Genomic DNA, 57,671 nt, shown 5'->3' with positions numbered 1-57,671 from the left:
TCTATAACCAGTACGCAGTCCGTTCCGAAACGCGCCTGTTCAACGGGGTCGCCCTCATGCGCCACGCCATCCACAACACCACGCCCAACATCACCAAGACCGTCACGGACAAGGACGGAAAGGACATCAAGGTGCGCGACCCCGAAGCCACGCAGCTTGCCAACAGCAAGATTGACGAGATACGGGGAGGCTTCTCCGACTGGCTCATGGAACAGTCGCCGGAGTTCAAGAAGAAACTGGAGGACATGTACAACCGCAAGTTCAACTGCTTCGTGCGCCCCAAGTTCGACGGCAGCCACCAGACCTTTCCTGACCTTGATTTGAAAGGACTGGGCATCAAGGATTTGTATCCCTCGCAGAAAGACTGTATCTGGATGCTGAAGATGAACGGCGGTGGCATCGCCGACCACGAGGTGGGTGGCGGCAAGACGCTGATAATGTGCGTCGCCGCCTACGAGATGAAGCGGCTCGGACTGGCGCACAAGCCGCTCATTACCGGCCTGAAGGCGAACATCCACGAGATTGCACAGACCTTCCGCACCGCCTATCCCCACGCCAAGATACTCTATCCGGGCAAGGAGGACTTCACGCCCGACCGCCGCGTGGAAATCTTCAACCAGATGAAGAACAACGACTGGGATGCCATCATCCTCTCGCACGAGCAGTTCGGCATGATACCGCAGTCGCCCGAAATCCAGCGCGACATCTTGCAGCAGGAGCTGGACAGCGTGGAGGAAAACTTGGAGGTGTTGCACCAGTTGGGCAGCGAGGTGACCAATGCCCAACTCAAGGGCGCAGAGAAACGCAAGATGAACCTCGAAGTCAAGCTCAAGGAGCTGACGCACGAGATAGAGAACCGCAAGGACGATGTGGCGGACTTCAAGCGCATGGGCATCGACCATATCTTTGTCGATGAATCGCACCGCTTCAAGAACCTCATGTTCACCACGCGCCACGACCGTGTGGCGGGGCTGGGCAACTCGGAGGGCAGCCAGCGCGCGCTCAACATGCTCTTCGCCATCCGTACCATCCAGCAGCGCACCGGCAAGGACTTGGGAGCCACCTTCCTTTCCGGTACGACCATCAGCAACTCGCTGACCGAGCTGTACCTCCTGTTCAAATACCTGCGCCCCAACGAACTGGAGCGGCAGGGCATCCGCTCCTTCGACGCATGGGCGGCGGTGTTCGCGCGCAAGTCCATCGACTATGAGTTTTCCGTGACCAACGAGATTGTGCAGAAGGAACGCTTCCGCTATTTCATCAAGGTGCCCGAACTCGCCTCGTTCTATTCCGAAATCACCGACTTCCGCACGGCGGAGGACATCGGCATCGACCGCCCGAAGAAGAACGAGATACTGCACAACATCGCGCCCACGCCCGACCAGCAGGAGTTTATCGCCAAGCTCATGGAGTTCGCCAAGACCGGCAACGCTACCGTATTGGGCCGTCTGCCGCTGACGGAAAAGGAGGAAAAGGCCAAGATGCTCATCGCCACCGACTATGCCCGCAAGATGTCGCTTGACATGCGGCTCATCGACCCGCTGAAATATGACGACGACCGCGACAACAAGGCAACCCATTGCGCCGACATGATTGCGCAGTATTATAACCGCTATGCCGAACACAAGGGGACACAGTTCGTGTTCAGCGACTTGGGCACTTACAAGCCCGACCAGTGGAACCCGTACAGTGAAATCAAGCGCAAGCTGGTCGAAGACCACGGCATCCCCGAAGACCAGATACGCTTCATTCAGGAAGCGAAGACCGAGAAGAAGCGCAAGGCGATGATTGAGGCGATGAACGAGGGGCGCATCCGCGTGCTGTTCGGCTCCACCGAGATGCTGGGCACGGGTGTCAATGCGCAGAAAAGGTGCGTGGCGATTCATCATCTGGACGCACCGTGGCGCCCCAGCGACCTCCAGCAGCGCGACGGGCGCGGCATCCGCAAGGGCAACGAAGTGGCGAAGCTCTATGCCGACAACAAGGTCGATGTCATCATCTATGCGGTGGAGAAGTCATTGGACAGTTACAAGTTCAACCTGCTCCACAACAAGCAGCTTTTCATCACCCAGCTCAAGCAGAACCGCATGGGCAGCCGCACCATCGACGAGGGCAGCATGGACGAGAAAGGGGGCATGAACTACTCCGAGTACGTGGCCATCCTCTCCGGCAATACCGACCTGTTGGACAAGGCGCGTCTGGAAAAGAAGATTGCCTCTTTGGAGGGCGAGCGCAAGGCGTTCCAGCGCAGCAAGGGCGATTCGCGCATCCGGTTGGAAACCTTACTGGCCAACCAAGCCTCCAACAGCGACATCATCGCGAGGGCACGGCAGGACATGGCGGACTTCGAGAGCCGCGTGCAGTACGACAAGGAGGGCAAGAAGCTCAACCCGTTGAAGATTGACGGGGTAACGAGTGGTGACCCCAAAGTCATTGCCGCCAAGCTGCACGAGATAGAGGACAAGGAACGCACGCACGGCCAGCCCAAGCCCATCGGCTCCCTTTACGGCTTCGACATTGTGGTCAAGACCAAAACCACCGTCAAGGAGGGGCTGGACTTCTGCGAGAACCACTTCTTCGTGAGCGGTGCGGGCAAGCTCCTGTACAATTACAACAACGGACGCTTGGCAGCCGACCCGCAGACCGCCTGCCGGAACTTCATCAACGCCTTCGACAGCATCCCCCGCCTGATAGAGAAATACACGAAGGACAATGCCGACATTGAAAAGGAAATCCCCGTATTGAAGCAGGTCGTGGATGAAACATGGAAGAAAGAGGATGAATTGAAGCTGCTCAAGGCCGAGCTTGCCACGCTTGACCGCAAGATATTGCTCTCCCTGAAGTCCGTCGATGCGCAGGAAGCCAATACCGAAGGGATAACGGAAATCAAGCCGGAGCAACAGGACGCACCGCTGGCACAATCCGCCCCCTCAATGCCCGACAGCCCTGCCGTCCCGGCAGCATCCGAGCCATACGTCCACCGTATGCCCGACTACATGGCACATGCGGCGGAGCGCAAACCGCCGGTGCTGCCAGCCATGCCCAAGACCATCAGCATCAAGGAACTCATGAGCGCGGGCAAGGAAAAGGTAGTAATCGGCGGCATCCCCCGACCGGAAGCCGACACGGAGAAACCGCAGGACAAACCGAAATGGAGGATGAAGCTCTGAGCGGGATTCAACAAAAAGGCTTGGCAACAACCGGTACATGCCGGATAGTTGCCAAGCCTTTTTATTTTGTACAGAAAATTCTATCTATTCTTCATTATCTAAGAAGCGTTTCAAGTCATAGTACATAGAACGTGTCTTGTCTTTCTCGTCTTTGGCGGACAAGAAATCAAAGCCGCATTGTTGATAAAAACCGACGGCATCCTGATAAGCATCCACTGTAATGAAACGGCAACCGGTTCTGTTACCATGAGTAAAAGTATATTTGATAAGACGGATAATATCTCTGCCAATGCCTTGTCCGGCATATTCTTCCGATACGGCCAGTCTGCCAATCTTTACGGCCGGATAATCTTTGCGCCGCTTAGGATTAGCCACACGACGGCTCAGCCGGTTCCAAATACTGCGTTGTTCCGGGTCAAAAGTAATTTTGTCATTTAGAAGGCTGAAATAGGCTACAGTTTTGGCATTGGACAAATCCTCCCATAGATAAGTGACAGCCATCAAGTCGGTCAGATATTTTCGGGCATCCTCAAATAAAAAGCCGTTTAAGTCATCATCCTTGCACTTAAACGGCTTTATCTCGTAGTCCGCTTTCAGCGGTATGAAATAATAATCTTCAAGAGCCATGTTCGTATCAGAATGTAAATGCGGCTATGGCCTTGAACTTCTCATAAACCTTCTTCGCAGCCTCTTTCTCTTCCTTGCTTTCCGGCTTCAGATGAGCCATTTTCTCTGCAAAGCGTTTAGCGTCCTTACCGGTAACTACCGGTGTTTCTTTAATAGGTCGAGCCATAATCTTTAGTTTTAATTCACCACAAAGGTACGGATAATATTGCTGAAAATCAAATTGTATGATATGTTTCTTTGATTATGAGGTTTTCATCCAACTATTTAGTTTCATAGAATAAATAAGAATTCCGGTTTTTACGGCACAAAACTGGAACTTTCGATAGAAAAAGGCTCCACCCTGTCCTCCCGACAGAATGAAGCCGGTTGTTTAACCCAAAGGGAACTTCCTGCTTCACAGCGGTAGGCAATATCCCTGAACGATGCAAATCCAAGATGCATTATCCACAATCATCTGAGAGTTCTTTATCTCCTGTTTCTTTCTCCCTGCCGTTTTCATCCGGTTCTTTGGGCATCGGATAGGTTTCCGACAATTTGTCCTTCCGTGCCTGACGCTTGATTTCGTTCTCATCGAAATTGTTGCGGATGAACTCGTGCAGGTCTGATTCCTTGTAATAGGTCTTGTGGTATATCGAATGGAACTTCAACGCCCCGTTGTTCCGGTAGCGTTGGAGCGTGCGCTTGCTGATGCGCAGCAGTTGGCACACCTCCTGATTGTCGTACAGCCGTTCCCCGTTCAGGTAGTTCAGGTGTTTCTGCCGGTTCTCCGCCTTGTCCAGCTTGCGTGATATGCGGTACAATTCGCCCATGATGCGCTCCATCCATGCCTCAAATTCTGTCTTGTCCACTAACATGGCCGTTCCTCCTATGATTTTACACCTCGCCCAGCATGTAGCTGTTCGGTGTGTCGGGTGATTTCACAATGATTTCCTTCTCCCGCATGAAGCGGATGTAGCTCTTGGCCGTGCGTTCCTTCACGTCGAACGCCGCCTGAAGTTCTTCCGACAGCTCCATGTAGCCGATGAAGCGTTTCCGACTGAACAGTTCGCGCGCCACCGCCACGAGTTCCTCCTCCTTGCGCCTGTCCTTTTCCTCTTTCGGCTTCTCGCCCAGATAGGCGTGCATCGCCTTGCCTTTGTCCCATGCGAACTGCATGAGCGGCACATCCAGCGGGCTGCCGTCACGCACTTTCAGGGCTTTCACCACCGACACGGCAGGATTGCTGTCCTTTTCGATGGAGAGGATGGCGGCAGCCTTGCGTTGCAGCTCGCTGCCCAGATGCCCCCGCAGCTTCAGCCCGTTGGGGATGAAGTGCAGCACCGTGACGATGCACGTGTTGTAGATGCCCGCCAGCCGGTAGAGTTCCTCCACGACGGCAATGCTCTCCGCCTCGTCATTGGCGCAGCGTATCAGGTCGGCGATGCCGTCAATCACCACCAGATGGATGCCCCCGTACTGGTAATGGAACCTGTCCATGCTGAGCACGATGGACTTCAGCCGCTCCTTGCGGCTCATCCCCGTCAGGCAATATGCCTTGAACCATTCCGGCATCGTATCGCGCCTGCAGCGGCGCAGCAGGGTACTTACGTTCTTGTATAGCTGCACCTCGCTCTGTTCGGTATCGTAAAACAGCACCGCTTTTCCTTTCGGGTTCCCTTCGATGGAAATGCCCAGCGTGTCGATGCCTTCCGCGTTTTCCGGTTTTACAGCCCCGGCAATCAGGGCTGCCACATAGTTGCTTTTCCCCGTACCTTCCCCGCCGGTGATGCAGAGCAGGTTCCCTTGTGTTCCGAGCGGCACGCCGTTCACCGATACTATCATCTGTGCCACAGGTGGCGGGTTGTTGAAATCCAACTCGCATGATTTTAATGCTGACATGGCTTCACTGTATAATGTTTCAAGATATTCCAAAAATAATTTGACCAAATCCTCGCGGCTGTTCCCCAGCGCGAAATAATCGCTGATGTCCTTTTCACCCTTTATGCCTGAAAGTGGCAACACCAGTCTTTTCACTCCTAATTGTTTCAGTTCTTCTTCGCGCTTGGCTGAGCTGTCCAACCCGGTAGCATCCGTATCGTACAAAAGAATAATGTGCTTGAACCGGAATGTGAGCCGTTGGATGACAGCCATCGGGATAGCCGCTGTTTCCGAATTGAAGCAGATGGCGTTCAATCCATGTGCCGCAAGGCTCATCACGTCTTTCTCTCCGCCGGTAATGAACAGCAGGTCGCCTTTAGCTGGAAGCTGTTCCAACCCGAAGCAATAGTTTTCTCCAATATCGCCGCCATAAAGGAAACGGATATTCGAGTATGGCCGATAGATTTTCATATGTTGCCTGCCTTGATAACCGAACATGGGTTCCTGTTCCGTTGATGTCAGGGTATAAGGTTTCCCTTCCGCATTTTCACTGTTGAATTTCTTCAAGGAAAACACCCGGTATTGTTTCAGCGTGGTTTCCCCGATGCCGGACTTTTTCCAGAAGGCAAGTTCCAAAGCGGAGAAAGGCTTCTGCACGGTGGTATAAGGCCGTTTGCAATGTTCTTTAGGCTGTTCCTTCGTGCCCATTGGTCGCAGGGTATGGCAAACTGTTTCGCTTCCGTCATTCCTTGACAGTCCCAAACACAAGTCCCGGTCGATAGTCCGCATAATTTCAATGAAATCTTTCGGATTGCGGCAGTCCAGCCCGTTCAGCCTTCCCACCAGTTCAAAACAGTCGCCCGAATATTCCTCATTGCCAAAGTCCTTCATCTTGAATACACCGGCTTTCCGGTCATAGTAAATGTTGCAGGAGGCTTTCGTGTCTTGGTAGAAAGGATTCAGGAAGTTCCTGCCTACTTTGAAATCCATGCCGAGATAGTGCCGGAATACATGTATGCCCTTGTCCGTTACCCTCAATATATCATCCTTTCTTATCATGGCCGGTCCTGTTTAGGTAATTCCTGCGAAATTCTTCCAGATTTTTCGGCTTGCAGCGTATCATGCGTTCTTCCAGACAACGCTCCACTTCCGAGAGCTTGTACATGCACCGTCCACGAAGCATCGAGTAGCTGATAAGGTTATCGTCCCTGAGCCGTTGCAGCGTCCGGGTGCTGATACCCAGCGCATCGGCAAGCTGGTTGCTGTCCAGCCACGCTTCTTTCTTTTCTTCGGAAGGCAGTTTTGCCTCCGCCACAAAATCGGCAATCTGCTCGATTTTGCTAACGAGCCTCTTATAGGCATCGCTTTCCATTGTGATTACTTCCATTGCGAACTCTTTTTGATTAGTTTGCTGCAAAAGAATGGGAATAAAAAGCGGGGCATGGTATACTATACGTGTACTACACCATAATTTTTTTGCTTTCCGCCAGCAAATGGAACTCTAATAACCATTTTGTATGCCATATAAGCTGTATTGGAATTTAAGTTTTTATGGTTATAACCTAAATTTGTAAACACTCAGAAGTCGAATTTTCGGGCATGACCATAAATTTGAAATAGTTGAAAAATCATATTTTTAATGCTTTCATAGTCTGTTGTTCAAATAGAATTGCTATTTTTGTAATCGCAGTAAAGTTTACCGCTGTAAATGTTACACCCGTAAACTTTACGGATGAACAATATAAAAGTAATAACAGATAGGAAAAATGAAGAAGATACACCAACCGTTTATCTGTTTGTCAGCCGGAGCAATGAAGCCGACCTTTGTATGCGCTTCACCGCTGAAGTGCGTCAGTCATTGGATGTTTATGTGCCGGACTTCACGAGTTTCAGCGAAATGTTCCGCTTCCTGATGGATTTGGGAAAGCGGATGCAATATAAGAAAAGCGGTCAGATGATTTTCTCCGACCGCTTAATATACAAGTATTGTTGAAAAGTCCTTGTTCCAACAACAAAATCAACGTCTCACGTATGATTTATCGTGTAAGATATGCCTTCGATGCGCTGCTATTTGCCTTTTGGCTGTTTTTAGCACTTTCACGAGCAGCTTGTTTCATAAAGAGGTTGAACGCTTTAACATCGGAAGAATCCATAGGCGTGACTTGCACATTCTTTTTTGCTGCCAGTTCATTGAAAGATACAAACTTTTTCATTGCTGAATTATTTTAGATTATCGTTAAATGCTTCAAAGTGAGATGGCAAAGATATAGGAATATTCTTAAACCACCTAATTTCTTTATCAAAAAATGTACCAATACCGTTAGTTTGGTAAAAAAGTAGGGATGAATACCCTTCATTGTCGATGTTACTGCCAGTTGCATCCAATAAAATCAAACTGTTAACTTTATTTGCCTCAAAAGAAACTTTGTTTGAGATTTCAGTCACCCATACGAATTTGGGCATATCTATTTGTAAATAGATAAGTTTTTCTTCTTCTGTCATATCTGCATTCTTCATAATATATTCTCTATAAGTACGGTTTGATGCCAAAAAGGTTCTGATGACAGACTTTTCTGGTACTTGTAGTTTATTAATGGCAAGGTAGTCGGAAGCTTTGATGGCCAGTTCTGCATCTACATAAACTTTGGGGTGCAGGGGAACTATGAAATGGGTGATTATTCCGTTGTTCCATTCCGGGCAATTGTAATAAGCGGTGGGTCTGCTGAATGTTGTAGGTTGGTAACAAGGATAGTTGTCATCATTGAAGATAAAATGCTCAACGCATTTATTCCAAACATAATAATTGTGTCCCTCAATGTCACAGGTGCCTGTCTGGTTTATAACATCACGGCTAATTTCGTTACGCCCCACACAGACTACAGCATGACCAAAATCTTGAGTTTCAATGCATACAGCCAAAGGTATACCGCTTTCTATATAGCAGGTGAAAAGTTCTTGGAACATAGGATTACTATGCTCATAAACCTTGCAGCCGAAACCTTGATTTTTCAAGGCGATTGAAATTTGTTCAAACGACAATCCTCCTGATGGTAGTTGCCGTTCATAGGCAAAAGGCTTCAAAGCAGTAAGAATATCCGAAGGCAAAACAGGACGATAGTCGGAATATTTGTTTCCAAAGTATTCCAATATAGCCCATACAGTTGTTTCTGCGCAACTCATCATTTCGCCATCTTGGGATGAATGGGGAAAGCCTGACGCTTGCATCTTTATACCCATACAAGTAGATGGAATACGAGCTTTGCAGATACGCATATTCGGGTGGATGGCTTTCTTAGCAGATGGAGATATTACATTGCGACCGATGCAACATTCAGCCAATGGACGTATGACAAGAAAGCCCAAATACGCTTCTTTTATCATATCAACATTCTCCGCGCTCATCTTCGTATCCTCATTAAAATTTGGTGTGAAGAACGAGACACGTACACAGTTACGATGATATTCTCTCAATTTTGTTGAGTAGAGAGTATAATAGCTATCTCGATATACCTTATCTACATATTCTGTCTCTACCAATATGGTTAAATCTTCATGTAATGTGCCAAGGAAATTAGCTATTCTGTTGAAAACGTATTCCCTGCTGTCGGAGTTGTCATGTATTAAATGCAGATTGTCAATAATGGTTTTGACAATTTCTCCTTTTTGCAGAAATTCTTTGATTGTAGATATATAAAGTTCCATTTTATCAATACTTGCTTCTATGTGCGCAAAGATAATACAAAAAAGTGAGATACTGAACAAATTACGGAAATATGATTGAAAGCTAATGGTTTATGAGGTTTTGGTGATTTGGGATGAAAGTCAATTGAAACCGCAAAAATGCCAACTTGAACCGGAATTGTTCGCGCAAAAGGTGGAAGCTCTCCGCAAGAAGGTTTTGTTCAACTATGAGATTGAGAGCAGATTGTTCACTATGGATGATATGTAAACCACAAGGTTTGGCAGGATGCAACCATTTTTCAAGTGCAAGGTGCAAGCCTATCCTATATATATAGGCTCGCACCTTGTACTGAATGAGGAAGTTCAATAATTTAATAATCAAATGTTTGGAAATTCAAAAGTGATTTCTTACCTTTGCGGTATCCAAAAACGGATGACAAACGGCTGCCGATGGCAGACAATAGGCGTTCTCCAAAATCGTTACTAATTCGTTACGGTACGATTTTTATAAGGATTAAAGAGCTTGAATATTAAAGAAATAGGTTGCTTTGGGACAAGCCCCAAGCGGATCACCAAAAAGTTTAATAGAAAACCGCTGATAAGATTCAATTATCGGCGGTTTTCTTTTTATCTTACCTCAAAATTGAGCCAAACCGGATCGGCTCAGCTCAATTCTACAAATAACAGATAAAAACGGTTATTCCATCTGGAATTCCATATAATATTTACTCAATCACTTCACGTACGAAGTAAACTCCATCATATTCTGCGGCAAAACCATCATTCCATTTTCCATTATACTCCAGTTTTAACGTCATCCGAAGCGACTTTCCGTTCTTTTGACCACCCGTTTTCCGGTCATAGACAGTTGTTAAAGTTCCTGTCTTATCAACCAGCCAGAACTCCCGACCGTCATTATCCGGACGGAAAGACCGGACCTCATGACCGATACGGACTTCACCCGACTGGACATACAACACCTGTGTTGAATCCGATTTTACATCAGCTCCTGTCAGACAGATGCTGTTTTCATCGAATAAGGGAGCATCCTGACCTATTTCCACAAATACAGCCCGGTCGGGACAGGAAAGCTGTACTTCGAAATATCGCATACCGCTATTGCCTACCCCCCATCCGCTACAAGTCGAAGGTACAGGCTCTTCTTTCATCTGCTTCTCCACCTCAGTTGCATAAGAGCCTGCTGGTACCAGCAAATACCGCTTGAAACCTTCACGTCCGGATTCCACCTCCTTAAACTGACAAGTCTGACTGTCGTTCCAACCATCCTGCATCCGCAGCAAAGGAATCACATCCTCTATGGAACGGTTCTTCAGCGGAAACACCTGCATCACTTTATGGGGAGCCGCATCTCCGTTACGGACCACAACAGCCCCTGGAAGAGAGGCATCCGCCATCACTCTGATTTCCGGATTACACTGCGCCCAGAAACTCAACCCGGCTCCTGTCACCCGTTCCCACTCAAATCCTTCGTACGCCTCACGGGAAGGGACATCAGTCACTGCCTTCTGAACAGTTTCCACTGTTGTTTCTGTCTTCCCGTTTCCTCCGCAGGCACAAAGGCCCGCCACTACAAATAAAGCCAGATACTTCATCATCCATTCATTTTAATGAAAATCCAACATAGTCTTTTCATGATTACAACATGTCTATTTTTCTTTCAGCGAAATATGACTTCCATCCGCCAACGTAGTCAGAACAGCCTCCTGTCCTTTCCCACGAAGATCGAACACCGGATTCTTATAACCATATCCGGAGGCTGTACGATACTGATACAACAGGCTATAGATTCCTTTCCGGCTCATCTGCGCCACACCGGCCTTTCCAAAGAAAGCCACCTCAATGTCCTCTCCGTCATCGGTCACAAAGACAGCCTTTACCAAGTCTTCTATCCCGCTGGTAGCATACAGTAACTGCCCCCGTCTGGAAACCAGCCATTCCGATTCGGATTTTTCCACCAGATAAGTATCATCATCTTCTACATTCCATACCGGCGTACCATCCGGACGCATTCTGCGGTCAAGTACGACATCCGTTTCCGGATCGAAAAACTCCAGTTGGGTAGAATCAGCATTAAACACCAGATAACCTGCAGAGGAAGACTGCGGGTTGACTACGGAATGCACACGACTACCTTCTTCAAATACACGGATTTTCTTCTGAAGCATTTCCGACCAAGTATACCCCATGGCAACATCGCTGCCTCCAATCAATCCTTTATCATCCTGTCGACGTACATACTGAATGCGATACATATCACCCTTTCCCAATGTCAGTGTATCTCCACTGAAGGAAACAATATCCAAAGTATCTGCAAATTCAATGGTCTGTCCGTTGCCGATACTTTTCCCTTCCAGCACTAGCCGTGAATCTCCTGTCAGCCCCCAGTGCTGATATTGCAGCGTAGCCATCCCGATAGAAGACGCCTCACCTTTTTCATACAGACTGACTCCCTGTACAATATGCTGATTGACAGGCATCACTTCTATCCAATTTCCGGTCAAATCCTTTTCTGTCACTTTTTCTGTTGTGCTGCATGACATCCATAAACCAGCAGATGCCAAGGCCATATATACAATAGATTTCTTCATAGTCTTTGGTTTCCAATTGTTATGTTACTTCCTATATAAAGATTCAAAAACAAGATTTATACCTGCAGAGTACGGACAGCTTCGGACAGCTGTTCCAAAGCCTGCCGGATAACCGAACGTGGCGAAGCGACATTCATCCGCATAAACCCTTCTCCACCTGGTCCAAACATTTCTCCATCGTTCAAAGCCAAGTGAGCCCGATCTACAAAAAGATTTACCAACTGTTCATGATTCAACCCTAATTTCCGACAGTCTAACCATACCAGGAAAGAAGCCTGCGGACACAAAGGTTTGATTTGTGGAACATGAACCATACAGAACTCCATCACCAACCGGATATTGCCCTCGATGTAATGCAACATTTCCTGTCGCCACGCTTCCCCCTGCGAAAAAGCAGCCAACGTAGCTATCGGCGCAAAAAGAGTCGGCTCATTCAGTTCGTTCGCTTCCAACCAACGATAGAAAGGACGACGGATTTCTTCATTCGGAACAATGGCATATGAACTTACAACACCGGCAATATTGAATGTTTTGGAAGGAGCTCCGAAAGTTATGCTACACGCAGCCGCCTCAGCAGATACCGAAGCAAACGGAATATGCTTATTTCCCCACAAGGCCATATCGCAATGGATTTCATCGGAAACCACCAATATATGATGTTTGTAGCAGAAATCTGCCAGACGTACCAAGGTTTCACGGTTCCACACAATGCCTCCGGGGTTATGCGGGTTAGACAGCAACAGCACACGGCATTTTTCATCGGTCACAGCTTCCAGGTTATCAAAATCCATCGAATAAGTTCCATCGGCTTCTTCGCGCAACGGATTATATACTACCTGCCGGCCGTTTCCTTGCGGAGTCAGCCGGAACGGATGATACACAGGAGGTTGGATAATCACTTTTTCATCTTCTTTTACGAAGAAATTGACCACCATACCAATACCTTTTACAATACCCGGAATGTAAGTCATCCACTCCTGCTCCACCTTCCAACCGTGATGTGAAGCTATCCAGTCCGTTACTACAGGCCAATATTCTTTGGGTTCCTCTGTATATCCAAACAGAGAATGTTCCAATCTTTTGCGCAAAGCCTCCGTTATAAAAGCAGGTGTTTCAAAATCCATATCGGCCACCCACAACGGCAGCAAGTCGGTCCGTCCGTATAACCGCTGTAGTGCTTCCAGCTTTACGGCATTTGTTCCGGTCCGGTCTATCACTTTATCAAAATCATAATTTTCCATATCGTTCTATTGTTGTGTTTAATGAACCGTTCAATCGTACAAAAGTAATGATTTAATCGGGAAACCGACTGAATTTTCCCGAATAGAAATTTCATCCGATACGCAACCGTAAATATGCCCGGTCGTCGTAGGAACAGTTACCTGGACGAACGCCCTTCGTCCCTACATTCCGATGCATGCACAAAGGGTCTCCGGCCAGCATCCGCCGAAGATAAGCCTCTGTTTCATCCAACGTAAAGAACAGTTTCGGATACCCGTCGGATGCCAAGACGATTTCTGTCTCATCTGCAACGGAAAAGCATTTTACCTGTTGCATGGGAACCTGAAAACCATCGAATACTGCATAGGCATAACGAGCATCCGTCCGGTTCTGCAACCAGGCCTGCTGTTTCAGAAAAGGAAGAATGAAAGCCCTGCCAGGATCGCAGGCAGCCAGTTCATCGATGGTCATACCGGATGCCAATGCCGCTTCGTTACAGGCAACCCGCGCTTCGGCCATGACACGGTCCACTTCCTTTTCATTCGCTGAATAAAATGAATGAGTCAGGCAACGGCAGTCCCCTACTTGCCAGACTTCTTTCCGACAAACACTGTAGATAACGGCACTGGCCGTACACCGGCATGCAGGAATTGAGATAACCTGTTCCAACAACTGGTTCGTCTCGTAAAAAGTATGGATACGTTCTGTCACTGCGGCAACGGCCTCCGCACACGTTGCGTCTGCCGGCAATACCTGCAGTGCTTCCATCACACACTGTACAGCCCATTGTCCGGTAGTCATTCCATCCTTCCGGAAATCGGATTTGGAAGTAGCCCCGTCAATGACAGTCGCAAAAGCCGGACCGACAAAAAGAGCGTCTTCATTATCCGCCTCCGAATGTTTCCCTTTCAGAAATGATTCTACAACACTGAAAGTACCTGTATTCGCTATGCGCGTCTGTTCTTCCTTCATATCATCAGCAAAAGATTGGTCAGTACATACGAAGGTAAACAATTTCCGACATTTCCAATAGAGTTTCTTTACAGAATCGACGCCCAAACAGCCTACCGCAACAACCAATTCACATTTTTCAACTTCTTTCACCTCAACAAAAAGCACAAAATGCTGTTTTTATGGAAGAATTCACTGATTTACTGACAACAATTGGTAATTCGGTGAATAATCTGTAATTTTGTCGCCCTATATAAATTCATGATATGAAAGTCAGTCAGAAAACCTCTTGCATCGCTATATTATTATTGACATTCCTTTCACTTCTGAACGTTGCGGAAACGTATGCAGAAGTTCCGGTCAAGACAGATTCCACCGATACATGGGAACCTTCGGATTCCGTATTCGTCCATTACCTGGAGGAACAGGGAATTCCTGTTACATCACACAATCAACTGAAACTTCTGACCAGCGGCAGAGAAAAATTCAAATGTCTTTTCGAAGATATACGAAGAGCCAAACACCATGTACACTTGGAATATTTCAATTTCCGCAGCGATTCCATTGCCAAAGAAATGTTCACATTATTGGCAGAAAAAGCCAAAGAAGGAGTGAAGGTACGTGCCATGTTCGATGCATTCGGAAATCTTTCCAACAACCGTCCGTTACGCAAACAACACCTGCAGATGCTGAACGACCGAGGTGTTGAAATCGTCAAATTCGACCCTATCCGCTTCCCGTACGTCAACCATGTATTCAGTCGCGACCATCAGAAAATCATTGTCATTGATGGGCAGATAGGATTTACCGGAGGTATGAACATCGCCGATTACTACATCAACGGACTACCGGGAATCGGGCCTTGGCGGGATATGCACATCCGGATAGAAGGACCGGCTGCCGAAGAATTGCAGAAAGCCTTTCTGCGTACCTGGAATAAAGAGACCAAACAGCATGTCCAAGACTCCTGCCTTTTCAGCATAAACCACGATTCACTGGCCCGCCTTCCTTACCACCGGGGCAATCAGGTGGCCATCGTACAACGTATTCCGCACGAAGCGCCGAAAGCCTTGCGTGAAGCCTACATTGCCGCCATCGATGCAGCCGAACATAAGATTCAGTTAATCAGTCCCTATTTTACCCCGACAGCCAGCATCAAGAAAGCCATCAAACGGGCCATCAAACGGGGAGTTCGGGTAGAAATCATGATTCCAGCAAAATCGGATATTCCGTTTACTCCCGATGCAGGCTTCTACATCGCCAACCAGTTACGCAAAAAGGGAGCCCATATCTATGTGTACAACGGAGGATTCCATCATTCAAAAATCATGATGGTAGACGACCGTTTCTGTACCGTGGGCAGCATGAACATGAACAGTCGGAGCATCCGCTACGATTATGAAATCAACGCGTTCATCATGGACCTGCCGATAACCGATGAACTGACCCAGCTTTTCAACAACGACAAACTGGACAGTACCGTCCTGACCAAAGAAGAATACCACAAACGTGGAGCCTGGAAACGCTTCGCAGGTTGGTTTGCCCATCTGTTCACAGCATTCATTTAAAATCCCGACGACAGATTACGATAAGAAAATTTATAGGGAAACACTCTCGGAAAGTTTGATATTTTTCTTATTTTTGCCAAATATGTAAATTTGGATAAATACGTAGACAAAAAACAATGAGAGTAATTGATTTAATCAAATCGACCCCAAAAACAGCCTTTTCATTCGAAATTCTCCCTCCGCTGAAAGGTACCGGCATCGAAAAAGTATATGCCGACATCGACATGCTGAGAGAATTCGACCCGAAATACATCAATATCACCACCCACCGCAGCGAATATGTGTATCAGGAACTGGGAAACGGACTTTTCCAGCGTAAACGTATCCGCCGCCGGCCGGGAACTGTCGCCGTAGCCGCAGCTATCCAGAACAAATACAATATCACCGTGGTTCCGCACATGCTCTGCAGCGGATTCACGCAAGAGGATACTGAATACATGCTGCTTGACCTGCAGTTTCTGGGCATCACCGACCTGTTGGTATTGCGTGGCGACAAAGCCAAACATGAATCCTCCTTCATCCCCGAACCGGGCGGTCATACACACGCCATCGACCTGGAAAAACAAATCCATGAATTCAATCAAGGTGTATTTCTGGACGGTTCTCCCATCAAGGCACCGGTACACACTTTCAGCTATGGAGTGGCCTGTTATCCGGAAAAGCACGAAGAGGCCCCGAACATGGAGCAGGACCTTTTCTGGTTGAAACAGAAAGTAGAAGCTGGCGCAGAATATGCTGTAACCCAGATGTTCTTCGACAACCGCCATTACTTCAACTTTGTAGACCGTGCCCGCGAAGCAGGTATCACAATCCCGATTATACCGGGAATCAAGCCGTTCGGAAAGCTTTCCCAACTGAGTGTCATTCCGAAGACATTCAAGATTGACCTGCCTCAGGAACTGGCTTCCGAAGCCTTGAAATGCAAGAACGACGAGGAAGCACGTGCCCTCGGAACGGAATGGTGCATCCAGCAATGTAAGGAACTGATGAGTCACAATGTACCCAGTATCCATTTCTATACAGTAGGTGCTGCCCGTGCTGTACACGATGTAGCCCAGGCCATCTATTAACCCATATTCGCTGCAGTCATGTTCTTCAAAGATGTCATCGGACAAAGCGCTGTAAAGCAGCATCTGCTGCAAAGTGTCCAGCAAGGAAAGCTTCCTCATGCCCTGTTGATTACCGGGCCGGCAGGAAGCGGCAAACTGCCTTTGGCGCTGGCACTGGCCAGCTATGTATGCTGCGACCACCCTTCGGATACGGACGCATGCGGTACATGCCCCTCTTGTGTGAAGGTCAAGAAACTGATACACCCGGACATCCATTTCGCTTTTCCGATAGTCAAGAAGAAAGCCGGCAAAGAATGGGTCTGCGACGATTTCATCAACGAATGGCGTGAAACCATACTGAAAGACCCTTACATGGATCTGCACCGCTGGATGGAAGCCATTGGCGTAGAAAACCAGCAACCGCAGATTTACGTCAAGGAAAGCGATGAAATCCAACGGAAACTCTCGCTGAAAGCCAGCCAGGGTGGCTACAAGGTGATGATTATCTGGTTGCCTGAAAAGATGAACATAGAATGCGCCAACAAACTGCTGAAGCTGCTGGAAGAGCCTCCAGCCTTTACCCTTTTCCTGTTGGTAAGTGAGGAACCGGCTGCATTGCTCCCTACCTTGGTAAGCCGTACACAGCGCATTCACCTTTCTCCCATCGAGGAAGAACTGCTGGCCGACTGGCTACGTAAAAAATACATGCTTTCCGCCGAAGATGCCGATGAAATCGCTCACCGTTCGGAAGGAAGCCTGCTGAAAGCTGTCGAAAACATCCACCTCAGTGAAGAGCAACGCATCTGTTTCGAAAGTTTCGTCAACCTGATGCGGCAAGCCTACCGACGAGACATCCGTTCACTGAAACAATGGAGTGAACAGATTGCCTCACTGGGACGGGAACGCCAGAAGAATTTCCTGGTCTATAGCCAACACATGCTCCGGGAAAATTTCATCTACAATTTCCATCGTCCGGAAATGAACTACATGAGCAGTACAGAGCGGCAGTTCGCCGTCCGCTTCTCGCCGTTCATCAACGAAAAGAACGTCATGGAAATCATGGATCTGCTCAGCGAAGCCCAACAGCACATCGAGCAGAACGTTAATGCAAAAATGGTATTCTTCGATGTAGCCCTACGCATGATTGTGCTACTGCTGAAGAAATAATATATAGCTAACAAACGAAACAATGAATAACGAATTTATCCTCAAGAACGGAAGCGGAGGCCTTTGCTGCAAAGGCTGCGGACGTCAGAATAACAAGCTGAACACCTACGACTGGCTGGCCGACATCCCCGGAAACGGCGATGAGCAGGAAATCGTGGAAGTACAGTTCAAAAATACACGCAAGGGATATTTCAAAAACAGCAACCGGCTGAAACTGGAAAAAGGTGATGTGGTCGCTGTAGAAGCCAGTCCCGGACATGATATCGGAACAGTAACCTTGACCGGCAGACTCGTTCCGCTCCAGATGCGGAAATCCGGAATGAAACCGGATACGGAAATCAAACGTATCTACCGCAAGGTAAAACCCATTGACATGGAAAAGTATGAAGAAGCCAAGTCGCGTGAACATGCCACCATGATCAAGTCACGGAAAATCGCCGAAGATTTAGAACTTCAGATGAAAATCGGTGACGTAGAATACCAGGGCGACGGAAACAAAGCCATCTTCTACTACATCGCCGACGAACGAGTAGACTTCCGCCAACTCATCAAAGTATTGGCTGAAGCTTTCCGCGTACGCATCGAAATGAAACAGATCGGAGCCAGACAAGAAGCTGGACGTATCGGTGGTATCGGTCCATGCGGACGCGAACTCTGCTGTGCTACATGGATGACCAGTTTCGTTTCTGTCTCTACCAGCGCAGCCCGTTTCCAGGACATCTCACTGAATCCACAGAAATTAGCCGGACAGTGTGCTAAACTGAAATGCTGTCTGAACTACGAAGTGGATGCCTATGTGGAATGCCAAAAGCGGTTACCAAGCAAAGAAATCGTACTGGAAACCCAAGATGCTACATACTACTACTTCAAGGCAGACATTCTGGGAGGTACCATTACGTACAGTACCGACAAGAGTTTCCTGGCCAATGAGGTCACTATCCCTGCCCGTCGGGCCTTCGAAGTTCTGAACATGAACAAACGGGGAGAAAAGCCACTGAAACTGAACGAAGATACAACAGCCCGCGAACCGGATAAACCGAAAGACCTGCTGGAACAGGAAAGTGTTACCCGCTTCGACAAGAGCAAGAACGCCAAGAACAAAAAGAAAAAGAACAAAAGCGAAACACGCAACGAAAATAACGGACCGAAAAACAACGGACGACAGAATCCGAACAAACCGTCAGGGAACGGAGAACAACCGGCCGAAAACAAACGTCCGGTAACTCCACAAGAACCGATGGCGGCAGCTGCCAAAAACAACGATACAACCGTTACGGCCGAAAATACGGTACCGAAAGAAAACCGGAACCGTGGTGACAGACAGCCACGTGAAAGCCGTCCGCCAAGAGACAAGAACCGTCAGCCTAAGCCGAACAAGAACAAGGAACAGGGTACTTCGGAAACACCGGAAATGAAAGCTCCGGAAAACAAGCCTAATGAAAACAGACGGCAGGAAGAACGGAACAACCAACCCAAACGACGTGAAAGAACAGAGGCACCGGAAGGCCCAACCGCCCGCGAAAACGGACAACCGGGTGAACAGAACAACAACCGGAATCGGAATAACCGCCGACCGAACGGAAACAACCGCCGACCCAATGACGGGAACGCCCCTGAAGGTGGAAATACCGAACCTCGGAAACAGGAGGGTGAAATCCATGCCTAATCTACCGTCATTCTTTAAACAATATAGTACATACATGCTGTCAGTTCTTCTGCTTGGAGGATTGGCAGCATGCCATACGGATACAGTCTATCACGTCTATCATCCGGTTTCTGAGAACGGATGGAGCAAGCAAGATACACTGACCTATACCCTTTCAGACAGCTTGAAAACAGGATGTTACCAATTGGAAGTAGATATACGCCATACGGAAGCCTATCCTTACCGGGATATCTGGTTGGAACTGGCATTCGAACGTAGAAAGCCTCAACAGCAACTTGCCGTAACCTCCGAACTGGAAGATTCACTGGATATGAATGAACCGGATATACCCACCGATTCCATGATGTGGGTAAGAGATACCCTTCATTTCTATTTGGCCGATGAACAAGGAAGATGGCTGAAAGGAGGTACCATAGGTAGTCTTTACCAGTTCAGTGCACCGGCCAGACCTTTCTGTCTGAATGATAAAGACGGAAAAACTTTCCGAATCATCCATATCATGAAAGACAATCCGTTGCAGGGCATACACGATATTGGAATCCGACTGTTTCAACCATCCTCCCAAACAGAATAATTCCATCAACGGTCACGACCGGCATCGATCCTCAGGAAAACAAACAACAAGATTGTAAATCCCCACAGAGACGAACCGCCGTAACTGAAGAACGGTAAGGGTATACCGATAACCGGAGTTACCCCCAACACCATACCGATATTGATGAACAGGTGGAAAAAGAAAATACTCAATACACAATACCCATAGACTCGGCCGAAACGGGAAGTCTGCCGCTCCGACAATACCATCAAACGTAAAATAAAAGCAGTAAATAACAGCAAAACAAGCGCAGAGCCGAAAAATCCCTGCTCTTCACCCACTGTACAGAAGATGAAGTCTGTATCCTGCTCCGGTACATATTTCAACTTTGTTTGAGTACCGTTCAGGAAACCTTTACCCCAAAATCCACCGGAGCCAATGGCAATCTTACTTTGATTCACATTATAACCGGCACCCGCAGGGTCGTCTGTTATCCCCAACAAAACCTCAATACGGATTTTCTGATGAGCCTCCAGGACGTTATTGAATACATAGTCTATCGAATAAAAAAATACAGCAGAACCAACCGTAAAGACCAAAATATACATATAATTGGCCAAACGTTCCCTGTAATACAGATAAAGCAGGTAAAGTACAATGGCTGCCGCCAGTACCATTTCCACAATTACGACATTAAAAGGAATGACATAGCATGAAAACAAGACCGCCAGCAGAATAACTCCGCCACTGACTCCCAGGATGTAACAGGCAAAACGACGATGCAACTTAGCATAAGAATAGAACAGTAAGCCAGACAGCAATACAATCAATCCCCATACAGAAAAAGCTCCCCAAGGGGTCGTCTCATCCGGCATCAAATCTGCACTGAAACGCACGCCTACGATGAAATACACAACCGCACAAATCCCCGCGAACAAAATGGAACCGGTCATTCCTTCCCGGTAAAGTACCAAAAAGAATGACAGATAAACCAATGCGGAACCGGTCTCCTTCTGAAGAACAATCAACACCATCGGCAAGAGAATAATCCCCAAGGCTGCCAACATGTGCTTCTTCCGTTTCATCGAGAACGTATACTCCCCCATAAACTTGGCCAAAGCCAAAGCCGTAGCGAACTTGGCAAATTCAGCCGGCTGCAAGCTGACTGGACCGAGAACAATCCAGGATCGGGAACCCTTGATTTCGTGCGGATTAAAAATGGTACCAAACAGTAACAATAACAAGATACCGTAAATCAGGTAAGCATACGTATCGTAGAATTTATCTTCCAGCATCAGCAAGACAAATCCCAAGCACAAGGAACAGCCCATCCACATCAGCTGCTTTCCGGCACGGGTCCCGAAGTCCAGAAAATTAGGTTCCCCATAATCATAGCTGGCTCCACACACACTGAACCATCCACAGACCAGCAATATCAGATACAGACCGATGGTCCACCAGTCGACTGCCTTCCAAATACTATCTTTCCTGTAACCCATAATCAATTCTACGGTTTTGTATTTCCGTCGCCATCTCTTCATCTTCAGGCGACAATTTTCCTTTCAGGTATTGCTCAATCATCAACCGGCCGATAGGTACTCCATACGTAGCTCCCCATCCACCGTTCTCTACGTATACGGCTATGGCAATTTTCGGGTCATTCATCGGAGCGAATCCCATGAAGGCCGAATGGTCTTTTCCACGGTTCTGCGCCGTACCTGTTTTACCGCATACCTCAATGTCCGGCAGATTGGCCATACGGCAAGTTCCTCCCAATACGGCCGAACGCATTCCTTGTACCACTTCTTCGTAATGGACCTTGTCTACCATCGTATAATGCCGCTGCGAATAAACAGTATCTAGAGGCTCACCGGATACTTCCTTTACCACGTGCGGTGTTACGTAATATCCCCGGTTAGCGATGGTGGCTCCCAGATTGGCAATCTGCAAAGGAGTAGCAGTTACTTCTCCCTGACCGATAGCGATACTGATGATGGTCAGTCCGTTCCATGAACCCCGATAAGCCTTATCATAATATTTGGAGTTCGGAATCATTCCGCGTTTCTCACCCGGAAGATCGATACCCAACGGATAACCGAAACCCATGGAAACCATATAGTCCCTCCAGGTATCCATCGCCTTCTGTACTGTACCGTATTTCTGACGAGATCCGATCATATAATACAATCCCCAACAGAAATAACCGTTACACGAGGTAGCTATAGCAGGAATCAACGGTAACGGAGAACCGTGTGCGTGACATCCTACACGCAAACCACGGAAAACGAATCCATGAGAACAAGGGAAAGGGGTACTCGTAGTAATGACTCCTTCCTGCAGGAAAGTAAGCGCTTGAGTAGTCTTAAAAGTAGAGCCCGGGGGGTAGGCACCCATGATAGCACGGTTCAGCAAGGGTTTCCACGGGTCACGAGCCAATGCCAGATGATTCTTACCACGGTCACGCCCTATCATCAGATGCGGGTCATAAGTAGGCGAAGAAACCAGACAAAGCACCTCTCCCGTAGAAGGCTCTATGGCCACGATGCTGCCGATTTTTCCTTCCAGCAGACGTTCGCCCAACTGTTGCAGGTTGATATCCAGACTCAATTTCAAGTCTTTGCCAGGAACAGAAGCCTTATCAAACTTACCGTTCATGTATTTCCCCTGAATACGTCCACGGGCATCACGCAGCAGAATCTCTACTCCCTTCTCACCACGGAGCTGCTTCTCGTACGAACGCTCCACTCCCAACTTCCCGATAAAGTCGCCGGCTATGTAGTAATCATCATTCTCGATATCGGATTTCGACACTTCGGCCACATCGCCCAAGATATGAGCACCCGACGAATGGTTATACTGCCGGACCGTACGACGTTGGATATAAAAGCCAGGGAACTTGAACAGTTTTTCCTGAAAGACCCCGCAATCCTCACTGGACAGTTGTGACAGGAAAATCTGATTGGTATACGGAGAATATCCAGGATTCAGCCGACGGTCCTTGATTTCGGCCAAACGTCTGCGCAAATAGTCAGGAGTAATCTTCAATGTCCGGCACAAGTCCATCGTATCGAGCTGCGTCACTTCTTTCATGACAATGGTAATGTCATAAGCAGGCTGGTTATAAACCAGCAGCTCTCCGTTCCGGTCATAGATGATTCCACGACTCGGATACTGGATTTTCTTCAGGAAAGCGTTACTGTCAGCATTCTTCTTGTAGTCTTCACTCATGATTTGTAAAGAAAGCAGACGCAACAAATAGACCAGTACGATACACACCACCGCACCGGCAATCACATATTTCCGTTTCTCAAGGTCGTAATTATGCTCCACTATTTCTTCCTCCTCATAGCATCCAGACACAGAATGCACACCAAGGTAACCAGCGCATCTGTACTCATTTTTATCAACAAAGTCTTCACGTTGAAAAACGAAAAGGCATCCAGCAGATTCAGGACGATGGAAAACAGCAACGTACAAACCAAGGCATACCTGAAAAAGGACGAAAAGCCCATGACGGCAATTCCCGGTTCAAAATTCTCGGTCGGGTCACGTTGGGTCTGTGCAAACAGCAATGGCGGTCGTACAAATGCCAGGAAAGTGGCAGCAGCCGCATTCAGACCCGGTGTATTACTGAAAATATCGATACTTAGTCCCAAGGCAAAAGCCCATCCCATCAGCACTTTACGGTTCACCTGTGAATTAAGCTTCAAGATGAAATAGATATAAAGCAAGGGAGTAGCATATTGATATATATGTACATGATTCAGCACCAGCACCTGCACCAGGAGCAGAATGACAAACCATTTGATCCGTTGTAAGAAAATCATAATCTCATCAGTTGTTTAATAGAACTTTCACACTATCCTCCAGCACCGCTTGTTCTCCGTAATTAAGAGGTGCGATGACCTGCACATCATTCAAACGGGCAAAATCTGTAAACAGACGAATCTTCAACAGATAAGAAAGTCCGTCATGACTGTCGCTCATATCATCGACCGTACCGACCGGAATCCCGACCGGAAAGACAGAACTGTGTCCACTGGTCACCACTGTATCACCCAAAGCAAACTCCGAATGTCGTGGCAAGTCCTCAAGATAAGCATACTGCGAGGAGTTACCGTCCCACTTCAAGATACCGAAATAAGAAGTCCGCTTGATTTTGCAGCTGATATTACTCTTGGCATTAAGCACAGGCAATACAATGGAATGATGAGAAGCTGTCAGATACACGATACCCACGATTCCGTTCCCGCAGACAACCCCCATTTCAGGCTGTATACTGTCAGCACTCCCTTTATCGAGGGTAATGAAATTATTGGCCTGTGTCACGCTGTTGTTCACCACATGTGCATCTACAATCCGGTAATTCTGAAGTGCCTCCTTCCGCAAGCGGGTAATGGCCATAGTATCTTTTCCATACTCAGCCAACTGACGCGACAGATTCTCCACTTCCAGTTCCAACTGTACATTACGGGCAGTCAGCCTTTCGTTCACACCACGCAAACCGAAATACTGGGTTACCTGGTGAGAAGTCTCATAAATCACTCCGGACACATAATTGGCCGAAGAAAAGAAGACGCTTCCCTGATAATTGTTGAAACGGAACAACAATACGAAACTAGCGATTTCCAACAAAACGAACAGAAACCAATAATCGTATTTTATTATAAAATTAATGAGATTACGCACGTCAATACACTGGTTTTCGGGAATGAGCGTTAAACAGTTCCTGTCTGTGCTCCCCGGATTTCTATTACCTCCATAAACAAACAGTGAGGATGAAACTGTGTGATACCCATACAGTCTCAACCTCATGTGTTATTTCATACAAGTAGAAGGTCTCTACTAACTTCAACGCATCAAGAATGAAAAACGGTCTACATTCTTCAAGGCGATACCTGTTCCCTTCGCTACGCTCAACAGTGGTTCGTCAGCAACATGGAACGGAATGTTCATCTTGTCAGTCAGACGTTTGTCCAGGCCACGGAGCAAAGCACCACCACCCGTCAGATAGATACCGTTGGTCACGATATCGGCATACAGTTCAGGCGGCGTATTTTCCAATGCGCTCAAGATAGCTGTTTCAATCTTGGCGATACTCTTCTCCAGACAGTGGGCAATTTCCTGATAGCAGACAGGGACTTCCATCGGCAGAGCCGTAATACGGTTAGGACCACGCACCACGTAATCTTCCGGAGCCTGGTCACCCAGATCAGTCAAAGCGGCACCTACATGTATTTTAATACGTTCAGCCATACGTTCACTCACCTTCACATTGTGCTGGCGGCTCATGTATTCCTGAATATCAGCTGTCAGATCGTCACCGGCGATACGGATAGAATTGTTCGAAACGATACCTCCCAAAGAGATAACGGCGATTTCGGTAGAACCTCCACCTATATCTACAATCATATTTCCTTCCGGAGCCTCTACATCCAGACCGATACCGATAGCGGCAGCCATCGGTTCGAAAATCAAATAGACATCACGTCCGTTGGCATGTTCCGCACTGTCACGTACAGCACGCAATTCCACTTCAGTTGAACCGGAAGGTACACCGATAACCATTCGCAATGACGGAGTGAACAAACGACGTCCGGTGTTCACCTTCTTAATCAGTCCACGCATCATCTGTTCGCAGGCATTGAAGTCCGCAATCACCCCATCACGTAACGGACGTACCGTACGGATATTCGGGTTTTCCTTTTCATACATCAGTTTGGCACGTTCGCCTACGGCAATCATCTTGTCGGTCCGACGGTCGAGAGCAACGACAGAAGGCTCATCCACCACAATCTTGCCGTTACTTATAATAATGGTATTGGCTGTGCCAAGGTCCATCGCTATTTCTTGCGTAAAAGAGAATAATCCCATTTCCTATTCCTTTTTTGTCTAATTTAGTAGCGCCGACAGCCGTCTTCCGGCTATCGGCAAAATGAATCAATGTTTAAAGTGACGGATTCCCGTAACAACCATAGCCACCCCATGTTCGTTGCAATACTGGAAGGTAAGCTCATCCTTTACAGAACCACCCGGCTGGATAACGGCCTTCACACCTTCCTTGTCGGCAATTTCCACACAATCAGGGAACGGGAAGAAAGCGTCACTGGCCATAACGGCTCCATGCAGGTCGAAGCCAAACGATTTAGCTTTCTCGATGGCTTGTTTCAACGCGTCTACGCGGGAAGTCTGTCCCACACCGCTAGCCAGCAGCTGCTTGCCTTTAGCCAGCACGATAGCGTTGCTCTTGCTGTTCTTCACAATCTTGTTGGCAAACAGCAAATCTTCTATTTCAGCATCTGTAGCAGCTTTCTCTGAAACCTGCTTCAGGTCATTACGAGTTTCGATACGAGTATCCTTATCCTGTACCAATACCCCATTCAGCAACGAGCGGAACTGTACAGTGCTACCCTTACCTTCCTTACGGATAAGGATGATGCGGTTCTTCTTCTGTGACAGGAATTCCAACGCATCGGCATCGTATGCCGGAGCGATGATGACTTCGAAGAAAATCTTGTTGATTTCTTCGGCTGTAGCCCGGTCGACAGTCGCATTGGTAACCAGCACACCGCCGAACGCAGAAACCGGGTCGCCGGCCAAAGCGTCTTTCCAGGCTTCGAGTACAGTGGCACGTGAAGCCAATCCACAGGCATTGTTGTGCTTCAGGATAGCGAAGGTAGTTTCATCAAATTCCTCAATCAAATCGACAGCTGCATTAATGTCCAGCAGGTTGTTGTAAGAAATCTCCTTTCCATGTACCTGTTCGAACATTTCTTCCAGCTTACCGTAGAAAGTACCTTTCTGATGAGGATTTTCACCATAGCGCAACGGGTGTCCGTCTTCTACTGCACAGCGGAAAGCAGTACCTTCTCCTCCGTCGAAATAGCCCCAGATGGCTGAATCGTAGTGAGAAGAAACAGCGAAAGCTTCGCGTGCGAACCAGCGTCTTTCGTCACGGGTAGTTACGGCACCCTTTTCATTCAGGATGTCCAAGAACGGTTTGTACTGGTGTTTGCTGGCCACAATCACCACATCGTTAAAGTTCTTGGCAGCGGCACGAATCAGTGAGATACCACCGATATCGATTTTTTCTATAATAGCTTGTTCTTCGGCACCCGAAGCAACAGTATCTTCAAACGGATAAAGGTCAACGATAACCAGGTCGATTTCCGGAATCTCGTACTGGGCAATCTGCTTCTGGTCTTCTTCCAGTTCGCGACGGCACAGAATACCTCCAAAGATTTTCGGATGTAATGTCTTTACACGTCCCCCTAAAATGGAAGGATAAGTAGTAAGATCTTCTACTGCTTTACACGGATAACCCAACGATTCGATGAAATGACGGGTTCCACCTGTAGACAGGAATTCAACTCCTTCTGTGTGCAGTTTGGCAAGTATTGCATCCAAACCATCCTTGTGATAAACCGAAATCAACGCGGTTTTGATTCTCTTTGACTCTGACATTACTATAGATTTTAGATTTGGGTGCAAATTTACAAATTTTCAGTTGATAAATAGGTGATATTTACGTGAAAATATCTTGCAATTTTGGAAAACCAGTTTCTCACATAAATTTTACCTTGCCACCGGACACCCCCTTTTCCTTCCGGCCCCGTTTTGTAACAGAAATGTAACATATATGTCTTTTTCCTATAACATGAGACTCCTATTTTTGCGGCAAAAATCAGAGAGTACAAGTATGGAAACAATTTATCTGGGGATTGTCATATTCCTGTTTATGCTGGCAGTGTTCGACCTGCTGGTGGGCGTCAGTAACGACGCAGTGAACTTCATGAACTCCGCTGTCGGAGCCAAGGTAGCCAACTTCAAGACCATTACCATCGTGGCTGCCATCGGGGTCTTTGCCGGAGCCATCCTAAGTAACGGTATGATGGATATCGCCCGTCACGGCATCTTCCAACCGGTCAATTTCAGTTTTTATGAAATCATGTGTATCTTACTGGCTGTCATGGTGACCGACGTCGTCCTGCTCGATGTCTTCAATACATTAGGGCTACCGACTTCAACCACCGTATCCATGGTATTCGAGCTGTTAGGAGGAACATTTATCCTGGCTTTGCTGAAAATCATGGGCGACGAGACCGGTCTTCTCACGTTGGGCGATATGATGAATACGGAAAAAGCGCTCTCCGTCATCATGGGTATCTTCCTTTCTGTCGCCATTGCGTTCATTGTCGGCACGTTCGTGCAATACATCTCCCGTATCATCTTCGGATTCAACTACAAGAAACACCTGTCATGGACCATCGGTATCTTCGGAGGAATCGCCGTTACCTCGCTACTATACTTTATTCTGATTAAAGGTCTGAAAAGCGCTCCGTTCATGACCGACGCTTCCAAAGGTTGGATTGAAGAGAACACAACCCTACTGATGACCGCCTGCTTCATCGGGTTCACTGTACTGATGCAGATTCTCCACTGGTGTAAAATCAATGTATTCAAGATTATTGTCCTGCTGGGAACCTTCTCACTGGCCCTGGCATTTGCCGGTAACGACCTGGTGAACTTCATCGGTGTCCCTTTGGCCGGCTTCTCTGCCTATACCGACTACGTGGCCAACTCCAATGGAACAGACATCCATCACTTCATGATGAGTTCACTGATGTCATCGGCCAAGACACCGGCCATCTTCCTCTTCCTTTCGGGTATCATCATGGTATACGCACTGGCTACATCGAAAAAGGCCAAGAACGTTATCAAGACTTCTGTCGACCTGGCCCGCCAGGAAGAAGGCGACGAAATGTTCGGTTCATCCGCACTGGCCCGTACCATCGTACGTAGAGCCACTTCCATCAACGAATTTCTGGTCAAGGTCATTCCGGCCGGTGTACGCCGATGGATTGACAGCCGCTTCAATAAAGACGAAATCATCCTGGAGAACGGAGCTGCCTTCGACCTGGTACGTGCTTCCGTCAACCTGGTACTCTCCGGCCTGCTGATTATTATCGGTACCACCATGAAGCTGCCGCTTTCCACCACTTACGTAACCTTCATCGTTGCCATGGGTAGTTCATTGGCCGACCGTGCCTGGACACGTGAAAGCGCCGTATACCGTATCACCGGTATGCTTTCAGTCATCGGCGGATGGTTCATCACCGCTTTCGTAGCCTTCATCGTATGTGCCCTCGTAACGTTCATCATGTTCTACACCAGCTTTGTCGGTATGGTCATCTTCATCGGAGTAGCCGTATTCCTGCTGATTCGCAGCAACATCAAATACAAACAGAAAGAACAGGCTGAAGGTCAAGATGACATTTTCAAGCGCATGATGAGCAGCAAGGACAAGAACGAAGTGCTTTCACTCCTGCGCCAGCACGTAAAGGAAACACTCACCAGCTACATCGGATTCACTGAAAAAGCCTATATCCAGATAACCGATGGATTCATCAACGAAGACCTGAAGAGTCTGCGTAAAGCTGTTAATGCTACCGATGACCAGCGGAAGATGTTGAAGAAACGCCGCCGGAAAGAGATTCTGGGTCTGCGCAGAATACCTATCACAACCGCTATCGAAAAGAATACCTGGTTCCACCTGGGCAGTAACAGTTGCGAACAGATGCTATACTGCCTGAAACGTATCGGTGAACCATGCAAGGAACATGTGGACAACAACTTCAATCCGCTGACTCCGGAACGCATTGCCGAACTGCAGGGTGTCCGTCAGGAACTGTGCAAACTGATGGAACGTACCCAGTCTGCCATCGAAAACAATACATACGACGATGCCGACGATATCCTGAAGAAAGGCGATGAGCTGAAGAATACCATCTCTGCCTTACGTAAACAGCAGATGAACCGGATGCAGGAAAGTGACAGCAACCGCCTGAAAGTATCCATGGTTTATCTGAACATCTTACAGGAAACCCAGGAATTAGTAAGCATCTGGCGTCACCTGCTACGTGCCAGCCGTTTCTTCCAGGGAGATTACGTTCCTCAAGAGGGGCACCCGGAAATGCTGACAGAACATACAATCTGACAAACACACACTCTTTCTCAATTCTTGCGGGGATGTACCGAATGCGGTGCATCTCCGCTTTTTTATAACACAACGAACAGATACATCCTATCACCTGCAGCCGACAGACATCATCCAGCCACTTGAGATCACACATATTCCTTCATTCATTCTCTCAGACGTACCCATCTTGTGTTCGTTCTACTTCCACAAAACGTATGTTTTCAGACCGCAGGACCTACATTCCACATGTAAAAGACATACGTTCCTGACACGGAAAATCTAAAAAAGAAACAAACAAAAACGGAACAGGTGGAAGAAGCGCGACCGACCTCTTCCACCTGTTTATGTTATTATCCGATTAAAAACCACTTTTTCAGAAATGAACCATTTCCCGCTTCCGCTGCTGATAAAGCTGATAAGAATTGACTACATTATGCCATACACTGTAGAAACCGGCAGCCACGGCTGTAACGGGAGTCAGAAAAGTATATCCCATCCAGATGGCTACCACCGTATTCTTCTGCCCCAATGCCTGTCCGGCACTGATGGAATCGTGATAGACACGGCCGATACGCTTTCCTATCCAGAACTGAAGCCCGCAACAAATCAAAGAAACAATGGCCAGTCCGGCTTGATAACCGAATGAATAATCGCTATGCATAATACTGCGTACCGTTACCGCAATAGCCAACATCAAAGCCACTGCCCACAAGTAAAAAGTCAGGTTATGGAACTCGCCCAACCGATGATGCATGGCAGGCCACAGATACCGCAACAGCACTGCCGCAACAAAAGGCAACAGCAGCAACGGGAATACTTTACCCAATATCAGAATAAAAGCTCCCCAGAAAGTCATATCCGGATTAGGATGTACCAACGGAACTAGCAAAGGCACCAGAAATGCCGCCAACAAGTTACTTAAAATGGTATAAGAGGTCAGATGACCGGCATCACCACCCAGTTTACGGGTAACCACAGCCGCAGCAGTGGCTGTAGGACAAATCAGACACAGCATCGCCCCTTCCATCCAAACTCCGCCTGCCATATCGCGGAACAGCAACAGGATTCCTCCCAACAATGAAAAACTTCCGGCCTGCACCAGCAACAGCCAGACATGCCATTTACACGGACGTAACTCCGACAAATCGACCTTACAGAAGGTCAGGAATAACATCAGAAAAATCAAGACTGGTTGTATAATCGCAACCGCATGATTGACGAATGGTTTTGTACCTGCCAGAAAAGGCAGATTGACATACACAAAATAAAGGATGACTCCCAACGACATAGCTATCGGGAGTGTCCAGTCCTTTATAAATTGAATGATTTTCATAAATTTAATCCTCAAACAGTTTACTACGCACCAACAGACAGGCACCTATCATTCCAGCCTTGTCCTTCAACTTGGACAAGACGACTGAAGAATCCTTGTTGACCAGATTCAATGTATATTTCCGGATAGCTCCCTTTACGGGCAACAGAATATAATCCTCTGTAGCCGAAAGTGCCCCACCGATAATCACCAGTTCCGGATTAAGCAGATTAATGACTCCTGCCAAATAGCGTCCCAGTAACATTCCTATTTCTTCTACCAGTTCGATGCAGAGCAGGTCTTCTTTGTTGGTAGCCTTGATAATGTCCTCCAAAGTCACAGATTCCTTAGCTGCCAGAATCCGCTCCGACAAAATAGAACTCTTCCCCTCAGCTACCTGTTCACACAGCTTCCGGTACAAAGCCATCCCCGAGACCTCGGTCTCCAGGCACCCTTTCTTTCCACAATGACAAAGTATTTCATTATCGAACACACTGAAATGGCCTAACTCACCGGAAAATCCGGATTTACCGGCATAAAGCTGTCCGTTAATAACCAGACCGACTCCCAAGCCCCAGCTCAGATTGACAAAAACAATGTTCTTTTCACCTTTTACCACACCTTTCATACATTCACCGTATGTCATGACACGGGTATCATTATCTATACTTACCGGGATTCCTATCTTTTCAGTCAGCACTTCATTCAAAGAGCGCTCCTCAAAATTAAACAGACTGAAACTATATCCCAAATCAGGGTTGACACGTCCCGATATATTGACTCCTACCTGCAGTATCTTGTCCCGCAAAGTTGCGTTGTCGTCTATAAAAGCTTGAATCTGTCCACAAAGCATATTCAAAGCCTCGGGTGTATTGACCAGACGGAAAGGAACATTCAGCCATTCATCGATGATATCACCCGTAAAATTCATCAGACCGATATTAATATCTGTTTTTCTGACATCTACACCCACGAAATAACCGGAATCAGCATTCAGCCCATACAGTGTCGGCGGTCTCCCCTCCCCGGTCTCCAATTTCCCATAGTTGACGATAAAACCATCCTCGCACATTTCTGTGATGAACTTTGTCACCGTAGGTACACTCAAATTCAGTTCCTTCGCCAAATCCGGAATCGTAGAGGAACGGTTATACATATAATATGTAATGATGCGTTTCTTGGTGACTGCGCTCTTTGCACCTCGGGCTATTTCGAGCAATAAATGATGTTGCGGCATAATAATAGATTTTAATTCGACAGCAAAGGTACATCATTGTTTTGAAAATTCCCTGATTCTTATTATATTCGGAACAAATTAAATCACTATTAAGCATGAAAATCATTTTCCGACTCTGTTTCCTGGCTCTTTTAAGCATCTATTTTCCGACATTATTGATTGCCCAGAAATCCGATACCCACATTCCCGATTACCCCATCCGGAAAGGAGTTTCCGCTCCCTTCGCCGGATTTGCAGGTTCCACACTGATAGTGGCCGGCGGCTGTAATTTCCCGGACAAACCGGCAGCGGAAGGAGGGAAGAAAGTCTATTATGCGCAAGTATACAGCCTGACACCCGGCACTTCCTCCACACAATGGCAGGAACAGACACCCCTTCCTATTCCTATAGCATACGGAGCATCGGTAGAAACAGAAGAAGGACTAGTCTGTATCGGAGGAATGAACAACGACTCTACCTCGACTGCAGTATATCGCATCGGATTCCCGCAAACGGCTTCCGAAGCTTCTCAGATTACACCCTTACCTTCCCTTCCTACCGGTATAGACAATGCAGCTGCCGCGCGTGTAGGTAATATCCTTTATATTACTGGAGGAAACCAGCCTCAACAGGAGAAAGCGCTTTATGCGTTATCCACCGAGCAACCGGACTCCTGGGACAGACAGACCGATTATCCCGGACAGCTACGGGTACAACCCACCCTGATAGGAACAGACAGTTCCTTGTATCTGGCAGGCGGATTCGCCTTCAATGCTACAGACAAGACATGTACACTGGCCACAGACATTCTACGGTATGACCCATCCACCCAAAAATGGAGTGTAGAGACTTCCATTCCTCCTTATCCGGACAACACCCCTCGCTGTCTGGTAGGTTCATCAGGGATTGCATACGGTGATTACCTGATATTCACCGGTGGGGTATACGCACCTTTATTTAAAGAAGCGATGGAAGGCCGACAAGACGACCAATACCTGAAACATGAGCCGAAATGGTATCGGTTTCATGATGACTTGCTTGTTTACCATACCGTAGACAAGTCATGGAGAATTATTCCGCATGTACCCGGAATGGCTAAAGCCGGAGGCGTATTGCTATGTAAAGGGAATACATTGTACATGGTGTGTGGAGAAATCAAACCGGGAATCCGTACTTCAGAGGTTCCAGTAATTTCTCTATCCGATATACTAAAATAGCGAATTTTCTTATCAGACTACATAAAAATAAATCTGTTTTTAAAAATTAACCCATAATATCATTGTATTTTAAAAAGTAAATCACTACTTTTGCCATTACTTAATAAATGACTTTATAAACGAAGACTATGGAAAAGATCATTGGATTAATCGATGCCCCTTTTACTCCGTTTTATGAAAATGGAGAAGTAAATTATGAACCGATTGAAGCCTATGCCAAAATGCTGGCAAAAAACGGCTTGAAAGGTGTATTTATCAACGGTTCATCCGGTGAAGGCTACATGCTGACTGAAGAAGAACGCATGAAACTGGCCGAACGATGGATGGAAGTAGCACCTGAAGGGTTCAAAGTAATCGTACACGTAGGAAGCTGCTGCGTAAAGGCAAGCAAGATGCTGGCTGAACATGCCCAGAAAATCGGTGCATGGGGTATCGGTGCCATGGCTCCTCCGTTCCCGAAAGTAGGACGTATCGAAGAACTGGTGAAATATTGCGAAGAAATCGCTGCCGGCGCTCCGAACCTTCCGTTCTATTACTACCACATTCCGGCATTCAACGGCGCATTCCTGCCGATGACCGAATTGCTGAAAGCAGTGGACGGACGCATTCCGAATTTTGCGGGAATCAAATATACATACGAAAGTATCTATGAATACAATCAGTGCCGTCTTTACAAGAACGGTAAATTCGATATGTTGCATGGTCAGGACGAAACTATCCTTCCTTCATTGGCTATGGGTGGCGCACAAGGTGGTATCGGCGGTACAACCAACTACAACGGTATCAACCTGGTAGGAATTATCGATGCATGGAAAGCCGGCGATATCGAAAAGGCACGTGAACTTCAGAACTTCTCACAGGAAGTCATCAACGTCATCTGCCACTATCGCGGAAACATCGTAGGCGGTAAACGTATCATGAAACTGATAGGACTGGACTTGGGCAAGAACCGTACTCCGTTCCAGAACATGACCGACGAAGAAGAAGCTCGCATGAAGGCAGAACTGGAAGCCATCAATTTCTTTGAACGTTGCAACAAATTCTGATATGATGGATACCCGTACCTATTTAAACTACTGGGCAGAACTGTACAAGACAGACATGCTGACCAACATCATGCCGTTCTGGCTCCGCTACGGAGTCGATAAAGAGCATGGAGGTATCTACACATGTGTTGCCCGGAACGGAGAATTGATGGACAGTACTAAATCTGTCTGGTTCCAAGGACGTTTCGCATTTACCTGCTGCTACGCCTACAACAACATCGAGGCACGTCCGGAATGGCTTGAAGCAGCCAAATCTACCCTCGACTTCATCGAGGAACACTGTTTCGACCGCAACGGACGCATGTATTTCGAAGTCGCTGCCGACGGTACCCCGTTACGCATGAGAAGATACGTATTCAGTGAAAGTTTCGCAGCCATTGCTATGGCTGAATATGCTCTCGCCACTGGCGACAAGAGCTATGCAGAAAAAGCATTGAAGATTTTCAAGGATATGCGCCGTTTCCTGCAGACTCCGGGAATTCTGGAGCCGAAGTACCTGCCAACCGTTCAGGCACAGGGACACTCCATCACCATGATTCTCATCAATGTAGCTTCACGCATCAAAAAAGTCATCAATGACCCGGAACTGGATGAACAGATTGACACGTCACTGCATGCACTGAAAAGTTATTTCATTCATCCGGAATTCAAGGCATTGTTGGAAACAGTCGGTCCGAAAGGAGAATTCATCGATACCATCAACGGACGTACCATCAACCCAGGCCACTGTATCGAAACAGCCTGGTTCCTGCTGGATGTAGCCATGGACCGGAATCAGGATAAAGAAATCATTGATCTGGCACTGACCATCTTTGACTGGTCTTGGGAATGGGGATGGGATCCTAAATACGGCGGAATCATCAATTTTAGAGATTGCAAGAACTTGCCTCCGCAGGATTACTCGCAAGACATGAAATTCTGGTGGCCGCAAACAGAAGCAATCATTGCCTCACTTTATGCCTATAAAATCACCAAAGACCCCGCTTATCTACAGAAACACCGTCAGATTAGTGACTGGACCTATGCACATTTCCCGGATCCTAAATATGGTGAATGGTTCGGGTATTTGCATCGGGATGGCAGTGTAGCTCAACCGGCCAAGGGGAACTTATTCAAAGGTCCGTTCCACATTCCTAGAATGATGACGAAAGGATACACCTTGTGCAAGGAAATCCTGACAGAACTATAAACTTCTCATTCTTGTATTTTATACTCTACCTTCAGGCTCGTTCGGAAACAAACTGCCTGAAGGTCTCTTTAAATCTTTAAATCCAAGACTTCATTACTTATTGACCAATTGAATTCTACTACCTGAAAAAATAACCACTTGGAATATAGAAAACTATCTGATTCCAGTATCCAAACCTATCTTCCTTATGAAAAAATCGAACGTTTACCCTTGGATTGTCGTCGCTTTATTATGGGGTGTCGCACTTTTAAACTATATGGACAGACAGATGCTCAGTACCATGAAAGATTCGATGCAGATTGACATTGTAGAATTGCAGTCTGCAGCAAATTTTGGTCGGCTCATGGCTGTTTTCCTCTGGATTTACGGACTGATGAGTCCTGTAGCAGGATTAATAGCTGACAGACTGAACCGAAAATGGTTGATTGTATGTAGCCTGTTTGTATGGTCAGCAGTTACATACCTGATGGGGATAGCTGACACTTTCAACCAGGTATTCTGGTTACGTGCACTGATGGGAATCAGTGAAGCACTCTATATTCCCGCAGGCCTCTCCTTGATAGCCGACTATCACACCGGACGTTCCCGCTCACTGGCTGTAGGTATCCACATGACCGGTCTATATACCGGACAAGCCATCGGAGGCTTCGGCGCCACTGTAGCTGCTGCTTTCTCCTGGCATACCACTTTCCATTGGTTCGGAATCATCGGTATCGCATACGCTATTATCCTGATGCTTTTCCTACGTGACAAGAAGAGCGAACCTGTAACTCCTGTACAGACCGCCGATACAGACGAACAGAAAGTCAACATTTTCCAGAGCCTGCGGATGCTGTTCAGCAACATCGCTTTTTGGGTCATCCTGCTGTATTTTGCCGCACCGAGTCTGCCGGGATGGGCCACCAAGAACTGGCTGCCGACTCTGTTTGCCGAAAACCTGAATCTTCCAATGTCTCAGGCAGGTCCGCTTTCTACCATCACCATTGCCGTTTCTTCATTCATCGGAGTACTGACCGGTGGCCTTCTATCCGACAAATGGGTACAACGCAACCTACGCGGACGTATCTATACAGGTGCTATCGGACTGGGACTGACCATCCCTTCCTTGCTTCTGCTGGGATTCGGACACAGCTTGGTAGCCGTAGTAGGTGCAGGTTTGCTGTTCGGTATCGGTTACGGTATTTTCGATGCCAACAACATGCCAATTCTTTGCCAATTCGTTTCAGCCAAACAACGAGCTACCGCTTATGGCGTAATGAACATGACGGGAGTATTTGCCGGAGCAGCCATCACTGACCTACTGGGCCAATGGGGCGACGGAGGTAATCTAGGACTGGGATTCGCTATGCTGGCCATCGTGGTAGCAGTTGCACTCTGTGCCCAGTTGTATTTCCTGCGTCCTAAAACTGACAATGTAGAATAACCAAAGAAAAAAGACTATGATAATATCCAACTTACAAAATAGCGGAAGAGTAGAATCTCTTCATCCGCTATTCAAGAAGCTTTTCGACTATGTAAAGACTCACGACCTGTTGCATACGCCTTGCGGACGTATCGAACTGGAAGGGAACAATCTGTTTATCAACAATGTGAACCCGACCTGTGTAACTGCCGACAAGCAAGTTCTGGAACTGCACCGTGAATACATCGATGTACATATCCTATTGGAAGGAAACGAAACTATCGGATGGAAAGCCATCGAAGACCTGACAGAAGAAAAACAACCTTATCAAGCAGAAGGCGACTGTGCGCTGTATACCGACAAACCTACTACGTATATCAATCTGTTGCCGGGTCAGTTCGCCATTGTCTTTCCCGAAGACCCGCATGCCCCGGTCATCGGTGAAGGAAAAATCAGAAAACTTATCGGAAAAGTCAAATTATAACCCTATCACAACACACGATTATGAAGCGAATCTTTTCTCTTACACTAGGCTTGCTGGCAGCTATGGCCAGCCAGGCGGCCGACACCATTTATACGAAGGCTCCGCAGATTCCTATCCTGCTGGAACGGAACGATAACGTGCTTTTCTACATGCGGATGGATGCTAAAGACACCAAGAAACTGGACGAAGTAACCGTTACATTCGACAAGAATGTTCCTCTGTCGGCCATCAAATCCGTAAAACTCTATTATAGCGGTACAGAAGCTCCCCAAGACCGGGGTAAAAAGCGCTATGCTCCCGTAGAATACATTTCCAGCCACACACCGGGAAAAACCTTGGCTGCCAACCCGTCTTATTCCATCAAGAAAGACGAATGCCAACCGACCAGTCACACCTTGACTCTGAAAGGTAACCAGAATCTTTTCCCGGGTATCAATTTCTTCTGGGTCAGTCTGGAAATGCAACCCAATGCGAATCTGAATACCCCGATTACCGCTGAAATTACCCAAGCAGTTACCGACGGAAAAATTAATCCTGTAAAAGATGCCTCAGAAAGCCCTGTAACCCGCCGCTTGGGTGTAGGTGTACGCCATGCTGGCGATGACGGCTCAGCCGCATTCCGTATTCCTGGACTGGTAACCACCAATAAAGGAACGTTGTTGGGCGTATACGATGTACGCTACAACAGCAGTGTAGACCTACAGGAACACATCGACATAGGCCTCAGCCGCAGTACAAACGGAGGGCAGACTTGGGAAAAGATGCGTATTCCACTCTCTTTCGGAGAACACGACGGACTACCTTCAGCACAGAACGGTGTCGGTGACCCTTCTATCTTAGTGGACACTAAGACCAATACTGTATGGATAGTGGCAGCATGGACTCACGGTATGGGCAACCAACGTGCCTGGTGGAGTTCCCATCAGGGAATGGACAGAAATATCACCGCACAGTTAGTCTTGGCTAAGAGCACCGATGATGGGAAAACTTGGTCGGAACCTATCAATATCACTGAACAGGTGAAAAAGCCGGAATGGTATTTCTTGCTGCAGGGACCGGGACGAGGCATCACCATGAGTGACGGAACTCTGGTATTCCCTATCCAGTTCATCGACAAGACCCGCATTCCGAATGCCGGTATCATGTACAGCAAAGACGGCGGAAAGACCTGGCACATCCATAACCATGCCCGTACCAACACCACCGAAGCACAAGTAGCCGAAGTTTCTCCGGGTGTCTTGATGTTGAATATGCGCGATAACCGCGGTGGAAGCCGTGCAGTCTATACGACAACCGATTTGGGCAAAACATGGAAAGAACATGAATCTTCACGCACAGCTCTGAGAGAACCGGTATGTATGGCCAGCCTCATCAGTGTTCTGGCAAAAGACAATGTTTTAGGTAAGGACTTACTGATTTTCTCGAATCCGAACAGTACATCCGAAAGAAAGGACATTACCATCAAAATCAGCATGGACGGTGGAAACACTTGGTTACCCGAACACCAACTGTTACTGGATGAGGGCTATAACTGGGGATATTCTTGTCTTACCATGATTGACAAGGAAACCATCGGTATCCTTTATGAAAGCAGTGTGGCACACATGACTTTCCAAAGCATTAAGCTGAAAGATATTGTGAAAGAATAAAAAGCAGTGATGCTACATAGTTAATTATTATTTTATCTATTAGAGATCAACATCAGAGTCTATCTGTTTTACATTTTAAGCAGATAGACTCATTTTTATCTACATACTCTATAATATAATTGTTTTATAAATCATAAAGTAGCTACAATGAACTTTGGCTAATTTAAAAAGCACATAGATATTTTATTGCCTAGTTAATAAAAATAATTCTTTATATTCTTTGACATTAAGAAAAGAACTTATATATTTGCAAAGGTTAACAATGAATATATTATAAAACATATCACAAATAAAGAATTCAAACTCATAATTAGGACTTCTTGTTCTGCAAATCAATACACATTTTTTAATGTTTTAGATTAGACCAACGCCCAATTGAGAATATCTTGTACGTGTTTTTCATTGCTAACCCAGTGTCCTTTTTTAAACGTTTTTAAGAGCAACCAACTGAAACCCTAATTATTAACTTAAAATTAAAACAATGAAAAAAGCACTTAAATCAGCTAGTATGATGCTGTTTATCAGCGGATTACCGCTATGGGGGGGGGGGGGGTAAATGCAGCATCCTCTCTTTCTGTTAATTCTACAAGAGAAATACAACAGGGAAGTGTATGTAAAGGTGTTGTAAAAGACGCATCGGGTGAAACAGTTATCGGAGCGTCCGTAGTTGTAAAAGGAACTACCAATGGAACCATCACAGGTCTGGACGGAGATTTCTCTATCCCTAATGTACAGAAAGGAGCAATCATCGAAATCTCCTTTGTAGGTTATGCTACACAAGAAGTGAAATGGAACGGTCAACCGCTTAATATTGTATTGAAAGATGATACACAGACTTTGGATGAAGTGGTGGTAATGGGATATGGTGTCAAACAAAAGCGAGGAAAGCTTACCAACTCTGTCTCAAAAGTAAACGAGGAAACACTGACTGTAGGTTCTTACGGTGATCCTGCTCAAGCCTTGGTGGGTGCCATTTCGGGTGTTAAAGTAAAACAGACTTCCGGTTTTGCCGGTTCTACTCCTACCATTACTCTGCGTGGTGGTACCAGTTATGACGGTACCGGCGAACCGCTGGTTGTAGTGGACGGTCAGATTCGTACAGATGGATTGAGTGACCTCAACTCGAACGATATTGAATCAATGGAAGTCATGAAGGATGCCGGTGCGACGGCTATTTATGGTGCACGTGCCGCAAACGGTGTTATCCTTGTAACGACCAAGCAAGGAAAGCAGGGTAAAGCCCAAGTAAACTTTAACATGAAGGTAGGTGCACAATATTATGTACCGACTTACGACATGATGGATGCGGAAGGTTATATCTATTGGTTACGTACGGCTTATGCCAATACTCCGTGGTGTACAGCAACCGGTAACTTGACCTCAAGTTCCAGTAGTGTAGGAACCGGTGCGACAGAACTTACTTCCAGCAGTGTATATAATGTACTGGGGTATACCGGTTCGGAATATCAGCAGAACCTGATAAAAAATCATGGTTGGCAGGTGATGGATGACCCTGTAGGTGATGGACAGATATTGTTTAAGGATACGGATGTCAGTAAATATAACATTAACAGTCCTGCTGTTTCCCAAGAATATAACCTCAGCTTCTCCGGTGGTAACGATCGCGGAAAGTATTATGCCGGCTTAGGTTATTATGATGCAGACGGTATGAAAGTCAATAACTTCTACAAGCGCTACTCGTTCTCGTTTACCAGCTCTTATAAAATTACCGACTGGTTGGAAGCAAGCTCCATTTTCAACTACAACCGAGCCAACTGGGAGGATGGTCCTGCTTTCCAAACGAGTGATAGTTACTATTTCGGACGTGTCTTGACTCTACCTTCTACCATCCGTCTGGAAGATGAAGAAGGTAACTATCTGTTGGGCTCATCCCGCTCGGACGGTAACTATCTGTACGAACTGGATAAGTTTAAGCGTGACTACCAAACAGATAAATTCAATATGACACAAACGTTGGAAGCCAAGCTTTTCAAAGGTTTCACTCTCCGAGGAACCATGGCATGGAGTTACAGTGAGTACCTTGACGAAGGCTTCAACAAGGATTACCACACCAATCAGGCGGGCACTGCCATGAATACAAACCGTGAGTCATGGGCGACCTTCTATCGCTATTTCAACCAGACCTATAATTTGGTGGCTAATTATGACGGTAAGTTTGGCGATCATTCTGTCAATGCCATGGCCGGTACAGAATTTTGGGACAAACAGTACAAATATATGTATGCGTACGGATATGGTGCTCCTACCGATGATTTCGGTGATTTGGCTTATACTTCTAGTGAGGAAGGCAAGCGTTCGGTTGATACATCGCATAGCCGTGAACGTATCATGTCTTTCTTCGGCCGTGTACAATACGACTATCTGGAACGTTATATCCTGTCCTTTACTTTCCGTGAAGATGGTTATTCCCGCCTGATCAACAATCGTTGGGGATTCTTCCCTGGTGTGTCAGCCGGTTGGGTATTCTCTGAGGAAGATTTCTATTCTCCACTGAAAGGGATTATGAATTATGGTAAGTTGCGTGCCAGCTACGGTGTGAACGGTAGCATCGATACCGATTATATTGGTATTTATACGTTGCATGGCGCTTATAGTTCATCTACCTATAACGGAAATACCGGTTTCCGTCTGACAACTCTGCCTAACCCGGATCTTCGTTGGGAAAAGACACGTACAGCAGAAGTTGGTCTTGATCTTGGTTTCCTGAACAACCGCTTTACGCTCGGCCTTACGTTCTATGACCGTCTGACATCGGATAAGTATGCGTCACTTTCGCTACCTTCAACGACCGGATGGAGCTCCATTACGAACAACAACGGTAAGTTCCGTAACCGTGGTATTGAAATTGATATCAATGCAAATCTGCTCAGAACGAAAGATTTCAGCTGGACACTGGGTGCCAATATCTCTTACAATAAAAACACAGTAGTGGAACTTCCTTATAACGGTTTGGACAAGAATCGTCAGGGCGGTACAGAAATCTATACCGGAAACGGTAATGAAACCTATTATGTAGGTGGTTTGCAGGAAGGTAAAACTCCATACGATGTGATTGTCGGTTACGGGGTGGACAAGATGGTCCGTACGGAAAGCGATCTGGTAGACGGTTATTGCGATATGTCTCAGAGCATCGCAGTCTACTATGGCGACAAGGGCTACCAGAAACTGCAGGATGCGGGTTGGACAGGAAAGGCGTATGAACTGGAATGTGGCGACCTGATGTTTGAGGATATCAATGGTGACGGTATCATCGATTCATACGACCGGAAAGTGCTGGGTACTTATACTCCGAAATGGAATGGTGGTTTGAACACCACGCTTACCTGGAAAGGGTTGTCTCTCTATTTACGTACAGACTTTGGTTTAGGTTTCACTACTTATGATGGTTTGAAACAATGGATTGACGGCTGTGCACAAGGTGCCTATAACATGACAACTGATATTTGGGATTCCTGGACTCCGGAAAATCCGGATGCTAAATATCCGCGCTATGTGTGGGCCGATCAGTTGGGTAAGAACAACTATGTCCGTACATCCGAGTTCTGGGCTACCAAAGGTAATTATTTGGCGTTCCGTGAATTACAGCTGTCCTACGATTTTCCGAAAACGATCTGTAGTAAATTCCGTTGCCAGAGTTTGAGATTATCGGTTACAGGACAGAACCTGGGTTACTGGACTAGTAGTGCTTCTGCCATTCCTGACTATACCCAATATACAGATGGAAATACCAGCGGTTGGGGAGGTACTTATGCAATGCCCCGTACAGTTCTTTTCGGACTTGATATTACATTCTAATTATTTTTTATTCAAAATGACAGAAAATTATGAAAAAGAATAAACTATATACCTTTGTATCTGCTGCCGTTGTGGCTGCAAGTATGGGGATGACATCATGCTCAGATTGGCTTGACCTTGCTCCAATAGATTATTATGGAGCCGGAAACTTTTGGCAGACAGAATCACAGGCTATCGGTAACCTGCATGCGCAGATGTCACAATTACGCAACTTTAATTTCCAGATTAACATCACCTACGGTGAAATCCGTGGCGGTGCTTATACCCAACAGGCTGGTGGTAGTGATGGTGCCAGTCTTAATTCCCAATATCTTCGTGACCAGAACCTGTCACAAACAAACTATGGCGTTTCCAACTTCGGAGGATATTGGGGACTGATTTCTGCTGCCAATCTCTTCATCTATAATGTAGAAAACGCTACCTATTTTGACAGCGAGGACACCAAGAATTATTGTTTGGGTATGGTTTATGGTATGCGTGCCTATTATTATTTCCTGATGTACCGCGCTTACGGCGGTGTGCCTTTGCGTTTGACACCTGATGTAGAGAACGGTAACTATGATCAGTCTACTCTCTATATGGGACGTGCCAAAGCTTCGGAAACTTTGGCTCAGATTAAGGCGGATATAGCCAAGTCGTTGGAATACTTCGGCAACCAGACATCTTTCAACTTCAACGGTGACAGCAAGAATGCCAAATATTATTGGTCGAAGGCAGCTACCGAGATGTTGGCCGGTGAGGTTTACTTATGGAGTGCCAAGGTGGCTACCGGTGACCAAGCTATCATTCCGAGTGATTTGGCAACAGCTAAAACGTATTTCCAGAATGTAGTCAACAATTATGGTTTGTCATTACAGAATAATTTTGCCGACGTGTTCAGCGTAAATAATGAGCAGAATTCAGAGATTATTTTTGCTTTCGATGCGGACGAGACAGAAGTGACAAACGACATTCCTTCCAGTTATGTATATGGTATCGTGACCGGATATACCATTGGAGCTGCTTATGAAAGTAATGGAAACCTATGGGATAACCCGTTGGATGTCGCATCGGCCGTACAGCGCTATCAGTTTACCAACGCCTTGTGGTATCAGTACGATGCGGAAGATACCCGTCGTGATGCTACGTTTATTGCTTCTTGGCACGACCAGGCCGCTACGCAGTTGCGCGGAACTTTTGTCTGCAAGAATCTAGGTTCTATCCGTGAAAGTACCGGTTATCGCTGCTACAACGGTGACCAGCCTTTGTATCGTTTGCCGCTGGCGTATCTCTCTTTGGCGGAAATCGCCAATATGGAAGGCGATGGTGCGAATGTGGAAAAATATGTCAATCTGATTCGTGAACGTGCTTACGGTGACAACTGGGATCCGAGCATTTACGGCTATACGGCAGGTTCGTTTGTAGAAAACGAAGTGGCTATTCTTCACGAGAAAGACAAGGAATTTGTTCAGGAAGGCCAACGTTGGTACGATGTACGCCGCATGTCGGTAAGTGCTGCTTGTGGCGAATTGGATCATCTGGTATTCCACAAAGAAGGCCACATAGCTTACGGTCTGGAAATCACAGAGAACATGAAAGAGCTCAGCCCCAACAAGTGGGAAGAATCAACACCGCCCGAAATTGTGGTGGAACCCATCCTTTCGGAAGACTTGGCTTACCGCGTACTTTGGCCGCTTAGTACTTCGGACTTGAGTAATGACCCATTGTTGGAACAGACTCCGGGTTACGAAATGAGCGAAGAATAATTTGCATAAGCTTCGTTTAACAATATTGAATCTGTAGGATGTAATACTTTACAGAATTGGAAGAATGAGATTCGCAACAATCTGTTCTTCCAATTCTTTTTTAGTACAAATTCTTGTTGTCTATTGTCCTGACATTTCAGGAGAAGCAAGAAGTGGTGCAAAGTGGCAATTCTATGAATATATACAATTGGAATTGAAAAATTGTGATTGATTATGTGTAGGAAAATAAACATTTGTTGGTTGCTTGGAATCTTTTGTACATTGTCGCTATGGGGCAATGATAGGGATTGTTTGCTTCCTAAGCCTCAGCAATGCCTTTTTTGTCCCGATTCTTTTCGAGTGGACAAAGTAAAGCTTGTTTCTTCGGTTCTTCAGGAGGAACTGGAAGCTTTTGTTATCGAACAGGGAGGAACAATTAAGACAACAGCCTCTTCTTCTATTGTGGTAACATTATGTGATTCGCTGCTTCAAGTTCCCGTTAATTCAGATGAAGCTTATCGGCTGAAGGTAGCTACAGAACGGATTGACATTGAAGCGACCTCCCCGCATGGGGTTTATATGGCTTTACAGACTTTACGTCAGTTAATGGATTGTGACAGCGGTCAAGTGATAATCAGAGGATGTGAAATCACAGACTGGCCTGCTTTCCGCATCCGTGGATTCATGCACGATGTAGGACGTACCTATATTTCTTTGAAAGAACTCAAAAAAGAAATAGAACTCTTAAGTCGATTCAAAATCAATGTTTTCCATTGGCATCTGACAGAGAATCAGGCATGGAGACTGGAAAGCAAGCTCTATCCGGAGCTTAATTCTCCTCAAAATATGACACGGATGCCAGGAAAATACTATACACTCCAAGAGGCCAAAGAACTAGTCAAATTCTGTAAAGAACATCATGTAATGTTAATACCCGAGATAGATATGCCGGGACATAGCGAAGCTTTCAATCGAGCTTTTCATGCAGACATGCAAAGCCAAAAGGGCATGGAAATCCTAAAGAAACTGATGGATGAAGTCTGTGAAACTTTTGATGTACCCTATATACATATAGGAACAGATGAAGTGAAATTCACCAATCCGGAATTTGTTCCGGAAATGGTCCGCTACGTACGGTCTAAAGGTAAAAAAGTCATTTCCTGGAATCCGGGATGGAATTATCAGCCCGGTGAAATAGATATGACCCAACTATGGAGCTATAGAGGAAAAGCACAACCGGGAATCCCGGCAATAGACTGTCGGTTCCATTATCTGAACCACTTTGATACATATGCAGACCTGGTAGCTTTATACAATAGCCGTATCTACAATTGTGGTCAGGGAAGTGAAGATATTGCAGGCAGCATCCTTGCCATATGGAATGACCGTTATATCACCGATGAGAAACAAATCGTAGCAGAAAATAACTTGTATGCCAACATGCTGGCATTGGCAGAACGGGCATGGCTAGGCGGAGGCACGTGTTATTTTGACGGTCCAGAAACTTTACTACGGACAGAAACTCCGGAAACCAATCAGAAATTTGCCGACTTCGAACAACGGATGCTATGGCATAAACACCATACATTTGCAGGAGAACCGTTTCCATATGTCAGGCAGAGTCACGTAAAATGGAATATTACTGACGCCTTTCCCAACCAGGGAGACTTAAGAAAAAAATTTCCACCGGAAGATACAGAAGCAGAGACCTATGAGTATGAGGGAAAACGCTATCAGACTCATACGGTTAATGGTGCAGGCATCTATCTGAGGCATGTATGGGGGAACTTGGTACCAGGCTTTTACAAAAACCCACAGGAAAACCATACAGCCTATGCCACTACTTGGGTATATTCTCCAGAACAGCAGTCTGCCGGACTCCTATTGGAATTCCAGAATTATAGCCGATCAGAAAGTGATCTTCCTCCTGAATCGGGAAAATGGGATTACAAAGAAAGTCGCGCTTGGCTAAACGGACATGAACTGTTACCTCCCCAATGGCAAAATACACACAAAAAACGGTCTAACGAAATACCTTTAACCAACGAAAACTGTGTATCAAGGCCACCCTTACAAGTACAATTACATAAAGGATGGAACAAACTCATGCTGAAACTTCCCATTGGTAAATTCCAAACTCCACAAGTAAGACTGGTCAAATGGATGTTTACAGCTGTATTTGTTACCCCTGATGGTACCGAATCTTTAGAAAATCTAATCTATTCACCCACTAACCCTAAAAAACAATAAGGACATGACGAAAAAAACATTTTTATTGCTCTTTACCTGGCTGACAGCCGTCACACTCTATGCACAACAGGACAAATCTCCTAAGTATTCCACTTACTATTACCAGCGTGCGTCACTTTTCGAGAGTCTTCCTGTTACATCCGAAGATATCATCTTTATAGGAAACAGCATCACCGATGGAGGAGAATGGCACGAATTATTCAATAATCCGCATGTCAAGAATCGAGGCATTAGTGGCGATACGACACAAGGTGTATTCGACCGACTGGATGCTATTGTAAACGGGCAACCAGCCAAAATTTTCCTGATGATTGGTATCAACAATGTACCACAAAACGAACCAGCAGATACCATTGCAGCTGGCATCCGACTCATTGTACAGAAAATCAAGCAAGTGTCACCTGAAACACAAATCTATGTACAAAGCCTGTTACCAGTCACCACTTATTATAATAAATTTTATGAACATACTTGCCACTGGAAAGAAATTCCGGAAATAAACCAGAAAATCAAGACCGTGACAGAAAAAGAACAAGTGCAATACATCGATTTGTTCTCACACTTCGTCGATGCCGAAGGACAGATGCAAAAACAATACACCAACGATGGACTCCATTTGTTGGGCAAAGGCTATCTGTTATGGAAAGAAATCATCACCCCCTATTTATAACCGAAATAAACTGACACTATGAACCGGAAATCTTTCTTTATCCTGTTTTTCCTCTTATTAACAGCTTCCTTATCACATGCTGACTCACCAACAAAAGTAGCTTGCATAGGAAATAGTATAACTTACGGTATAGGTACCGAGAATCCACAAGTCGAATCATATCCGGCACAACTGCAGCAATTATTGGGTTGTGATTACCTTGTAGGAAATTTTGGCAAGCCAGGAGCGACATTACTCAATCACGGACACCGTCCCTACATGAAACAGCCGGAATTCCAGAAAGCCATGGAATTTGCCGGAGACATTGCCGTGATACATCTGGGCATTAATGATACAGACCCCAGAAATTGGCCCAACTACCGGGATGAATTCGTCAGAGATTATCTAGCCTTGATTGATTCCTGCAGGAAAGCCAATCCACACTGTCGCATCCTGATATGCCGGCTGACACCTATTTCACACCGGCATCCGAGATTCGAATCCGGTACACGTGACTGGCATCGTGACATCCAACAGGCTATTGAAACAATCTCCCGTGTAACCGATGTACAACTAATCGACCTCCATCAAGCCTTGTATGCCTATCCGCTCTTTTTCCCAGACGGACTTCATCCCAATCCGGAGGGTGCCGGTATACTGGCGCACACCGTCTATTCAGCCATTACCGGAGATTTCGGAGGCCTACATTTGCCTCAAACCTTCACCGACTATATGGTACTACAACGCAATCGCCCTCTCACTATAGAAGGGACAGCCAACGCCGGTGAAAAAGTCACAGTCTGCATTGATGGGCAACAACACACTGCTACCACAGGATACGACGGAAAGTGGAGCGTAACACTTCATCCTATCAAAGCCGGGAACAACTATGAACTGACTGTTTCCACTCATAAACAAAAACAGACATTCCATCATGTTGCGGCAGGTGAAGTCTGGCTTTGTTCAGGACAGTCAAACATGGAGTTCCAACTGTCGCAAGCTATCACAGCGGATAAAGATATTCCCAAAGCAGACAATATAGATATCCGACTATATCACCTGAAAGGGAAATGGGCTACCGATAACCGTGCATGGGAAGTATCTGCATTGGATTCCGTCAATCATTTGCTGTATTATCAACCTACACAATGGAAGCCTTGTACCCCACAACAAGTTGCCGGATTTTCAGCTGTAGCCTATTACTTCGGGAAAATGATTCAAGATAGTCTGAACGTATCAGTCGGATTAATCTGTAACGCTGTAGGTGGTTCACCCACAGAAGCATGGATAGACCGAAGTACACTGGAATTCCAATTTTCTGCTATTCTGAGAGACTGGACACAAAACGACTTCATCCAAGACTGGGTACGCGAACGTGCCTTAACCAATCTTCAAAAGAAAACAGACAAACTGCAACGTCATCCATACGAACCTTGCTACCTGTACGAAACAGGAATCCAAACGTTGGAACAATACCCTATCAAAGGAGTCATCTGGTATCAGGGAGAATCGAACGCACATAACATGGAAGCCCACGAGAAACTGTTCAGTCTACTGGTACAAAGTTGGCGCAGGAACTGGCAATCACCCGAACTTCCTTTCTATTTTGTTCAGCTGTCAAGTCTCAACCGACCGTCTTGGCCGTGGTTTCGGGACAGTCAAAGACAGCTGATGCAACAGATTCCCCATACAGGAATGGCCGTTTCATCAGACAAGGGTGACTCACTGGATGTACATCCCCGAGACAAACGACCAATCGGAGAAAGACTGGCACGTTGGGCTCTACACAAGGAATATGGCTTCTCGAACCTTCTTCCGTCCGGTCCACTGTTTAAATCGGCTCAGGTTGAGGGGAAACAGGTCGTGATAGATTTCCTATACGGAAAAGGGCTACAACCTTCCAATGGAAAAGAAATAATCGGATTCGAAATAGCGGAAACCGACGGACTGTATTATCCGGCAAAAGCGACCATCCAGGGAGAACGCATCATACTGCACAGCCCGCAAGTGAAGACACCACACTTTATCCGATATGGCTGGCAACCCTTCACTAGAGCAAATCTGATGAATGCAGAAGGTCTTCCGGCTTCTACCTTCAGAGAAGAAATTTTTTAATCAATAGCAGCATCGATATTATATCAAACAATAGAGTTATCAACAAACTACGGTAAGAAGTCACCAATAATACTTTATTTGATAACTTCATTTAGACTTTTATTTAAGGTATTTATCCTGCTTAAACGACTTTAATTTAAAGGTTTATTTAAATAAAAAAGCGTCTATCTCCCATAATTTCAAGATAGACGCTTTCCTTTTATATATCTGTCTGAAGTTACCCTAACGCAACTTCAGACAAAAAGGGTTACTTGCAGTTTCCAGTGCAACGCGGTTTGATCTGCTTGAAGAAATCATTACCCTTGTTGTCTACCAGGATGAATGCCGGGAAGTCTTCCACTTCGATCTTCCAAATAGCTTCCATACCCAATTCCGGATATTCTACACATTCGATGCTCTTGATGTTGTTCTGTGCCAGGATAGCAGCCGGACCACCGATAGAACCCAGGTAGAAACCTCCATGCTTCTTACAAGCGTCAGTTACAGCCTGGCTACGGTTACCTTTAGCCAACATAATCATAGAACCTCCGTGGCTCTGGAACAAATCTACATACGGATCCATACGGCCGGCAGTAGTCGGGCCCATAGAACCGCAAGCCATTCCCTTCGGAGTCTTGGCCGGACCAGCGTAATAAATCGGATGATCCTTGATATACTGAGGCAGGTCTTCACCACGGTCCAGACGTTCTTTCAGCTTAGCGTGAGCGATATCACGGCCAACAATGATAGTTCCGTTCAAAGACAGACGGGTTGCTACCGGATATTTATCCAGTTCAGCCAGAATTTCCGGCATCGGACGGTTCAGATCAATCTTCACAGCATTACCTTCACCAGCCTGACGCAGTTCTTCCGGAATCAGTTCACCCGGATTTGAGTCCAGTTTTTCAATCCAGATACCGTCTTTATTGATTTTACAACGGATGTTACGGTCGGCAGAGCAAGAAACACCCAAACCTACCGGACAAGAAGCGCCGTGACGAGGCAGACGGATAATACGTACATCGTGAGCATAATACTTACCACCGAACTGAGCTCCCAAACCGATGCGGTGAGCTTCTTCAAGAACCTGTTTCTCCAGTTCTATATCGCGGAATGCACGACCGTATTCGTTACCGGTAGTCGGCAGATTGTCATAGAAACGAGTAGAAGCCAGCTTCACGGTCAACAGGTTCTTCTCAGCTGAAGTACCACCGATTACGAAAGCAATATGATAAGGAGGACAAGCAGCAGTACCCAGTGTCTTCATCTTTTCTACCAGGAACGGAACCAGTGTAGCCGGATTCAAGATAGCCTTGGTTTCCTGATACAGATAAGTTTTGTTGGCAGAGCCACCACCCTTTGTTACGCAAAGGAACTCATATTCCATACCCTGAGTAGCTTCGATATCAATCTGAGCAGGCAGATTGCAACGGGTGTTGACTTCTTCGTACATGGTCAACGGAGCATTCTGTGAGTAACGCAGGTTCTCTTCAGTATATGTCTTGAAAACACCCAGTGACAAAGCTTCTTCGTCGCAATATCCGGTCCATACCTGCTGACCTTTTTCACCGTGGATAATAGCAGTACCTGTATCTTGGCAGAAAGGAAGTACACCCTTAGCAGCGACTTCTGCATTACGCAAGAAAGTCAAGGCTACATATTTATCGTTGTCACTGGCTTCGGGGTCGCTCAGAATCTTAGCAACCTGCTCGTTGTGAGAACGGCGCAGCATGAATGAAACATCACGGAAAGCCGCATTGGCCATTGCTGTCAGACCTTCTTTTTCGATTTTCAAGATAGGTTTTCCTTCAAACTCGCTTACAGAGACATAATCTTTGGTAAGCAGATAGTATTCAGTAGTATCTTTTCCGTGTTCGAACATCGGCTGATACTTGAATTCAGGTGTTGCCATAATTGAATGTTTTTAAAATGTTAGTTATTCGTTTGAAAGCAAAGGTACAAAGTAATATTGAATTTTTTCCTTAATTAGCGTAAAAATCTTTTTCTTTATCGGCTCGGCTCACTGCCCCATAGCACGCAACAAATCTTTTTGAAGTACATCCACTCCCGGGAAACCGACATAACGGGCCAACAGCTTACCGTCATAACCGATAACCAGATACCCCGGAATTCCGGTAATGCCATAAGATTTACACAAATAGTCCCATTGCGGTTTCGACAACCGGTAATGAACACCGTTCATACCGGAAACAGCACCTCGCCAAACCAGTTCCGGTGAAGTAGGTCCTGTCAAATAAATATAAACAATATCTTTTCCAGACAGGCTTTCCTTCAATGGACGCATAGCGGTAAAACTCTTCTTACACGGGCCACACCAGGTCGCCCAAAAATCCAACAGAACAGCCTGTCCACGGTGAGCTGCAAGGATAGCAGGCAAAATATCAGCACCTTGTACCAAGGTATCCAAATGTTCCACGACATGTCCTTTGACAGCCTTTTCACGGGCTACCAAAACCTCTACCTGCTTAATCCTTTCAGAGGTAAAATTCCGTACTTCAGTTGTCTGTATCTCCTCCAACTTCTTTTTATCAGGCGATGTCAATCCTTTCTTCTTCATACAATCCTGAATCACTGCACGGGCTCCGGTTATATCCTTCCACAACACAGAAGGCTCACGTAACTTACATACAGCATCCTGATAATCCGCATACCGATAGCCATACCAGCTATAGAAATCGTCAGACGCATCGGGCACTATTCCCCGTTGGGCCAACAAGCGGCACAGGTCGACATTCCAATTGGCCATCACATAATTCCGGAATGTCCGACTCACTTTCTTATCGTGTGTCAGTGCATTTTTCTTCTTGTCCATCAGCGAAACGAGCGATGCCTGATAGTCTTCGGCAGACATCTCCTTCATTTCCGCCTTTTCATCCGAAGTTAGGAACGCTTCCAGCTCCAACGGATATCCTCGTGTGGCCAGTTCAGTATTCAAGGCCTCACAACTCCCCGTATACCAAGCTTTCTGACGGTTACGGAACGTTTTCTTCAGTACCTCCGAACCAGACATGCTGAGACGAGGCAAGTGAATGTATACCATCATCTCCTCTCCCGGCATCATGAGAAGATTCAGCGAAGCTCCATTCACCTGTAAACGGGCAGGAGTACCAGTCAACAGGTTTGTTTCGATATGAAAGGCTCCATCCGGCAGAATCTTAACCTGCTTCGACCAGGCTTCCGGAAACATCCAATCAGCAAGATGAAGGGTCATTTCAATCTCCATAGACGGTTCATATCCTAACACATAGCCATTAATGATGTTTCTACCTACCTTCAGTACCGGTGTCGGAAGCTCCGTATCTGTACCGAAAGACTGACTCTCGAGGAAACTCGGCAGATATACGTAGGGTTCTTTGTCTACCAACTGGATGCCCCAGATTTTCCAGTTGAAATCCTTCTCTACAAAATTGATTTCATGAGTATCACGAGGTACGGGTTCAAAGGACAGGGTCACATAACTATGTCCGGACTCCGGAATCACATCAGGTTCCGTCAATCCATCAATAGAAACCTTATCCGTTTCCCGTAACCGGAACGATGCTTTTCCGGCTGTCAGGAATGTATTCGAAGAAAGCACCAACGGTTCACCGGGGTTTCCATACATCACGGCATCTACCTGCGTATGTGCATCGGTCAAGATTATTTTTCGGATTTCAATCTTCGATGTATTCGTTGCGATAAAGCACGGATGCTCCACTTCTCTCCGCTCAGACACAGCTGCTTCTACACTTATGCACAGTAACCAAACGAAACAAAACATCCACAAACCTCTCATACCTTCCTCCTCCTTTTATCTTTATAACAGATTATCCAGTCGGGCTATCAGTTCATTTCCCAGTTCGGTCTTTACCCGGATATGTTCCAATACCGCCGTTACGAACGGATTGCTCTCGAAGGCTCCACGAACCTGTTCAAAATCGAGTTCCTGTTCCCTGCGGGTTCCGTCGGCTCCAAATCCGGTCATCGAGCTCAATGAGAACTCTTTACGGGCATCTTCGTATACCATCTTGTCCAGTTCGACAACCGACTGCTGCCATTGCTTGACAATCGCGACAATGTCTTTTGCGGTAATCCGGGTTGCATCCAGCTGATAGAATTCCAGCATCTTCTCGTATGCCCATGTCCATTCGTACGTATAATAGTTCCGGTGCATTTCGGCAAACTGAGCATGCATCTCTGCCACTGTAGTCAGACTACCGGTCTCTATTTCCTGCATCAGACGTTCCACCTCACTCTTCGGAGCTATCAGTCCGGAAACATCCACCCATTCTCCGCCTCCTACCGGTGTATCCGGCTGCAGACGGGCACGGATTTCCTCGTCACTGGCAAAATGAAGGTTTTCCAATCGTTTGATGACCGAATTCCCCAAGAACTTATGGATTGCCATCTCATAGAACTTGATACCTTTATTCAAAGCCGAGTTCCGTATCTTTGCGCTCTGATAAGAGTAAATTTCGGAAGTCTCACCTGACACCTTCGACAAATCTTTCAGAATCATCCGTCCGGTCATCATCTTCTGGATGGTATAAGGACTCAGCAGGTTGTAGTTAATCTGGTCCAATCTGTCCGGGTCCTTACGCTTGTCACGCTTCGGCCATTTCTGCGCGTCACGGATTGTACCTACACTACGCAGATTCACACCCGGTGCCAGATAAGTGGTATTCTTTTCCTCTATCAGATAAGAAAAAGGCAGATTAGACGTATCCGGATGTTTCACATGTCGGCCCATCACCAGAGAGAATGCACCGATACGTGCCGGCCACAGAATATAGGAATCAGAAGTAGTCTTGGCTCCACGCTCCAAAGCACCCTGATGAATCGGCCCTAACTTATACATGTGATTACTCTGGTTTGAACCGGAACCGGCATTCATGAACGAAAACATTCCCGCTATCAGCAACGTAGACTTGTGGTGAGTGACCGTAAAAGGCCCGGCAAAGATAGCACAGGCCTCGCCGTTCTCTTCCTGGCAGTTGCTGAAGAACAAGGAATCGGAAGCCGAATAGTTGTGTCCCATGTGACAAGCCTGCCCCACAAAACAACGGGACAGCATCGTACCGTCTTCCACATTCGAACCGCTGGAAATAATGAAGTCATCGCAAATGACACCGGAACCCACATGTATCGGATCATGCTCGTTACTGTTGATACTTCCGTTCTTCAGACGGCTAGTACCTTCTATCTGGCAATAATCTCCGACAAAAACATTCTTGATATAACCGGCATCTACGATGGTAACATGATTACCAATCTGTCCGCTATCCGAAGTACGTTCCTTCACATAAGCCTGTACAATCTCCTTCATCCGTTCAATCAACTGCGGACGATGTCTATACAAAGCCATGATATAAGCTTCGTGTGCCGACAACCGGTCATGAATCATCACTTCACGCCCTCCTGTCTCATTCAACACAGAAACTTCTACCCCGTTACCGAAACTGGTTTCTCTATCCACCAGAATGATATCCACATTCTCTATAAATGTATCATGCCCGATCGTATAATTGGCAATGTAGTTCTTAACGTTCTCTATACAGCAGTTATCGCCTACTGTCACATTGTGTAAGGTTACGCGGCACAAGCCGGCATGTTTGCTCATTCCCCCCGGTAACTGGAACTCTTTTTCAAATACTCCCAAACGGATGGTACCGGAAAAACGGGTATAGTGTATATGAGTAGGTGTGAAATTCTCAGCGACCTGTATATTCTCCCATGAATCAGCTACACAAAGCTGTTTCTCCAGCTGAGCAATCTCAGCCGGAGTCAGTAAACGATAATTTGTTGCCATAGTGCTATTGTTCTTCTTCGTAAGATTGGTACAGGAAATCATTGTACGGATATTTCTGTACATGAAGTTCCTTTACCTTCTTATATAAACGTTCTCTTAATTCTTCGATATTCACCTTGTTCTTGGCCGAAATGAAGATACAGTTGTCGTTCAGTTTGGCCATCCAGGTATTCATCAGTTCTTCCAATGTGATATTTTCCTTGGTTTTGGGAGTCAGATCATCTTCCGCCTTTTCTACGTAAGTATAGGCATCAATCTTGTTGAAAATAATCATGGTCGGTTTTCCGGCTGCGCCCAAATCGGCGATGGTCTTGTCCACAATCTGAATCTGTTCCTCAAAATCCGGATGAGATATATCTACCACATGCACCAACAAGTCCGCTTCACGCACTTCATCCAACGTAGATTTAAAGGATTCCACCAAGTCTGTAGGAAGTTTACGGATAAATCCTACTGTATCAGACAACAGGAAAGGCAGATTCTCGATAATCACTTTACGGACAGTGGTATCCAAAGTAGCAAACAGCTTATTCTCCGCAAAAACTTCACTCTTAGCCAAAAGATTCATTAAAGTAGATTTACCCACATTGGTATAACCGACCAGAGCTACACGAATCAGGCGTCCACGGTTCTTCCGCTGGGTAGATTTCTGCGTATCAATTTCAGCCAGACGCTGTTTCAGCAATGCCATCCGGTTCAAAATGATACGACGGTCCATCTCCAGCTGGGTTTCACCCGGACCACGCAATCCTACGGAACCTTTTCCACCACCGGCACCGGAACCACCTCCTTGTCGTTCCAAGTGTGTCCACAAACGTTGCAGGCGAGGCAGCATGTATTTGTATTGAGCCAGTTCCACCTGTGTCTTGGCATTGGCAGTCTGCGCACGCATGGCGAAAATATCCAGAATCAACGAAGTACGGTCCAATATCTTCACCTTCAGTTCGCCTTCAATATTTCGTATCTGTTTGGCAGAAAGTTCATCATCGAAAATGACCATACCTATTTCAGTCTCTTCCGATTCATTCTGCAATTCCAAGTATTCCTTGATTTCCTGCAACTTCCCTTTACCTACATACGTAACCGAATTAGGTGTATCCAGCTTCTGCGTAAACCGTTTTACGACTTCCGCCCCAGCTGTTTCTGCCAGAAAAGCCAGTTCATCCAGATACTCGTTCGTTTTACGTTCATCCTGGGTTTGGGTTATCAGACCCACCAGCACAGCTTTCTCAGTCTGTGCTTCAGAAATTACAAATTCTTTCATTCAATCTATTTAAATTCTTAATCACGCAAATATAACGAATTTTCTAACAAAAGAACAAAAGATTATGTTGAGATTAAGCAGAATAAAAAGTTACGGAGCTTCTGGCGAGAATCAATGACAGAATAAGAAGCAGATTACGATACAATTTCATTTCCCCGTTTAATGGCTTCACGCCTTCACAAGCCAGGCAGCAGCCTGGTATACAGGGCGTTTCCGGTGAAAGGGGATGTTTCACCGTGAAGGATATGTCCCGCGAGGGAGGATTCACGGCGGAAGGCCGTGCGGGGCGTCCGGCGGACCGACGGCACGACGGGACACAAAAAAAGCCCCGGACCTCCTTGCGGAATCCGGGGCCTCAAGACGGCGACTACCTACTCTCCCACTTGCGCAGTACCATCGGCGTGACGAAGCTTAACTTCTCTGTTCGGAATGGGAAGAGGTGGAACCTTCGTGCTATAGTCACCTGAATA

At 46.4% G+C, this 57,671-nt stretch carries 42 protein-coding genes and 1 rRNA gene (1 of these 43 running past the window's edge); 19 read left to right on the top strand and 24 right to left on the bottom strand.

The window, feature by feature from the left end; all coding sequences use genetic code 11:
- Window positions 1-3,170: the 3' portion of an N-6 DNA methylase gene (locus tag C510_RS0114375; protein ID WP_018711975.1), read on the top strand. 2,497 nt of this gene lie to the left of the window's left edge; only the last 3,170 of its 5,667 coding nucleotides appear in the window; its start codon lies beyond the left edge, outside the window; it ends in the stop codon at window positions 3,168-3,170.
- Between the two features lie 84 nt (window positions 3,171-3,254).
- Here C510_RS0114375 and C510_RS0114370 read toward each other — a convergent pair whose 3' ends face one another.
- The 5 genes from C510_RS0114370 to C510_RS0114350 form a co-directional block, all read right to left on the bottom strand.
- Window positions 3,255-3,797 (bottom strand): GNAT family N-acetyltransferase, encoded by a 543-nt coding sequence (locus tag C510_RS0114370; RefSeq protein ID WP_018711974.1) that lies wholly within the window; start codon window positions 3,795-3,797, stop codon window positions 3,255-3,257.
- A gap of 7 nt (window positions 3,798-3,804) precedes the next feature.
- A complete protein-coding gene (locus C510_RS17535) occupies window positions 3,805-3,963 on the bottom strand; it encodes a hypothetical protein (protein ID WP_018711973.1) in 159 nt (52 codons plus the stop codon).
- Window positions 3,964-4,237: 274 nt separating this feature from the next.
- Complete coding sequence (locus C510_RS0114360; protein WP_018711972.1) at window positions 4,238-4,651, bottom strand: helix-turn-helix domain-containing protein; 414 nt, start codon at window positions 4,649-4,651, stop codon at window positions 4,238-4,240.
- A 19-nt stretch (window positions 4,652-4,670) separates the two neighbouring features.
- Complete coding sequence (locus tag C510_RS0114355) at window positions 4,671-6,713, bottom strand: bifunctional DNA primase/helicase (protein WP_018711971.1); 2,043 nt, start codon at window positions 6,711-6,713, stop codon at window positions 4,671-4,673.
- A complete protein-coding gene (locus C510_RS0114350) occupies window positions 6,697-7,041 on the bottom strand; it encodes a helix-turn-helix domain-containing protein (protein WP_018711970.1) in 345 nt (114 codons plus the stop codon). The genes C510_RS0114355 and C510_RS0114350 overlap by 17 nt, the downstream gene beginning before the upstream one ends.
- Before the next feature lie 345 nt (window positions 7,042-7,386).
- Between C510_RS0114350 and C510_RS16680 the strand changes: the two genes are divergently transcribed.
- On the top strand, window positions 7,387-7,647 hold the full coding sequence (locus tag C510_RS16680; RefSeq protein WP_025892913.1) for a hypothetical protein: 261 nt from the start codon (window positions 7,387-7,389) through the stop codon (window positions 7,645-7,647).
- 43 nt (window positions 7,648-7,690) lie between these two features.
- Here the strand turns inward: C510_RS16680 and C510_RS17415 are convergent, their stop codons facing one another.
- The 6 genes from C510_RS17415 to C510_RS16675 all read right to left on the bottom strand — a co-directional run bounded on the left by C510_RS17415 (window position 7,691) and on the right by C510_RS16675 (window position 14,284).
- On the bottom strand, window positions 7,691-7,867 hold the full coding sequence (locus C510_RS17415; protein ID WP_018711968.1) for a hypothetical protein: 177 nt from the start codon (window positions 7,865-7,867) through the stop codon (window positions 7,691-7,693).
- A gap of 7 nt (window positions 7,868-7,874) precedes the next feature.
- Complete coding sequence (locus C510_RS0114335; RefSeq protein WP_018711967.1) at window positions 7,875-9,356, bottom strand: hypothetical protein; 1,482 nt, start codon at window positions 9,354-9,356, stop codon at window positions 7,875-7,877.
- A 704-nt stretch (window positions 9,357-10,060) separates the two neighbouring features.
- Window positions 10,061-10,951 carry a hypothetical protein gene (locus C510_RS0114325; protein ID WP_018711965.1) on the bottom strand — a complete coding sequence of 297 codons (891 nt, stop codon included), beginning with the start codon at window positions 10,949-10,951 and terminating at the stop codon, window positions 10,061-10,063.
- Window positions 10,952-11,002: 51 nt separating this feature from the next.
- Window positions 11,003-11,944 (bottom strand): lipocalin family protein, encoded by a 942-nt coding sequence (locus C510_RS0114320; RefSeq protein WP_018711964.1) that lies wholly within the window; start codon window positions 11,942-11,944, stop codon window positions 11,003-11,005.
- A 56-nt stretch (window positions 11,945-12,000) separates the two neighbouring features.
- Window positions 12,001-13,185 carry a MalY/PatB family protein gene (locus C510_RS0114315; RefSeq protein WP_018711963.1) on the bottom strand — a complete coding sequence of 395 codons (1,185 nt, stop codon included), beginning with the start codon at window positions 13,183-13,185 and terminating at the stop codon, window positions 12,001-12,003.
- A gap of 91 nt (window positions 13,186-13,276) precedes the next feature.
- Complete coding sequence (locus C510_RS16675; protein WP_018711962.1) at window positions 13,277-14,284, bottom strand: protein phosphatase 2C domain-containing protein; 1,008 nt, start codon at window positions 14,282-14,284, stop codon at window positions 13,277-13,279.
- A 98-nt stretch (window positions 14,285-14,382) separates the two neighbouring features.
- Here C510_RS16675 and cls point away from each other — a divergent pair, with 98 nt between their 5' ends.
- From cls to C510_RS16670, 5 genes are all read left to right on the top strand, one after another.
- The gene (cls, locus tag C510_RS0114305) at window positions 14,383-15,684 is read left to right on the top strand and encodes a cardiolipin synthase (RefSeq protein WP_025892918.1); all 1,302 of its coding nucleotides are present in this window, start codon (window positions 14,383-14,385) and stop codon (window positions 15,682-15,684) included.
- A gap of 116 nt (window positions 15,685-15,800) precedes the next feature.
- On the top strand, window positions 15,801-16,754 hold the full coding sequence (gene metF / locus C510_RS0114300) for a methylenetetrahydrofolate reductase [NAD(P)H] (RefSeq protein ID WP_018711960.1): 954 nt from the start codon (window positions 15,801-15,803) through the stop codon (window positions 16,752-16,754).
- A gap of 18 nt (window positions 16,755-16,772) precedes the next feature.
- Complete coding sequence (gene holB, locus C510_RS0114295) at window positions 16,773-17,900, top strand: DNA polymerase III subunit delta' (protein WP_018711959.1); 1,128 nt, start codon at window positions 16,773-16,775, stop codon at window positions 17,898-17,900.
- 22 nt (window positions 17,901-17,922) lie between these two features.
- Complete coding sequence (locus C510_RS0114290) at window positions 17,923-19,566, top strand: PSP1 domain-containing protein (protein WP_018711958.1); 1,644 nt, start codon at window positions 17,923-17,925, stop codon at window positions 19,564-19,566.
- 34 nt (window positions 19,567-19,600) lie between these two features.
- Window positions 19,601-20,140, top strand: coding sequence for a gliding motility lipoprotein GldH (locus C510_RS16670; RefSeq protein WP_018711957.1), 540 nt, complete (start codon window positions 19,601-19,603; stop codon window positions 20,138-20,140).
- Between the two features lie 5 nt (window positions 20,141-20,145).
- Here C510_RS16670 and rodA read toward each other — a convergent pair whose 3' ends face one another.
- The 6 genes from rodA to purH form a co-directional block, all read right to left on the bottom strand.
- The gene (rodA, locus tag C510_RS0114280; protein ID WP_018711956.1) at window positions 20,146-21,600 is read right to left on the bottom strand and encodes a rod shape-determining protein RodA; all 1,455 of its coding nucleotides are present in this window, start codon (window positions 21,598-21,600) and stop codon (window positions 20,146-20,148) included.
- The gene (gene mrdA, locus C510_RS0114275) at window positions 21,581-23,431 is read right to left on the bottom strand and encodes a penicillin-binding protein 2 (RefSeq protein WP_018711955.1); all 1,851 of its coding nucleotides are present in this window, start codon (window positions 23,429-23,431) and stop codon (window positions 21,581-21,583) included. Before mrdA ends, rodA begins: the two co-directional genes overlap by 20 nt.
- On the bottom strand, window positions 23,431-23,931 hold the full coding sequence (gene mreD, locus C510_RS0114270; RefSeq protein ID WP_025892920.1) for a rod shape-determining protein MreD: 501 nt from the start codon (window positions 23,929-23,931) through the stop codon (window positions 23,431-23,433). Before mreD ends, mrdA begins: the two co-directional genes overlap by 1 nt.
- A 4-nt stretch (window positions 23,932-23,935) precedes the next feature.
- A complete protein-coding gene (gene mreC, locus C510_RS0114265; protein WP_018711953.1) occupies window positions 23,936-24,790 on the bottom strand; it encodes a rod shape-determining protein MreC in 855 nt (284 codons plus the stop codon).
- A gap of 162 nt (window positions 24,791-24,952) precedes the next feature.
- Window positions 24,953-25,975 carry a rod shape-determining protein gene (locus tag C510_RS0114260; RefSeq protein ID WP_018711952.1) on the bottom strand — a complete coding sequence of 341 codons (1,023 nt, stop codon included), beginning with the start codon at window positions 25,973-25,975 and terminating at the stop codon, window positions 24,953-24,955.
- Between the two features lie 66 nt (window positions 25,976-26,041).
- The gene (purH, locus tag C510_RS0114255) at window positions 26,042-27,565 is read right to left on the bottom strand and encodes a bifunctional phosphoribosylaminoimidazolecarboxamide formyltransferase/IMP cyclohydrolase (protein WP_025892924.1); all 1,524 of its coding nucleotides are present in this window, start codon (window positions 27,563-27,565) and stop codon (window positions 26,042-26,044) included.
- A gap of 235 nt (window positions 27,566-27,800) precedes the next feature.
- Between purH and C510_RS0114250 the strand changes: the two genes are divergently transcribed.
- Complete coding sequence (locus tag C510_RS0114250; protein WP_018711950.1) at window positions 27,801-30,098, top strand: inorganic phosphate transporter; 2,298 nt, start codon at window positions 27,801-27,803, stop codon at window positions 30,096-30,098.
- 355 nt (window positions 30,099-30,453) lie between these two features.
- On the opposite strand, the gene C510_RS0114245 is transcribed toward C510_RS0114250, so the two are convergent.
- Together C510_RS0114245 and C510_RS0114240 are read right to left on the bottom strand one after the other, a co-directional pair.
- On the bottom strand, window positions 30,454-31,413 hold the full coding sequence (locus C510_RS0114245; protein ID WP_022339657.1) for a bile acid:sodium symporter family protein: 960 nt from the start codon (window positions 31,411-31,413) through the stop codon (window positions 30,454-30,456).
- Between the two features lie 4 nt (window positions 31,414-31,417).
- A complete protein-coding gene (locus C510_RS0114240) occupies window positions 31,418-32,629 on the bottom strand; it encodes an ROK family transcriptional regulator (RefSeq protein WP_025892926.1) in 1,212 nt (403 codons plus the stop codon).
- Window positions 32,630-32,724: 95 nt separating this feature from the next.
- Here C510_RS0114240 and C510_RS16665 point away from each other — a divergent pair, with 95 nt between their 5' ends.
- The 11 genes from C510_RS16665 (at window position 32,725) to C510_RS0114185 (ending at window position 50,149) form a co-directional block, all read left to right on the top strand.
- Window positions 32,725-33,825, top strand: coding sequence for a cyclically-permuted mutarotase family protein (locus tag C510_RS16665; protein ID WP_018711947.1), 1,101 nt, complete (start codon window positions 32,725-32,727; stop codon window positions 33,823-33,825).
- Between the two features lie 128 nt (window positions 33,826-33,953).
- Window positions 33,954-34,871 carry a dihydrodipicolinate synthase family protein gene (locus tag C510_RS0114230; protein ID WP_018711946.1) on the top strand — a complete coding sequence of 306 codons (918 nt, stop codon included), beginning with the start codon at window positions 33,954-33,956 and terminating at the stop codon, window positions 34,869-34,871.
- Between the two features lie 4 nt (window positions 34,872-34,875).
- A complete protein-coding gene (locus tag C510_RS0114225) occupies window positions 34,876-36,060 on the top strand; it encodes an AGE family epimerase/isomerase (RefSeq protein WP_025892928.1) in 1,185 nt (394 codons plus the stop codon).
- 187 nt (window positions 36,061-36,247) lie between these two features.
- A complete protein-coding gene (locus tag C510_RS0114220) occupies window positions 36,248-37,483 on the top strand; it encodes an MFS transporter (protein ID WP_018711944.1) in 1,236 nt (411 codons plus the stop codon).
- 16 nt (window positions 37,484-37,499) lie between these two features.
- Window positions 37,500-37,946 carry a NanQ anomerase/TabA/YiaL family protein gene (locus C510_RS0114215; protein WP_018711943.1) on the top strand — a complete coding sequence of 149 codons (447 nt, stop codon included), beginning with the start codon at window positions 37,500-37,502 and terminating at the stop codon, window positions 37,944-37,946.
- Between the two features lie 20 nt (window positions 37,947-37,966).
- Window positions 37,967-39,595, top strand: coding sequence for a sialidase family protein (locus C510_RS0114210; protein ID WP_018711942.1), 1,629 nt, complete (start codon window positions 37,967-37,969; stop codon window positions 39,593-39,595).
- Window positions 39,596-40,132: 537 nt separating this feature from the next.
- Window positions 40,133-43,411 carry a SusC/RagA family TonB-linked outer membrane protein gene (locus tag C510_RS16660; RefSeq protein ID WP_244870483.1) on the top strand — a complete coding sequence of 1,093 codons (3,279 nt, stop codon included), beginning with the start codon at window positions 40,133-40,135 and terminating at the stop codon, window positions 43,409-43,411.
- 29 nt (window positions 43,412-43,440) lie between these two features.
- The gene (locus C510_RS0114200) at window positions 43,441-45,156 is read left to right on the top strand and encodes a RagB/SusD family nutrient uptake outer membrane protein (protein ID WP_018711941.1); all 1,716 of its coding nucleotides are present in this window, start codon (window positions 43,441-43,443) and stop codon (window positions 45,154-45,156) included.
- A gap of 213 nt (window positions 45,157-45,369) precedes the next feature.
- Entirely contained in the window at window positions 45,370-47,385 is a 2,016-nt protein-coding gene (locus C510_RS0114195; protein ID WP_025892930.1) for a family 20 glycosylhydrolase, read from the top strand.
- Window positions 47,386-47,389: 4 nt separating this feature from the next.
- Window positions 47,390-48,055 (top strand): GDSL-type esterase/lipase family protein, encoded by a 666-nt coding sequence (locus tag C510_RS0114190; RefSeq protein ID WP_025892931.1) that lies wholly within the window; start codon window positions 47,390-47,392, stop codon window positions 48,053-48,055.
- An 18-nt stretch (window positions 48,056-48,073) separates the two neighbouring features.
- A complete protein-coding gene (locus C510_RS0114185; protein WP_040366333.1) occupies window positions 48,074-50,149 on the top strand; it encodes a GDSL-type esterase/lipase family protein in 2,076 nt (691 codons plus the stop codon).
- A gap of 247 nt (window positions 50,150-50,396) precedes the next feature.
- Here the strand turns inward: C510_RS0114185 and C510_RS0114180 are convergent, their stop codons facing one another.
- The 5 genes from C510_RS0114180 to rrf form a co-directional block, all read right to left on the bottom strand.
- Complete coding sequence (locus C510_RS0114180; RefSeq protein WP_018711937.1) at window positions 50,397-52,040, bottom strand: fumarate hydratase; 1,644 nt, start codon at window positions 52,038-52,040, stop codon at window positions 50,397-50,399.
- A 108-nt stretch (window positions 52,041-52,148) separates the two neighbouring features.
- Complete coding sequence (locus tag C510_RS0114175) at window positions 52,149-53,924, bottom strand: TlpA family protein disulfide reductase (RefSeq protein ID WP_025892933.1); 1,776 nt, start codon at window positions 53,922-53,924, stop codon at window positions 52,149-52,151.
- 21 nt (window positions 53,925-53,945) lie between these two features.
- Entirely contained in the window at window positions 53,946-55,937 is a 1,992-nt protein-coding gene (locus tag C510_RS0114170; protein ID WP_018711935.1) for a DUF4954 family protein, read from the bottom strand.
- Window positions 55,938-55,941: 4 nt separating this feature from the next.
- Window positions 55,942-57,201 carry a GTPase HflX gene (gene hflX, locus C510_RS0114165; protein WP_018711934.1) on the bottom strand — a complete coding sequence of 420 codons (1,260 nt, stop codon included), beginning with the start codon at window positions 57,199-57,201 and terminating at the stop codon, window positions 55,942-55,944.
- Between the two features lie 358 nt (window positions 57,202-57,559).
- Window positions 57,560-57,668 (bottom strand): 5S ribosomal RNA (rrf, locus tag C510_RS0114160).
- Window positions 57,669-57,671 lie beyond the last annotated feature (3 nt).

It is taken from the genome of Phocaeicola barnesiae DSM 18169 = JCM 13652 (assembly GCF_000374585.1).
Classification (GTDB): Bacteria; Bacteroidota; Bacteroidia; order Bacteroidales; family Bacteroidaceae; genus Phocaeicola; species Phocaeicola barnesiae.
The sequence above is the reverse complement of the archived record's forward strand: the minus strand, read 5'-3'. Positions and strand labels throughout refer to the sequence as shown.

Excerpts from the sequence above, each read along its gene's own strand:
- C510_RS0114360 (WP_018711972.1), bottom strand. The coding sequence starts at position 4,651 with ATGTTAGTGGACAAGACAGAATTTGAGGCATGGATGGAGCGCATCATG.
- holB (WP_018711959.1), top strand. The coding sequence starts at position 16,773 with ATGTTCTTCAAAGATGTCATCGGACAAAGCGCTGTAAAGCAGCATCTG.
- C510_RS16665 (WP_018711947.1), top strand. The coding sequence starts at position 32,725 with ATGAAAATCATTTTCCGACTCTGTTTCCTGGCTCTTTTAAGCATCTAT.
- C510_RS0114250 (WP_018711950.1), top strand. The coding sequence starts at position 27,801 with ATGGAAACAATTTATCTGGGGATTGTCATATTCCTGTTTATGCTGGCA.
- C510_RS0114350 (WP_018711970.1), bottom strand. The coding sequence starts at position 7,041 with ATGGAAGTAATCACAATGGAAAGCGATGCCTATAAGAGGCTCGTTAGC.
- C510_RS0114260 (WP_018711952.1), bottom strand. The coding sequence starts at position 25,975 with ATGGGATTATTCTCTTTTACGCAAGAAATAGCGATGGACCTTGGCACA.
- C510_RS0114225 (WP_025892928.1), top strand. The coding sequence starts at position 34,876 with ATGGATACCCGTACCTATTTAAACTACTGGGCAGAACTGTACAAGACA.
- C510_RS0114315 (WP_018711963.1), bottom strand. The coding sequence starts at position 13,185 with ATGGAAAATTATGATTTTGATAAAGTGATAGACCGGACCGGAACAAAT.
- C510_RS0114230 (WP_018711946.1), top strand. The coding sequence starts at position 33,954 with ATGGAAAAGATCATTGGATTAATCGATGCCCCTTTTACTCCGTTTTAT.
- hflX (WP_018711934.1), bottom strand. The coding sequence starts at position 57,201 with ATGAAAGAATTTGTAATTTCTGAAGCACAGACTGAGAAAGCTGTGCTG.
- C510_RS0114220 (WP_018711944.1), top strand. The coding sequence starts at position 36,248 with ATGAAAAAATCGAACGTTTACCCTTGGATTGTCGTCGCTTTATTATGG.
- C510_RS0114190 (WP_025892931.1), top strand. The coding sequence starts at position 47,390 with ATGACGAAAAAAACATTTTTATTGCTCTTTACCTGGCTGACAGCCGTC.
- C510_RS0114240 (WP_025892926.1), bottom strand. The coding sequence starts at position 32,629 with ATGCCGCAACATCATTTATTGCTCGAAATAGCCCGAGGTGCAAAGAGC.
- purH (WP_025892924.1), bottom strand. The coding sequence starts at position 27,565 with ATGTCAGAGTCAAAGAGAATCAAAACCGCGTTGATTTCGGTTTATCAC.
- C510_RS0114355 (WP_018711971.1), bottom strand. The coding sequence starts at position 6,713 with ATGATAAGAAAGGATGATATATTGAGGGTAACGGACAAGGGCATACAT.
- cls (WP_025892918.1), top strand. The coding sequence starts at position 14,383 with ATGAAAGTCAGTCAGAAAACCTCTTGCATCGCTATATTATTATTGACA.
- C510_RS0114245 (WP_022339657.1), bottom strand. The coding sequence starts at position 31,413 with ATGAAAATCATTCAATTTATAAAGGACTGGACACTCCCGATAGCTATG.
- C510_RS0114200 (WP_018711941.1), top strand. The coding sequence starts at position 43,441 with ATGAAAAAGAATAAACTATATACCTTTGTATCTGCTGCCGTTGTGGCT.
- C510_RS0114170 (WP_018711935.1), bottom strand. The coding sequence starts at position 55,937 with ATGGCAACAAATTATCGTTTACTGACTCCGGCTGAGATTGCTCAGCTG.
- C510_RS0114335 (WP_018711967.1), bottom strand. The coding sequence starts at position 9,356 with ATGGAACTTTATATATCTACAATCAAAGAATTTCTGCAAAAAGGAGAA.
- C510_RS0114290 (WP_018711958.1), top strand. The coding sequence starts at position 17,923 with ATGAATAACGAATTTATCCTCAAGAACGGAAGCGGAGGCCTTTGCTGC.
- C510_RS17535 (WP_018711973.1), bottom strand. The coding sequence starts at position 3,963 with ATGGCTCGACCTATTAAAGAAACACCGGTAGTTACCGGTAAGGACGCT.
- C510_RS0114320 (WP_018711964.1), bottom strand. The coding sequence starts at position 11,944 with ATGAAGAAATCTATTGTATATATGGCCTTGGCATCTGCTGGTTTATGG.
- C510_RS0114195 (WP_025892930.1), top strand. The coding sequence starts at position 45,370 with ATGTGTAGGAAAATAAACATTTGTTGGTTGCTTGGAATCTTTTGTACA.
- C510_RS16680 (WP_025892913.1), top strand. The coding sequence starts at position 7,387 with ATGAACAATATAAAAGTAATAACAGATAGGAAAAATGAAGAAGATACA.
- C510_RS0114210 (WP_018711942.1), top strand. The coding sequence starts at position 37,967 with ATGAAGCGAATCTTTTCTCTTACACTAGGCTTGCTGGCAGCTATGGCC.
- metF (WP_018711960.1), top strand. The coding sequence starts at position 15,801 with ATGAGAGTAATTGATTTAATCAAATCGACCCCAAAAACAGCCTTTTCA.
- C510_RS0114325 (WP_018711965.1), bottom strand. The coding sequence starts at position 10,951 with ATGATGAAGTATCTGGCTTTATTTGTAGTGGCGGGCCTTTGTGCCTGC.
- C510_RS17415 (WP_018711968.1), bottom strand. The coding sequence starts at position 7,867 with ATGAAAAAGTTTGTATCTTTCAATGAACTGGCAGCAAAAAAGAATGTG.
- C510_RS16670 (WP_018711957.1), top strand. The coding sequence starts at position 19,601 with ATGCTGTCAGTTCTTCTGCTTGGAGGATTGGCAGCATGCCATACGGAT.
- C510_RS0114370 (WP_018711974.1), bottom strand. The coding sequence starts at position 3,797 with ATGGCTCTTGAAGATTATTATTTCATACCGCTGAAAGCGGACTACGAG.
- rodA (WP_018711956.1), bottom strand. The coding sequence starts at position 21,600 with ATGGGTTACAGGAAAGATAGTATTTGGAAGGCAGTCGACTGGTGGACC.
- C510_RS0114180 (WP_018711937.1), bottom strand. The coding sequence starts at position 52,040 with ATGGCAACACCTGAATTCAAGTATCAGCCGATGTTCGAACACGGAAAA.
- C510_RS0114215 (WP_018711943.1), top strand. The coding sequence starts at position 37,500 with ATGATAATATCCAACTTACAAAATAGCGGAAGAGTAGAATCTCTTCAT.
- C510_RS16660 (WP_244870483.1), top strand. The coding sequence starts at position 40,133 with ATGGGGGGGGGGGGGGTAAATGCAGCATCCTCTCTTTCTGTTAATTCT.
- C510_RS0114185 (WP_040366333.1), top strand. The coding sequence starts at position 48,074 with ATGAACCGGAAATCTTTCTTTATCCTGTTTTTCCTCTTATTAACAGCT.
- C510_RS0114175 (WP_025892933.1), bottom strand. The coding sequence starts at position 53,924 with ATGAGAGGTTTGTGGATGTTTTGTTTCGTTTGGTTACTGTGCATAAGT.